40 protein-coding genes (1 of these 40 running past the window's edge) are annotated in these 57,671 nt (G+C 70.8%); 16 read left to right on the top strand and 24 right to left on the bottom strand.

The features are described 5' to 3' along the window. Positions 1-375, bottom strand: partial view of a recombinase RecA gene (gene recA / locus ACIBH4_RS26565; protein ID WP_362501240.1) — the 5' portion only. Its footprint begins 762 nt before the window's first position; the window shows 375 of its 1,137 coding nt (coding positions 1-375); the start codon lies at positions 373-375; the stop codon falls past the left edge of the window. Positions 376-902: 527 nt separating this feature from the next. Here recA and ACIBH4_RS26560 point away from each other — a divergent pair. Further along, positions 903-1,178, top strand: a complete 276-nt coding sequence (locus ACIBH4_RS26560; RefSeq protein ID WP_362501238.1) for a hypothetical protein — start codon at positions 903-905, stop codon at positions 1,176-1,178. 7 nt (positions 1,179-1,185) lie between these two features. On the opposite strand, the gene ACIBH4_RS26555 is transcribed toward ACIBH4_RS26560, so the two are convergent. Both ACIBH4_RS26555 and ACIBH4_RS26550 read right to left on the bottom strand, forming a co-directional pair. Continuing rightward, positions 1,186-1,380 (bottom strand): DUF3046 domain-containing protein, encoded by a 195-nt coding sequence (locus ACIBH4_RS26555; RefSeq protein ID WP_362501236.1) that lies wholly within the window; start codon positions 1,378-1,380, stop codon positions 1,186-1,188. A gap of 184 nt (positions 1,381-1,564) precedes the next feature. Continuing rightward, on the bottom strand, positions 1,565-2,053 hold the full coding sequence (locus tag ACIBH4_RS26550) for a VOC family protein (protein WP_350944643.1): 489 nt from the start codon (positions 2,051-2,053) through the stop codon (positions 1,565-1,567). 284 nt (positions 2,054-2,337) lie between these two features. Here ACIBH4_RS26550 and ACIBH4_RS26545 point away from each other — a divergent pair, with 284 nt between their 5' ends. Together ACIBH4_RS26545 and ACIBH4_RS26540 are read left to right on the top strand one after the other, a co-directional pair. After that, on the top strand, positions 2,338-7,275 hold the full coding sequence (locus ACIBH4_RS26545; RefSeq protein WP_362763965.1) for an ATP-dependent helicase: 4,938 nt from the start codon (positions 2,338-2,340) through the stop codon (positions 7,273-7,275). A 179-nt stretch (positions 7,276-7,454) separates the two neighbouring features. Next, on the top strand, positions 7,455-7,607 hold the full coding sequence (locus ACIBH4_RS26540; protein ID WP_362501231.1) for a hypothetical protein: 153 nt from the start codon (positions 7,455-7,457) through the stop codon (positions 7,605-7,607). 315 nt (positions 7,608-7,922) lie between these two features. On the opposite strand, the gene ACIBH4_RS26535 is transcribed toward ACIBH4_RS26540, so the two are convergent. Genes ACIBH4_RS26535 through ACIBH4_RS26510 form a run of 6 tightly spaced genes read right to left on the bottom strand, consistent with a single transcriptional unit; the run spans position 7,923 to position 19,732 of the window. After that, positions 7,923-13,559, bottom strand: a complete 5,637-nt coding sequence (locus ACIBH4_RS26535; protein WP_362763963.1) for an amino acid adenylation domain-containing protein — start codon at positions 13,557-13,559, stop codon at positions 7,923-7,925. Continuing rightward, positions 13,556-14,740, bottom strand: a complete 1,185-nt coding sequence (locus tag ACIBH4_RS26530; protein ID WP_362763960.1) for a 2-oxo acid dehydrogenase subunit E2 — start codon at positions 14,738-14,740, stop codon at positions 13,556-13,558. The genes ACIBH4_RS26535 and ACIBH4_RS26530 overlap by 4 nt, the downstream gene beginning before the upstream one ends. Beyond that, on the bottom strand, positions 14,733-15,716 hold the full coding sequence (locus ACIBH4_RS26525; protein WP_362501225.1) for a transketolase C-terminal domain-containing protein: 984 nt from the start codon (positions 15,714-15,716) through the stop codon (positions 14,733-14,735). The genes ACIBH4_RS26530 and ACIBH4_RS26525 overlap by 8 nt, the downstream gene beginning before the upstream one ends. Further along, positions 15,707-16,630 carry a thiamine pyrophosphate-dependent dehydrogenase E1 component subunit alpha gene (locus tag ACIBH4_RS26520; RefSeq protein WP_362501223.1) on the bottom strand — a complete coding sequence of 308 codons (924 nt, stop codon included), beginning with the start codon at positions 16,628-16,630 and terminating at the stop codon, positions 15,707-15,709. The genes ACIBH4_RS26525 and ACIBH4_RS26520 overlap by 10 nt, the downstream gene beginning before the upstream one ends. Further along, a complete protein-coding gene (locus ACIBH4_RS26515) occupies positions 16,623-18,278 on the bottom strand; it encodes a condensation domain-containing protein (protein ID WP_362501221.1) in 1,656 nt (551 codons plus the stop codon). Before ACIBH4_RS26515 ends, ACIBH4_RS26520 begins: the two co-directional genes overlap by 8 nt. Beyond that, positions 18,278-19,732 carry a class I adenylate-forming enzyme family protein gene (locus tag ACIBH4_RS26510; RefSeq protein ID WP_362501219.1) on the bottom strand — a complete coding sequence of 485 codons (1,455 nt, stop codon included), beginning with the start codon at positions 19,730-19,732 and terminating at the stop codon, positions 18,278-18,280. The genes ACIBH4_RS26515 and ACIBH4_RS26510 overlap by 1 nt, the downstream gene beginning before the upstream one ends. Before the next feature lie 406 nt (positions 19,733-20,138). Between ACIBH4_RS26510 and ACIBH4_RS26505 the strand changes: the two genes are divergently transcribed. From ACIBH4_RS26505 to ACIBH4_RS26485, 5 genes are all read left to right on the top strand, one after another. After that, on the top strand, positions 20,139-26,567 hold the full coding sequence (locus tag ACIBH4_RS26505) for an amino acid adenylation domain-containing protein (RefSeq protein ID WP_362763958.1): 6,429 nt from the start codon (positions 20,139-20,141) through the stop codon (positions 26,565-26,567). A 1-nt stretch (position 26,568) separates the two neighbouring features. After that, a complete protein-coding gene (locus ACIBH4_RS26500; protein ID WP_362501215.1) occupies positions 26,569-26,742 on the top strand; it encodes an MbtH family protein in 174 nt (57 codons plus the stop codon). Positions 26,743-26,817: 75 nt separating this feature from the next. After that, positions 26,818-27,069, top strand: coding sequence for an acyl carrier protein (locus ACIBH4_RS26495; RefSeq protein ID WP_362501213.1), 252 nt, complete (start codon positions 26,818-26,820; stop codon positions 27,067-27,069). A gap of 25 nt (positions 27,070-27,094) precedes the next feature. Next, entirely contained in the window at positions 27,095-28,516 is a 1,422-nt protein-coding gene (locus ACIBH4_RS26490) for a hypothetical protein (RefSeq protein ID WP_362501211.1), read from the top strand. After that, positions 28,513-30,345, top strand: coding sequence for a N,N-dimethylformamidase beta subunit family domain-containing protein (locus ACIBH4_RS26485; RefSeq protein ID WP_362501209.1), 1,833 nt, complete (start codon positions 28,513-28,515; stop codon positions 30,343-30,345). The genes ACIBH4_RS26490 and ACIBH4_RS26485 overlap by 4 nt, the downstream gene beginning before the upstream one ends. 37 nt (positions 30,346-30,382) lie before the next feature. On the opposite strand, the gene ACIBH4_RS26480 is transcribed toward ACIBH4_RS26485, so the two are convergent. Next, positions 30,383-31,027 carry a M15 family metallopeptidase gene (locus ACIBH4_RS26480; protein WP_362501207.1) on the bottom strand — a complete coding sequence of 215 codons (645 nt, stop codon included), beginning with the start codon at positions 31,025-31,027 and terminating at the stop codon, positions 30,383-30,385. Between the two features lie 121 nt (positions 31,028-31,148). Beyond that, positions 31,149-32,333, bottom strand: coding sequence for an ROK family transcriptional regulator (locus ACIBH4_RS26475; protein WP_362501205.1), 1,185 nt, complete (start codon positions 32,331-32,333; stop codon positions 31,149-31,151). Positions 32,334-32,540: 207 nt separating this feature from the next. Here ACIBH4_RS26475 and ACIBH4_RS26470 point away from each other — a divergent pair, with 207 nt between their 5' ends. The 4 genes from ACIBH4_RS26470 to ACIBH4_RS26455 all read left to right on the top strand — a co-directional run bounded on the left by ACIBH4_RS26470 (position 32,541) and on the right by ACIBH4_RS26455 (position 37,377). Further along, positions 32,541-33,878, top strand: a complete 1,338-nt coding sequence (locus ACIBH4_RS26470) for an extracellular solute-binding protein (RefSeq protein ID WP_362501203.1) — start codon at positions 32,541-32,543, stop codon at positions 33,876-33,878. A 2-nt stretch (positions 33,879-33,880) separates the two neighbouring features. Then, positions 33,881-34,894: a sugar ABC transporter permease gene (locus tag ACIBH4_RS26465; protein WP_362501201.1), complete on the top strand. Its 1,014-nt coding sequence runs from the start codon at positions 33,881-33,883 to the stop codon at positions 34,892-34,894. Then, positions 34,891-35,799, top strand: coding sequence for a carbohydrate ABC transporter permease (locus ACIBH4_RS26460; protein WP_362501199.1), 909 nt, complete (start codon positions 34,891-34,893; stop codon positions 35,797-35,799). The genes ACIBH4_RS26465 and ACIBH4_RS26460 overlap by 4 nt, the downstream gene beginning before the upstream one ends. 123 nt (positions 35,800-35,922) lie before the next feature. Then, positions 35,923-37,377, top strand: a complete 1,455-nt coding sequence (locus ACIBH4_RS26455; RefSeq protein WP_362501197.1) for a glycoside hydrolase family 3 protein — start codon at positions 35,923-35,925, stop codon at positions 37,375-37,377. 51 nt (positions 37,378-37,428) lie between these two features. On the opposite strand, the gene ACIBH4_RS26450 is transcribed toward ACIBH4_RS26455, so the two are convergent. Continuing rightward, complete coding sequence (locus ACIBH4_RS26450) at positions 37,429-38,703, bottom strand: condensation domain-containing protein (RefSeq protein WP_362763955.1); 1,275 nt, start codon at positions 38,701-38,703, stop codon at positions 37,429-37,431. Between the two features lie 431 nt (positions 38,704-39,134). Beyond that, positions 39,135-40,313 (bottom strand): ROK family transcriptional regulator, encoded by a 1,179-nt coding sequence (locus ACIBH4_RS26445; RefSeq protein WP_362501193.1) that lies wholly within the window; start codon positions 40,311-40,313, stop codon positions 39,135-39,137. Positions 40,314-41,087: 774 nt separating this feature from the next. Here ACIBH4_RS26445 and ACIBH4_RS26440 point away from each other — a divergent pair. Together ACIBH4_RS26440 and ACIBH4_RS26435 are read left to right on the top strand one after the other, a co-directional pair. Beyond that, a complete protein-coding gene (locus ACIBH4_RS26440; RefSeq protein ID WP_326637143.1) occupies positions 41,088-41,537 on the top strand; it encodes an Rrf2 family transcriptional regulator in 450 nt (149 codons plus the stop codon). A gap of 201 nt (positions 41,538-41,738) precedes the next feature. Beyond that, positions 41,739-42,530, top strand: coding sequence for a DNA-formamidopyrimidine glycosylase family protein (locus tag ACIBH4_RS26435; protein ID WP_362501190.1), 792 nt, complete (start codon positions 41,739-41,741; stop codon positions 42,528-42,530). On the opposite strand, the gene ACIBH4_RS26430 is transcribed toward ACIBH4_RS26435, so the two are convergent. From ACIBH4_RS26430 to dapA, 8 genes are all read right to left on the bottom strand, one after another. Then, on the bottom strand, positions 42,527-42,874 hold the full coding sequence (locus ACIBH4_RS26430) for a helix-turn-helix transcriptional regulator (protein WP_350944677.1): 348 nt from the start codon (positions 42,872-42,874) through the stop codon (positions 42,527-42,529). The two genes, ACIBH4_RS26435 and ACIBH4_RS26430, sit on opposite strands and share 4 nt — an antisense overlap. A 207-nt stretch (positions 42,875-43,081) precedes the next feature. After that, complete coding sequence (locus tag ACIBH4_RS26425) at positions 43,082-43,585, bottom strand: nicotinamide-nucleotide amidohydrolase family protein (protein ID WP_362501188.1); 504 nt, start codon at positions 43,583-43,585, stop codon at positions 43,082-43,084. Positions 43,586-43,616: 31 nt separating this feature from the next. After that, positions 43,617-44,222, bottom strand: a complete 606-nt coding sequence (pgsA, locus tag ACIBH4_RS26420; protein ID WP_362501186.1) for a CDP-diacylglycerol--glycerol-3-phosphate 3-phosphatidyltransferase — start codon at positions 44,220-44,222, stop codon at positions 43,617-43,619. A gap of 25 nt (positions 44,223-44,247) precedes the next feature. Beyond that, positions 44,248-45,657: a 30S ribosomal protein S12 methylthiotransferase RimO gene (gene rimO, locus ACIBH4_RS26415; RefSeq protein WP_350944682.1), complete on the bottom strand. Its 1,410-nt coding sequence runs from the start codon at positions 45,655-45,657 to the stop codon at positions 44,248-44,250. A 192-nt stretch (positions 45,658-45,849) separates the two neighbouring features. Then, positions 45,850-46,605 carry a RodZ domain-containing protein gene (locus tag ACIBH4_RS26410; RefSeq protein WP_362501183.1) on the bottom strand — a complete coding sequence of 252 codons (756 nt, stop codon included), beginning with the start codon at positions 46,603-46,605 and terminating at the stop codon, positions 45,850-45,852. Between the two features lie 284 nt (positions 46,606-46,889). After that, positions 46,890-49,409, bottom strand: coding sequence for a DNA translocase FtsK (locus tag ACIBH4_RS26405; RefSeq protein WP_362501181.1), 2,520 nt, complete (start codon positions 49,407-49,409; stop codon positions 46,890-46,892). A gap of 190 nt (positions 49,410-49,599) precedes the next feature. Then, positions 49,600-51,285: a ribonuclease J gene (locus ACIBH4_RS26400; protein WP_362501179.1), complete on the bottom strand. Its 1,686-nt coding sequence runs from the start codon at positions 51,283-51,285 to the stop codon at positions 49,600-49,602. Between the two features lie 164 nt (positions 51,286-51,449). Continuing rightward, positions 51,450-52,376 (bottom strand): 4-hydroxy-tetrahydrodipicolinate synthase, encoded by a 927-nt coding sequence (gene dapA, locus ACIBH4_RS26395; protein WP_362501177.1) that lies wholly within the window; start codon positions 52,374-52,376, stop codon positions 51,450-51,452. Between the two features lie 444 nt (positions 52,377-52,820). Between dapA and ACIBH4_RS26390 the strand changes: the two genes are divergently transcribed. Continuing rightward, positions 52,821-53,543: a GntR family transcriptional regulator gene (locus ACIBH4_RS26390; protein ID WP_362501175.1), complete on the top strand. Its 723-nt coding sequence runs from the start codon at positions 52,821-52,823 to the stop codon at positions 53,541-53,543. A 43-nt stretch (positions 53,544-53,586) separates the two neighbouring features. Here ACIBH4_RS26390 and ACIBH4_RS26385 read toward each other — a convergent pair whose 3' ends face one another. From ACIBH4_RS26385 to ACIBH4_RS26375, 3 genes are all read right to left on the bottom strand, one after another. Further along, positions 53,587-54,057: a peroxiredoxin gene (locus tag ACIBH4_RS26385; protein WP_362502210.1), complete on the bottom strand. Its 471-nt coding sequence runs from the start codon at positions 54,055-54,057 to the stop codon at positions 53,587-53,589. 187 nt (positions 54,058-54,244) lie between these two features. After that, positions 54,245-54,907, bottom strand: a complete 663-nt coding sequence (locus ACIBH4_RS26380; protein WP_362763952.1) for a YoaK family protein — start codon at positions 54,905-54,907, stop codon at positions 54,245-54,247. A gap of 97 nt (positions 54,908-55,004) precedes the next feature. Further along, the gene (locus ACIBH4_RS26375; protein ID WP_362501171.1) at positions 55,005-55,991 is read right to left on the bottom strand and encodes a DMT family transporter; all 987 of its coding nucleotides are present in this window, start codon (positions 55,989-55,991) and stop codon (positions 55,005-55,007) included. 22 nt (positions 55,992-56,013) lie between these two features. Between ACIBH4_RS26375 and ACIBH4_RS26370 the strand changes: the two genes are divergently transcribed. Next, the gene (locus tag ACIBH4_RS26370; RefSeq protein ID WP_362763949.1) at positions 56,014-57,411 is read left to right on the top strand and encodes a PLP-dependent aminotransferase family protein; all 1,398 of its coding nucleotides are present in this window, start codon (positions 56,014-56,016) and stop codon (positions 57,409-57,411) included. Positions 57,412-57,671 lie beyond the last annotated feature (260 nt).

Below are 57,671 nucleotides of genomic sequence, written 5' to 3'. Positions count from 1 at the left end.
CGCCTGCTCACCGGTGTCGGGCTGGGAGACGAGCAGCGCGTCGGTGTCGACGCCCAGCTTCTGGGCGTACTCCGGGTCGAGCGCGTGCTCGGCGTCGATGAACGCGGCGATGCCGCCGCCGCGCTGGGCGTTGGCCACCGCGTGCAGGGCGACCGTGGTCTTGCCCGAGGATTCGGGACCGTAGACCTCGACGATGCGGCCGCGCGGGAAACCGCCGATGCCGAGGGCCACGTCGAGTGCGATGGAGCCGGTGGGAATCACCTCGATGGGAGCCCGGGTCTCGTCGCCCAGGCGCATGATCGAGCCCTTGCCGAACTGACGCTCGATCTGAGCGAGTGCGGTCTCAAGCGCCTTCTCGCGGTCGTTAGCTGCCATGGGAGCCCCCTGAAGGGTCGCGGGTTGGATCGGTTGCCAGAAAGCTACGGGGTGCCGCCGACAATTTCGGGAGGGCACGCCAGGAGTGGTGGCCTGTTCAATATAGCCGAACGACTGTTCGATCGCCGCCCGTTGGCACCATGGGTTGCGGGAGTCGCGAACCACCGCGGAGGTCACCCGCGCATGACCGGGCACGAACGGACACGAGCGGGCGCGGACGGCGGAGCCGCCTGTGAGGTGTGCGCGACGCCAGGCGCGACAGGCACCATCGGGCACGAATGGATGCGAAAATACATGAACAGCCGGTAACTGACGCAGAACGCCACAAGTTGGCGCAACCAGGCACGGGCGGCGGGGCCGCCGACGAGGCGTGTGGTGCCAGGTGTCGTGGGCACCGGCAGCGGGAGAACCGCCCCGCAGGGCACGGCACCCATCCGAAAGGCGACATTTCCAAGAATTACCTTGAGCCTGTTGTAACCGGGCTGACCTGGGGTGATCCTGAGGGGAAACGACCCGAGGTGCCCAACGTGCCCAACGCGTTCACACAGCAACGCCTAGCCCATCTCGACTCCCTCGCCGCCGAACTGCGACAACGAGGGATGGTGAGCCGCACCCTCGGCGGCGCCGCCCCCGTGCTGTGGGTGTGGCATCCCGACAGTCACCGGCAGACGATCGTCTTCGCCACACCGGTCAAGGACGGCTGGCTGTTTCTGTGGGCACCGGACGGTGAGGAGAGCGCCGACGATCCCGCGCACGCGGCCGAGGTGGTGGAGAGGCTCCTCGTCCCGCTTCCCGAATCCTGACCGGCTCTCAGCGGAGCCTGGGCGAGACGTCGGTCACCCCGCACACGGCGTGCCAGACCTCCTTCGCCCCCACGCCGTCGGCCAGTGCCTGGATCACGGTCCGGCCGCCGAGATCGGCGATGACGTAGTCGTTGGCCCATGAATCGGCGTACTGGTCACCGAAGTGTGACTTCATCCGCTTCCAGAATTCCGACAGGCGCATACCCCAAGTATGGGTCCACTCCGGGGTACGGGAGCCCGTTCCGAGACGCCGCCGAACCGCGAACCACCCGGTCTCCCGGTTTCCCGTCCAGGTCCGACGGGACCGGGACAGGAGACGTACGGGGGAAGGGCCGTCACCGGTGAGAGCGCGGGCGGCCAAGGTCGGGGGTGAGGAGGCGGAGTCGTCAGAGCACGCGGGAGCCGTACATCTCTCCGAGGGGGTCCGCGAGCAGCTCCAGGCGGGCGCCATCGGGGTCGGCGAAGTAGATGGACGCGCCACTCTCGACCTGGTGCGGAACTCCCGCCGCCTCCAGCTTGCCCCGCAAACGCTCCCACGTGGAGGGATCGACGGAGATGGCGATGTGGTGGAGCCCGCCGAGAACCTCTTTGTAGGGGCCGAGGTCCAGGCCGGGGAAGTCGAAGAAGGCGAGGAGGTTGCCGTTGCCGATGTCGAAGAAGAAGTGGTTCGACCCTCGGTAGTCACGGTTCTCGAAGATCTCCGTGAGCGGGAACTCCAGGAGGTCCTGGTAGAACGCGATCGTCGTCTCGACGTCGGAGGAGATCAGCGCGAAGTGGTGCAGCCCCCTCGCGCTGCTCGGCGGACGGTGCTCCCTGAGGTGCTCCGCCTTGATCCGCTCGCGCGTCGCCTCGATGGCCTGATGGTCGATGCTCACCGTTAGCTCACCACTCAATGCGTCGTGTGTTCGTCAAAGTCGTGTCCGTGACGGCAGGGAGCCAACCTATCCCGGACGGCATGTCATGGCCGCAGGGCGTCGGGAACACCCCCGGGGGCGTGATCTCCCTCGCTCCGGCCGCGAGGCCGGTTCGTGTGTCCGCAGGTGACGCGCGGTCTGTCCACTCCCGCCCGCCGGTCGGCGGTGGCGGGTTCTGTCGGTGGGGCCGTGCAGTATGGGCGGTGACCCGGTTGGCCGGCCGGACCGGGAGCTAGGGGGCGGCGATGAGCGAGACAACGGGCGCGGGCGGAGCGCTCGATCACTTCACCCGGATGACCCGAGACTGGTTCACCGGGGCGTTCTCCGCGCCGACCGCCGCGCAGGAGGGGGCATGGGCGGCGATCGCCCGGGGTGACAACACCCTGGTGGTCGCGCCCACCGGCTCCGGCAAGACGCTCGCCGCCTTCCTGTGGTCACTCGACCGGCTCGCCTCCGACCCTCCCCCCGACGCCGAGATCTCCGGTGCGGGTCGGGCGGGCGGTGCGGGCGTGCGGAGCGGGCGGGGGCGTTCTCGCGGGGACGGCGAGCCGGCGAGGCGGTGCCGGGTCCTGTACGTGTCGCCGCTCAAGGCTCTCGCCGTCGACGTCGAGCGCAACCTCCGGGCCCCGCTCGCCGGCCTGAGGCAGACCGCGCGGCGGCTCGGTCTGCCGGTGCCGGAGATCTCGGTGGCGATCCGGTCGGGCGACACCTCCCCGGAGGAGCGGCGCCGGTTCGCGACCAGGCCGTCCGACATCCTGATCACCACCCCCGAGTCGCTGTTCCTGCTGCTCACCAGCCAGGCCCGCGAGGCGTTACGCGACGTGGAGACGGTCGTCGTCGACGAGGTGCACGCGGTGGCGGCCACCAAGCGCGGCGCGCACCTCGCCCTCAGCCTGGAGCGGCTCGACACCCTCCTGCCCAGGCCCGCCCAGCGGATCGGCCTGTCCGCGACCGTGCGCCCGGTGAGCGAGGTCGCCGCCTTCCTGGGTGGGTCGCGCCCGGCGACAGTGGTCCAGCCGCCCTCCGACAAGGAGATCGCGGTCGAGGTGGTCGTTCCGATCGAGGACATGACAGAGCTCGACACGCCTCCCCCCTCCCCCGCCCCCGACGACGACCGCTGGCTGACGGAGACCCCGGCCAGGCGGTCGATCTGGCCGCATGTGGAGGAGCGGCTGTTCGAGCTGATCGGCGACCACGCTTCCACGATCGTGTTCGCCAACTCCCGGCGGCTCGCGGAGAGACTGTGCACCCGCCTCAACGAGCTGGCGTGGGAGCGACGGGACGACGGCGGGGAGCGGGCGGCGGTGGAGGGCGCGGGAGCGGAGCCGGTGCACTGGGCCGAGGGGTTCCCCGCGCCACCGGCCTCCATCTCCACCCCCGCGGCGATGATGGCGCAGGCAGGTGCGGCCAAGGGGGTCGTCCCGGAGATCGTGAGAGCCCACCACGGTTCGGTGTCGAAGGAGGAGCGCTCCCAGATCGAGGAGGCGCTCAAGTCCGGGCGGCTGCCCGCCGTGGTCGCGACCTCCAGCCTGGAGCTCGGCATCGACATGGGCGCGGTCGACCTGGTGGCGTGTGTCGGGGCACCGCCGAGCGTGGCGAGCGGCCTGCAGCGGATCGGCCGGGCCGGGCACCAGGTGGGAGCCGTCTCGCGCGGCGTGATCTTCCCCAAATACCGGGGGGACCTGGTCCAGACGGCGGTGGTGGCCGAGCGGATGAGGAGCGGGGAGATCGAGGATCTGCGCTACCCGCGCAACCCCCTCGACGTGCTCGCCCAGCAGATCGTCGCGATGACCGCGCTGGACGAGTGGACGGTCGACGAGCTGGAGGAGGTCGTGCGGCGGGCCGCCCCCTACCGGACGCTGCCCAGGAGCGCGCTGGAGGCGACGCTCGACATGCTCGCCGGGCGATACCCGAGCGAGGAGTTCGCCGAGCTGCGGCCGCGCATCGTCTGGGACCGGGTGACCGGCACCCTGCGGGGCCGTCCCGGAGCCCAGCGGCTCGCGGTCACCAACGGCGGCACGATCCCCGACCGGGGGTTGTTCGGCGTGTTCCTGGTCGGTGAGAAGTCCTCCCGGGTGGGCGAGCTGGACGAGGAGATGGTCTACGAGTCGCGGGCCGGGGACGTGTTCGTGCTGGGCGCGACCTCCTGGCGGATCGAGGAGATCACGGCCGATCGGGTGCTGGTCACGCCCGCCCCCGGCCAGCCGGGAAAGCTCCCGTTCTGGCACGGCGACACCGCGGGGCGGCCCGCGGAGCTGGGGAGGGCCATCGGCGCGTTCCTCCGCGAGATGTCGGCGGCGGGTGCGGACACCGAGGTGGGAGGCGGGGGCACCCGGAGCACGGGGGCGGGAGAGGCGAAGGCGGAAGACGGAGCGGCGGAGACGAGAAGCGCCGGAGCGGGAGACACGGGAGGGACGGGGAAGGCCGGAGCGGTAGGCACGGGGGCGGGAGAGAAGAAAGCGAAAGCGGGGGGCGGAAAGACGGGTAAGGCTGAAGCGGGCGACACGGCGCGGGAGGCCGCCCTGGAGAGGATCAGGGCGGCGGGACTGGACGAGTTCGCCGCGGCCAACCTGCTCTCCTACCTGGCCGAGCAGCGGCAGGCGACCGGCTACGTGCCGGACGACAGGACGTTGCTTGTCGAGCGCTTCCACGACGAGCTGGGCGACTGGCGGGTGGTGGTGCACTCCCCGTACGGTGCCCGGGTGCACGCACCGTGGGCGCTGGCGATCGGGCGGCGGCTGCGGGAGCGCTACGGCGTCGACGTGCAGGCCGTGCACTCCGACGACGGGATCGTGCTGCGCGTTCCCGACACGCTCTCCGACCCTCCCTCCGATGTCGCGATCTTCGACGCGGACGAGATCGAGCGGATCGTCACCGAGGAGCTGGGCGGCTCGGCGCTGTTCGCGGCGCGGTTCCGCGAGTGCGCGGGAAGATCCCTGCTGCTGCCGCGCCGCGTGCCGGGCAGGCGGTCACCGCTCTGGCAGCAGCGGCAGCGCGCCTCGCACCTGCTGAGCGTGGCGGGCCGCTACGGGTCGTTCCCGGTGGTGCTGGAGACGATGCGCGAGTGCCTCCAGGATGTGTTCGACGTGCCGGGGCTGGTCCGGCTGATGCGTGACATCGAGGCGCGGCGGGTCCGGCTGGTGGAGGTCGAGACCGGCCAGGCGTCGCCGTTCGCGGCGTCGCTGCTGTTCAACTACATCGGCGCGTTCATGTACGAGGGCGACGCCCCGCTGGCCGAGCGACGCGCCCAGGCGCTCGCGCTCGACACGAGCCTGCTGGCCGAGTTGCTCGGCCAGGCGGACCTGCGCGAGTTGCTCGACCTCGATGTGATCACCGACACCGAGCGGGAGCTGGCCCGGCTGGACAGGCCGCTGCGCGACGCCGAGGACCTGGCCGACCTGCTTCGCTCCCACGGCCCCCTCGTGGCCGAGGACGTCAGCGTGCGCGAGGGCGACCCCGCGTGGCTGACCGCGCTGGAGGGCTCCCGGCGGGCCATCAGGGTGCGGGTGGCGGGGCAGGAGCGGTGGGCGGCGATCGAGGACGCCGCCCGGCTGCGCGACGCGCTCGGCGTGCCGCTGCCCGTGGGGGTGCCGCACGCGTTCCTGGAGCCGGTCGACGACCCGCTGGGCGACCTGCTCGCCCGGCACGCCCGTACGCGCGCCCCCTTCCTCGCGAGCACCGCCGCGGCCAGGTTCGGCCTCGGTGTCGCGGTCGTCACCGACGCGCTGCGCCGCCTGGCCGCCTCGGGGCGGGTGGTGAGCGGGGAGTTCAGGCCGGGTGGCCGCGGTGAGGAGTGGTGTGACGCGGGGGTGCTGCGGATGCTGCGCCGCCGGTCCCTCGCCAGGCTCCGCAAGGAGGTGGAGCCGGTCTCCCCGGAGACCTTGGCCGCCTTCGCGCCCGCCTGGCACGGCATCAGCGGCTCTCCCCCACGGGGCAGGCCGCCGATCGACGCGCTGGTGGGCGCGATCGAGCAGTTACAGGGTGCGGCGGTGCCCGCGTCGGCGGTGGAGACGCTCATCCTGCCCTCGCGGGTGCCCGGATACGACCCGTCGCTCCTGGACGAGCTGACCGCCTCGGGCGAGGTGGTCTGGGTGGGGCAGGGGTCCCTGCCCGGCGGTGACGGCTGGGTGTCGCTCTACTTCGCCGACACCGCGCCGCTGCTGATGCCCGGTCCCGCCGACATCACCCTGACGCCGGTGCACGAGGCGGTGCTGGAGGTTCTGGGCGGCGGGGGCGCGCTGTTCTTCCGCGAGCTGGGCAGCCGGGTCGGCGCGCTCCTGACCGGTTCCGTCCCGGATGACCGTGCCCTGTCCGCCGCCGTGTGGGATCTGGTGTGGTCGGGCCGGATCACCGGCGACACGCTCGCGCCGCTGCGGGCCGTCCTCGGAACGGGACGTCCCGCGCACCGCCCGGCCCCGACCAGGCGCCGTCGGGCGGTGCTGCCGACGAGGAGCGGCCCGCCCACCGTGAGCGGGCGCTGGTGGGCACTGCCCGCCCTCGCGGAGGACGCCACCCAGCGCGCCCACGCCCAGGCCGAGGTGCTGCTGGAGCGGCACGGCGTGGTGACCAGGGGGGCAGTGACCGCCGAGCGGCTGCCGGGTGGGTTCGCCGCCGTCTACCAGGTGCTTCGCGCCTTCGAGGAGAGCGGCCGATGCCGCAGGGGTTACTTCGTGGAAGGGCTGGGCGGCGCCCAGTTCGCCCTTCCCGGCGCCGTCGACCGGATGCGCTCCACATCCCTCTCCCCCACCCGGCCGGACACGGCGCCGGCGCCCGATCCGTGGAGCACACGGAAGCCGGAGAGGGCGGAGGGAGGCACCCGGCGGGCGGTGGTGCTGGCGGCCGCCGACCCGGCCAATCCGTACGGCGCGGCCCTGCCGTGGCCCGCCCGTCCCGGGGAGGTGTCCCACAAGCCGGGCAGGAAGGCCGGGTCCCTGGTGGTGCTCGTCGACGGGCACCTCGTCCTCTACGTCGAGCGCGGCGGCAAGAGCCTGCTCTCCTTCTCGGGTGACGATCGTCTCCAGCCCGCCGTCGACGCCCTCGCGCTCGCGGTGCGCGACGGCGCCCTGGGCAAGCTCACCGTCGAGCGGGCGGACGGCACCGCCGTCAACGACTCCCCCCTGGGCGCGGCCCTGGAGTCCGCCGGGTTCCACCCGACCCCGAGAGGGCTGCGCCTGCGGGCGTAGTCCGCCGTGACCTGTCGTCCGGTCCCACCCCACGTCGACGCGCGTGTCCCACGACCTGTCATCCGGTCCCGCCCGTGTCGGCGTGTGTGCTCGGCGAGGTGATTGCAGTCGCCCACCACTGGTTCGCAACCGGAGGTTGGGACATTGGCCACGTTGTCAGATCGAAAGGGGAAACAACGATGGCCAAGGCCAAGCCTGAGCTGTCCGCGCTGTCTGAGCTGTCCGGGATCGGCACCGAGCTGGAGGAGAGCCAGCTCGCGCAGGTCAACGGTGGTTACTACTGGGATTTCTACCACTGGGAGGACTTCGCCCCCGGTGGCTGGGCGTACTGACGCCGCGCGTGTAGCCGGACAGACATGAGAGACGGGGCGTGGTCGTCGACCGCGCCCCGTCCGTGTTCTTTTCACCCGTTCCTTCCGGCCCCTCCGAAAGAGGGCCGGGGTTCCGCCGCTCAGGACGGGGTCATCGTCTTCCTGATCAGTTTTGGGAGTAAGCCATCCGGTGGACTCCCGGTGGTAGCCGCCGACAGGTGAGCACTCTGTGTTCCCGGACCTTGAGTCCTGATGAAAGGCCGCGCCTCTGCCGGCCGGCCGGGAGAAGTGATCGCTTTCAGCGTGGAGACCCCGCCTTCGGGCGTGGGGAGGACGTCATCTCCGAATCGAGATCACCTCGGCGGTCGGCTCGTCGCGCTCGCGTTCCTGACGCTCGCGCTCCTGGCGCCTCTGGATGGCCTGGAAGCCGACCAGATCGTCCGGGAGCGCGTCGGGGACGTCGGTGTCGAACCTGGACAGCGTGCGGGTCCGCATCGCGACCAGCGCCGTGACCACGATGGCGACGGCGAACAGCACGTACATCAGGCCGACGCCCCGGCCCTCGCCGGTGCCGAGCACGAGACCGACCGTGTCGGCCAGCGGCCCTCCGGGGAGCATCAGTGGTTCGAACAGCTCGCTGCCGTACGGGGCGACCAGGCCGAAGCCGACCGGCAGGGTGGACCAGGCGACGAGCGTGTTGAGCGCGATGACACGACCGTGGAAGCGTTGCGGCACCTTGACCTGGATGATCGTCGCGTAGACGCCGTTGAGCATGGTCAGCCAGAACGACATGCCGAAGGCGCCGATCCCGATCAGGATCAGGTTCTGCTGCAGACCGGTGACCAGGCAGAAGACGCCCAGTACGAGGGTGGAGAGCATGACGCCGCGCAGCCGCTGCCGTCGCGGGCCTCCCCAGACGGTCATGGTCAGGCCGCCGAGGAAGACGCCGAGACCACCGAAGAAGGAGATCCGGCCGACGTCGTCCAGGGTGGCGAAGCCCAGGACGAGCGGTGAGATGAGCAGGAACAGCGGGGAGAGGAAGATGTTCAGCACCGCGAAGAAGAACAGCATGCCGCGGAAGCCCCGGTTGCCCCAGGAGAACTTCCAGCCCTCGACCATCTCGGCGACCAGCGACTCCCTGCGCTTCCACGCCATCGTCTTCGGGAAGCGGACGAAGAGCAGCACCCCGATCGCGAAGATGTACGCGGCGACGTCCAGGACGAGGATGCCCTCCAGCCCGATCGCGGCCATCAGGCCGACCGCGGCCAGCGGGACGACCAGCTGGGCGGTACCGGTGACCATCTGGACCACGCCGTTGGCGTGGCCGAGGAAGCGTTTGGGGACCAGTTGCGGGATGGCGGAGTTGTAGGCGAGACGCTGGAAGGTCAGCGCGATCGACAGCAGCACCAGGAGCGGGTAGATGTGCCAGATCTGCAGGTTGCCGGTCCACAGCAGGATGCCCAGTGTCAGCTGGGTGCCGAACGCGCCGATGTCTCCGGCGATCATGATCTTGCGCCGGTCGTGGCGGTCGACGAGGGCTCCGGCCAGGGGGGAGACCAGCATGCCGGGAACCAGCGCGAGGACGGAGAAGAGGGCGAACCTGGCGAGCGAGTCGGTGCTGATGTAGATCCACAGCGGGATGGCGAACTCGGTGAGCGACGATCCGACGATCGAGACGAGCTGCCCGGCCGCCACGACGGCGAACCGCTTCATACTGGGCGGAGGTCCCGAGCGCGCCGGGGTGCCCGTCGCGAGCGGGTCTGTCGTTCCCGGTGGCGCGCCGCCCGTGCCGGAGCCGGGAAGAACGGACGTGGCGGAGTCAGGACCGGCTGGAGCGGACGCGGCCGGTCCGGCACCGGTGATCGCGGGTGCCATCGTCGCAGGAGCCACTTCGGCGAGGTCGTCCTGGGTGGAGACGCCGCCGAGCCACCAGGTGGACCGGTCGGTGCGGGCCAGCTTGGCCGTGTCACCCGAGGCGATGGCCCGGTGGGTGCCGGTGACGATGGTGGCGAGCTCTTCCGCCCGATATTTCAGGAAAAAGTGTCCGGCCTCATCGAGGACGACCACGGCCGTCGAGCCCGTCAGGAGGTGCCACTCGCGGTAGCGCTCCTGATAGAACTCGGTGGCCGGGTCGCGGTCGCCCGCCACGGAGATGATCGGCGCCTTGAGCGGCTCGACACCCTCCTCGAAGAGGCGGGTGAAGTAGCGCTCCGCCTCCTTGGTGCCCTTGCGACGGTTGTCGATCATCAGCTTGAGCTGGTCGCGTTCCAGGTCCTCCACGTCGAGACCCGCGGCCTGCAGGGCGTTGGCCCAGACCTGGTCGCTGCGGAGGCGGTCGGTCAGGTTCGACAGCTTGGCCAGCATCGAGGTGGGGCGGGCGAAGGGGAAGATGCCACCGAGGTAGATCGCCTCGACCTGGCGGCCCGCGGCCTCCAGGCGGCGGGCGATCTCCACGGTCAGCATGACGCCGAGCCCGCAGTGCCCGTACAGCGCGAGAGGCCCGCGCACGTCCTTGAGGATCTCCTCCACGCAGCCCTGCGCGACCTCCGCCACCGGCCGGGTCTCCTCGATCAGCCCCATCTCCTGGCCGGGGACGGCGACCGCGTGCAGCGCCCAGTTCTGGGGCAACCTGTCGGCCAGCGGCTGGTAGATGGCGGCGCTGCCACCGCCGTACGGCACGCAGACCAGGGTCGAGGTGGCCGCGCGGGCCGGGGTGAGCCGGTGCAGGAGCATGCGCGGGCCGTCGTCGGCCGTCTCGACGAGCCGCGCCAGCTCGCGGACGGTCCGGTGCTTGAACAGGTCCAGGATCGTGACCTGGCGCCCGCCTTCGGGAATGGCTTTCCGAAGGCGGGCGACCACCTGTGCGGCGAGCAGCGAATGACCGCCCAGGTCGAAGAAGTCGTCCAGCACACCGACCTGTACCAGTCCGAGAACCTTTGCCCACACTTCGGCGATCGCCTCTTCGAGAGGCGTCTGTGGCGGGACGAATCCGGCTTCCTGGTCGGGCCGCGCCTCGTCGGGTTCGGGCAGCCTGGCCCGGTCGACCTTGCCGTGCGACTTCAGGGGCAGCTCGTCCAGCCAGACGAACCGCCCGGGGATCATGTACTCGGGGAGCCGCTCACCGAGCCGCGCCCGCAGCTCGCTGACGCTGATCTGGTCTCCGGCGACCTCGCCGACCACGTACGCGACCAGCCGGTCCCCGCGCAGGTCGACGACGGCGTGGGCGACCCCCGGCTGGTCGGCGAGCACAGACTCGATCTCCGGCAGTTCCACCCGGTAACCCCTGACCTTGACCTGCAGGTCGCGGCGGCCGAGGAAGCACAGGTCGCCCGAGGGCAGCCACCGGCCGAGGTCGCCGGTCCTGTACATGCGGGCGCCGGGCCCGCCGTACGGGTCGGGCAGGAATCTCTCGGCCGTCAGGCCGGGCCGCCCGAGGTATCCGCGGGCGAGCCGGTCGCCGCCGAGGTAGATCTCGCCGGTCATACCGGGCGGGACCAGTCGCAGGTGCTCGTCGAGCACGTAGACCGCGGCCCCGGGCAGCGGCCTGCCGATCGGCAGGTTCAGTGCCCGCTCGTGCTCGTCGGTGACGGCGTGGGTGGAGATGCCGACCGTCGCCTCGGTAGGGCCGTAGTGGTTGACCACCGTGGTGTGCGCGGTCAGCTCGCGGGCCCAGCTCCACCGGGAGGCCTCGCCGCCGAGGACGAGGAGCTTGCGCGGGAGCAGCTGGGCGGGGTCGTCCACCGCGGCGAGCAGCGAGGCGAGGTGGGAGGGGGTCATCTTCAGGTAGTCGGTGCCGCTCAACAGCCCGGCGAGCTCCTCGGCGGGAGCCTGCGGGTCGGCCAGGTGCAGCTCTCCGCCGGTCATGAGCGACAGGTAGAAGATCGTCACCCCGAAGTCGAACGAGAGCGACTGCAGCAGGGTGTAGACCCCGCCGGGTTCGACCTCGAAGCGCTCCTCGACCCCGGCGAGATAGTTGAGCACCTGCCGGTGCTGCACCCCGACGCCCTTCGGCCGCCCGGTGGTCCCCGACGTGTAGATCACGTACGCGAGGTGGTCGGGCGACACCTCCGGTGGTTCGAACCCGGTCTCCTCAAGCGCCTCGGAGTCCAGGCGGATCGTCGGCGCGCCGGCGATGCCGGGAAGCAGGTCGCTCAGGGCGGAGGTGGTCAGGACGGCGACGGCTCCGGCGTCGGCGAGCATGTACGCCAGCCGGTCGCGGGGCTGCTTGGGGTCGAGGGGCACGTAGGCGCCACCGGCCTTCAGCACGCCGATGACGGCCGCCGCCAGGTCGGTGGACTGTTCGAGGAAGACGCCCACCCTGGTGTCGGGGCCCACGCCGTGGTGGTTCCTCAGCAGGGCGGCGATCCTGGTGGAACGCTCGTCGAGCTCGGCGTACGTCAGCGAGCCGCCCGCCGTCGACGCCGTACCCGGACCGGAGCCGCCGCGCGTCGCGGGCACCGTGGTCGAGACGGGTGAGCCCTCGTGGACCACGGCCGTCGCGCCGGGCGTGAGCGCGGCCCGCGCGGTGACGAGGTCGTGCAGCAGGTCGTGACCGGACGACCGGAGAGCGGGACCCGAGCCGAAGCCCAGGATCCTCTCCCGCTCCTCGTCGGAGAGCAGCGACAGCTCCCCCACCCGCGTGTCCGGGTCCGCCACGATCGAGCGCAGCAGCGTCTCGAAGCGCGCCGCCAGCAGCTCCACGGTCTCCGGGTCGAAGAGGGCGGTGCTGTAGGCGAGGTGGCCGACCAGCCCGTCCGGGCTCTCGAACAGGTAGAGGCCGAGGTCGAAGCGGGTCGTCCTCGCCGGGAGCGTGAGGTAGGAGACGCGCCCGTCCTCCTCGCCCGCCTTGAAGTTCTGCAGCGCGAACGTGACCTGCGCGAGCGGCGATCGGCTCACGTCACGGACCACGTTCAGTTCGTTGACCAGCTGGTCGAACGGGAGCTCCTGGTGCGCGTAGGCGTCCAGGGCGGTCTCACGCGTCCGGGCGAGGAAGGTGGTGAACGACGGGTCGTCGGCCAGGTCCGCGCGCAGGACCAGGGTGTTGACGAACATGCCGACGACCCCGTCCAGCTCGGGCAGCCCGCGCCCGGCGACCGGGGAGCCGACCGCGAAGTCCGTCTGCCCCGAGTAGCGGGCCAGCAGGACCTGGAAGGCGGCGAGCAGCGTCATGTACGGCGTGGCGCCGGCCTCGGCGCCCAGCTCGGCGAGCCGCCTGGTGAGGTCGGCGTCCACCCGGACGTCGAGGGCGGCTCCCTCGTGGCGCTGCTCGGCGGGGCGGGGCCTGTCGGTGGGCAGCTCGATCGCGGGCAGCCCGGCGAGCCGGTCGCGCCAGTGGTCGATCTCGCGGCGGTGGTCACGGCCTCGCTGCCAGAGGGCGTAGTCGCCGTAGCCGACCGGCGCGGGCGGCGGGGTACCGCCGTCGTGCAGGACGAGCAGCTCGCGGATGAGCAGGTCGCTGGACCAGCCGTCGATGACGGTGTGGTGGGCGGCGATGAGAAGGACGTGGTCGTCGGGCGCGATCCTCACCAGCACGGTGCGGAAGAGCGGGCCGTGTTCCAGGTCGAACGGGACGGCGAGGTCGGCGTCGAGCAGCTCGATCGCGGCCTCCACGCCGTCCGCCTCGACGACGCGCAGCGCGGCCGGACCCGGCTCGTCGATGACGAGTTCCGGGGTGCCGTCGTCGGTGGTGAGAAACCGCGTCCGCAGGGCCTCGTGGCGCGCGACGAGCTCGTCCAGCGCCCGGCGCAGCGCGTCTTCGTCCAGCTCACCGCGCAGACGCACCGCGACGGGGACGGTGTAGGTGGTGGTGCCCGGCCGGTACTGCTCGAGGAACCACAGGCGTTCCTGGGCGTGGGACAGGGGCGGGACGGTTCCGGAGGCGCGGCGGGCGATGGTGGCCCGTGACTCCCCGCGGCTCTTGAGCCGCCTGGCGAGCAGCGCCTTCTTGGCGTCCGACAGTGTTGTCTCGGTCACGCTTGTAACTCCATCCGGAGGGCCGCGAGGAAGAGCGCGGCGTCCCGTCCGTTGATCAGTCGATGGTCGTAGGCGAGGCCGATGTTGGCGACGGTTCTCATGGTCACCGTGCCGTCCTCGGCGAGTCGCGGTTCGGGCTGCGGCGAGGTGATCGCGAGAGCGCAGACCGTACCGGGGAAGATGAAGGGGATCGCGAGGATGACGTCGGCGTCGGTGTGCAGGGTGACGGCGATGTTGGCACCGGTGAGGTCCTTCTCGCGGAAGTCCCCCTCGGTGGCGGCGAGCCGGTAGCGCATGAGCGCGTCGGCGATGGCCTTGAGCGAGCCGGTGTCGTGGACGACCGGCACGTACAGGCCCTCTCCCATGTCGAAGGTGACGCCGACGCGCGGGGCGTCGGCCGGATGTACCCGGTCACCGTCGACCGAGGCGAAGAACAGCGGGAACGCCGGGTGCAGCGCGGCCACGGCCTGGACGAACAGCTCCGCCGGCCCGACCGGCCTGCGTACCTCCCTGCTCAGCCCTCTCGCCCGCTCCAGCAGCGGGCCCACCTCGAACTTCACGACGGTGTACGCGGCGGGGATGGTCGCGTGCGAGGTGGTGACGGCACGCGCGACGGCACGTTGCACCCGCGAGAGGCGGTGCGCGCCCGTGTCCGCGGCCGGTTCCCGCGCGTCCTTCCGCTCCTTCCGCGCGTCTTCGTGCACGCCTTCGTGCACGTCGGAGGCCGTCTGCCCGGTACGGCGGTGGACCAGGGCCTCCACGTCGGTCCTGCGGATGACGGCGAGGCCCAGGGACGCGACCTCGGCGTGGGAGACGCCGAGTTCCTCCATCGCCACACGTGCGGGAGCGGTGACGACCGGCTCGGCCACCAGCGCGTCCCGCTGCCGCGCCGCGTCCTCGGAGACCACCGGGCCGGGCACGTCGGTGACCGGGGCAGGCTGCGGGACCGCCTCGGCGGTGATGCGGGCGAGGAGCGCGCCCGGAGCGATCCAGCTGTCAAGGGCGGCGACGTGGTGCAGGTAGCCGCTCTCCCCCGCCTCCAGTTCGTCGGCCGCCTTGGAGGTCTCCAGTACGGCGATCGGCTCTCCCGCGACGACGGGCTTTCCGTTCCCGACGAGCCACTCGACGACCAGGTATTCGGTGTCGTTGTTGTTGAGTTTGGGAACGTGGATGTCAGCCACGCAGAGCCTCCCGTACGGCGTTGTGGATCGTGGACTCCCCGGCCAGGACCTCGTTCTCCAGGTGCGCGGCGGTGGGGATCACGGAGTCCCGCGAGTGGACGAGGCGGACGGGTCCTCGCAGGCGGTCCCAGAGACGGGCGTGCAGGAGGTGGGCGACCTCGCTGCCCCAGGTGCCCCCGGCGGTGCTCTCCTCCGCGACCAGGACGACGTCCCCGAGGTGGGGCAGCAGCGTGTCGACGTCCAGCGGGTAGAGCCGGGAGGGGACGAGCAGCCGGGTGGAGATCTCCTCCTCCACCATCAGGGAGCGCATCGCGCCCAGCACCCGGTGGACCATTCCACCGGGAGCGATGACCACGCAGTCGGGACGGTCACCCGCGTCGCGGATGTCCACCACGGCCAGGTCTCCGTCGCGGCGCATCAGGAACAGCGGGTCCACCCGTTCCATCTGCCGGGTGTAGAGGACCTTGTCCTCGAAGAACACGCACGGTTCGCCCCGTTCCAGCATCGCCGCGAACACCGCGCGGTTGTCATGGAAAGGGGACATCTCGTACAGCGACAGTCCCGGCATGCCGACGAAGTGCTTCTGCAGGCTCTGGCTGTGCGTGGGACCGTAGCCCCGGCCACCACCGGTGGGGCAGCGCACCACCATTCGCAGCGGCAGCCGCCTGCCGTACATCGACACCGACTTGCCGGCGAAGTTGCACAGCTGGTCGAAGGCGAGCGCCACGAAGTCGCCGAACATGATCTCGGCCACGGCCGTGTTACCGGCGAGCGCCAGTCCCGCCGCGACGCCGGTGAGCGCGCCCTCGCTGATCGGGGTGCCGATCACCCGCTCGGGAAAGCGGGTGGAGAGCCCCTTGGTGATTTTGAAGGCGCCGCCGTACGGGTCGAGGATGTCCTCGCCGAGCACGTAGGCGGTGTGGTCGTCGTCCAGCAACCCGTGCAGGGCCGCGTTGAGGTTCTCCGCTACGCGCACGATCCCTCCCAGCGGGAGAGGGGGCGCGCGGCCACCTCGTCGGCGACGGCCTCGACCTCGGCCTTGACGACGCCGTCGAGCCGGTGGAAGTGCTCGGGGTGGTCGTGGGCGTAGCGGGCGTACCAGTCGTTCTCCCTGGCGGCCCGTACGACGTCGGCCGGGCGGATGTCGTCGCCCTTGCTGTGCGGCCCGAGGCGGTGGGTGACGAACTCGACCACCAGAGGCTGTCCCTCGCGCACCCGCGCGATCTCGCGTTCCAGCGAGAGGCGGATCTCGTTGACGTCGGTGGAGACGACCAGCCGGTGCGCGATGCCGAAGGCCGCCGCCCGGCCGGCCACCGTACCGGCCATCTGCGAGGCGGTCGGAGTGGACTGGGCGATGCCGTTGTTCTCCACCACGACGAGCAGCGGGAGCCGCCAGAGCGCGGCGAGGTTCAGCGCCTCGTAGACCGCACCCTCGCCCCAGGTGCCGTCGCCGATGTGGACGCAGGCGAGGGTGCCGGGCTCGGAGCGCTTGAGGTGCAGCGCGACACCGGCGGCGACCGGCATGCTCTCACCCTGCACGCCGGTGGACATGTAGCGGTCGCGGTGGATGTGCTGGCTGCCGCCGACACCCTCGCAGACCGCGCCCTCCCTGCCCATGATCTCGGCGAGCAGGCCGTGCGGGTCGCGGAATCTGGACAGGTAGTGGCCGTGTCCCCGGTGGTTGCTGAAGACGTGGTCGGCCGGGCCGAGCAGGGATCGCAGCGCGACCGGGACGTACTCCTGGCCGAGGCAGGTGTGCGTGGTGCCGTTGAGGTCGCCCCTGTCGTACAGCTCCAGGAGCTTGAGCTCGAAGTGCCTCACCAACAGCAGAAGCTCCAGGTCGTCGTCGGCGAGGCGGGAGAGACGGAGGCCGTCGAGGATCTCAGTCATCGCCGAGGGAGTCCACGATGCCGGCGATTGTCGGGTTGTCGAAGAAGTCGTCGAGGGAGACCTCGATGTCCAGGCGCTTGCGCATGCGGGCGATGATCTGCGTGATGGTGAGGGAGTGGCCCCCCAGATCGAAGATGTCGTCGTCATCGGCGATCGGCGATATGCCGAGCACCTCTTCCCAGATCTCGCGTACCTGGTCGTTCAGCGTGGTGACGGAACCCATCTCGTCCTCCAGAATTTCGTGCAGTGTCAGGTTGGGGTTGTGCGTGGCGCGTTCCAGAAGGAGACGCAGGTCGTCGGCGACCCTGGCGGCGTCGGGCACCGTCTCGGGGTCGTGGCGCAGGCTGATCTCCAGCCCGCCGGGGCCGTCCACGCACTGCAGGTGCAGCGCGCCGCGTACCGCGTGGTTGAAGACGGTCCACTCCACCGACGCGTCGAGCCCGGTGAACACCGGGTCCGCGTCGCGGCGGGTGCGGTAGCTGACGGAGACGGGGACGAGCGCGGCGTGCGGTCTGAGGCGGGGCATCGCCCGGGAGAGCGGCACCTGGCGGAAGCGGTAGATCTCCCTCAGTTCGGTGCGCAGCGCGGTGGCGAACTCGCGGAAGGTCGCCTCGGGCGACGGACTGGAGGCGACCGGGAGTTCGTTGACGAACAGGCCGATGTGTCCCGCGGCCTCGGGGGGCCTGGTCGACAGGTCGACGGCGGTGGTGACCGCGGTGTTGCCGTAGCCGAGAAGCAGGGTGTGCAGCCCGGCGAGCAGCACCTCGAACCGGGTCAGGACGGGGGCGGCGGAGAGGTCCCGCGACGGGTCCGACTCGATCGACGGGTTCACTGTGAACCGCAGCACCCGGCCCTGGGCCGCTCGCCGGGATCTCAGCGCGCGGCCGAGAACGACGGTCTCACCGGGATCGCGCCAGCGGGGCTTCCAGAACTCGCGCGCGGCGGGAAGCAGGGCGGCCACCCGGTCGCGCTCGGCCCGGCCGTGGTCGATTTCCGGCAGCGGGGGCGGCGGCTCGCCGTTGTAGAAGGCGGCCAGATCGCGCACCAGGACGTCCTTCGACTGCCCGTCGAAGATCAGGTGGTGGGCGACGAAAAGAAGGAGGTTTCGTCCGGGGCCGATCTCGAACAGGGTGAACCTGGCCAGCGGCCCCCTCTCCAGGTCGAACGCGCGCAGGATCTCCTCCCCCACCGCCTCCCGCACGGCCCGTCCGTACCGCTCGCCGTCCTCACCGCTCTCACCGTCGTGGGAAGGCGAATGCGGCGAGGTCGAAAGGTCGCGCGTGTCCCGCGCCGCCCCTGTGGCGACGTCGGCGGAAGAGGAGATCGTCACCCGGCGTACGGGAACCTCGGCTCCCGGCACCAGCCGCAGCTCGTTGTCCACCTCCGTCACCACATCGCCCAGCATCGGATGCCGGGCGACCACCGCCGCGCAGGCCGCCAGGAGCGCGCCGGTGTCCAGATCGCCGCATAGGTGGACGAGTATCGGCATGTGATAGGCGGCGCCCCCGCCCACGGCCTGCTCGGTCACCCACATCCCCTGCTGGGTGAACGTGACCTCCGGCATACCCGCGGACGCGTTCCCCCGCGATGTCTCCGAGGTGTCCTCCACCTCGTTCCGCGAGGCGCTCTCGGATGGAAGAACGGCCATCACTCGCTCCCCATCGTCCGGCGCAGGGCCTTCTTGTCGACCTTGCCGCCGGCGTTGCGCGGCAGGGCGTCGACCGTGATGACGTGCGCGGGCAACTCGTGCGGGGCGAGGCGGTCCTTGAGAAAGATCCGCAGATCCTCGGGCGCGAGGGCCTCTTCGGTGACGAGGGCCACCGCGACGACGGTTCCGAGCACGGGGTGGGGAACCCCGAACGCGGCGGCCTCGATCACGGCGGGGTGCCGGTAGACGACCTCCTCGATATGGATCGTGGAGACCTTGAAGGCCCCGGACTTCACCACGTCGCTCTCGCGGTCGACGAGGTAGAGGTAGCCTTCGGCGTCGATGTAGCCGAGGTCGCCCATCCGCACCCAGCCGTCGCGGAAGGTCCCGCTCTCGGGGTCGCCGTAGTAGGCGCGCGGCGCCGCGGGGGATCGCATCCAGACCTCCCCGGTCTCTCCCGCCTCCAGTGGCTCCCCCTCCACGGTGGCGATCCTGACCCGTCCCCCGGCGATGGCGCGGCCGACGCTTCCCGGCCGGTCCGGGTCGAACATCATCACCGTCTGAGCCGGGGCCGCCTCGGTCGAGGTGTAGTAGTTGGTGATCGTCGCTCTGGGGAAGGCCGTGGTCAGCGCCTGGGCGACGGCCGAGGGCAGCGGCGCGGCGGCCGAGCCGAGCAGCAGCACGCTGGACAGGTCGTGCCGTTCGGCCACCTTCGCGTTGATCAGCTCGATGGCCATCGCGGGGACGAGGAAGACCGTTCCCGCGCGGTAGGACTCGATCAGCGAGGCGAAACGGGCCGGGGTGAAGCGCGGCAGCGTCACGACGGCCGGATGGGCGTCGAGCGCGTTGATCAGCATCGCCTGTCCGGCGTTGGTCCCGATCGGGAAGGCGTGGACCAGATGCCGGGAGTGCGCGAACGGGCGGCGTTTGGCACCGCAGCCGTAGGCCAGATTGGCATGGGTCGCCGAGACCCCCTTGGGACGGCCGGTCGTACCGGAGGTGTAGAGGATCTGGGCGAGATCTCCGGGCTCCGGAGGCGCGATATCGGCCTTCTCATAGGAGGTTTCGACGTTCAGACCGTCGACCGTGGCGCTCCAGCCGACCTCGGGCACCGCGAGACCCGAGGCGTGGACGACGCCGGTCGCGCGGCAGTTCTCCAGCATGAGACGCAGGTCATCGAGGGCGAGGCGGTCGGAGAGCGGTACGCCCACCGCCCCTGCCGCCAGAACCCCGCAGAACGCCACGGCGTAGTCCGCCCAGTCCGCGGCCCCGAACACCAGACCCACCCGGTCGCCTCGGGTGACGCCCCGTGCGACCAGGCTGTTCGCGAGCGCGGTGGACCGCTCGTGCCACTCGCGATAGGTGAGCTGAGCCGAGCCGTGCACGATCAGCGCGACCCCCTCGGGGTCAGCGAGGGCTCGGTCCATGAGCAACCGGGGGACGGTCAGGTTCACCAAGTGAACCTCCCATTAAAGATCGGATGTATGCGCGTTCGATGTGTGCGAGCACCGAAGGCACAACAGGAAAGAATCTTTACTATTTAAAATCGAGCGCTAGTCTTACATGATCGTAAGGCTCAAACAAGACTTTGGGGAGGGGGTTCACAAAGGAACTGAACACACGCGAAAGTGACCCTTGCGCCCTTAGGGCGAAGGTGTAACACTGACGACCGCGGAGCTAACTGAAAGGTTTCTTTCCAGAAAGAGACCTTTCCCGATGCCCACTTAACTGGTCAAATAGGCACAGAGTGGGTCTTTTGCGTACCAACCTCCAACGCGATTGCGTGAACTAACGGGCCCGTGGCCGACAAAGGAGCCCTTTGTGTTCCCACCGAAGACCGTTCCAACCGGTCAAACAGGGATGGAATACCCCCTGTCGTACGGTCAGCAGCGGCTTTGGTTTCTCCACCAACTCGATCCCAGCGACTCGGCCTACAACACATCCTATGTTTACAGGTTGAAAGGTCACCTTGACAAGATCGCTTTGGCGGCCGCCTTCACTGCCGTGGCGGCACGGCACGAGAGCCTGAGGACCCGGTTCCGTGAAGTGGCCGGGGAGGCCGTCGCGATCGTCGAGCCGCCGTCGCCGGTGACGGTCGAGCGGCTCACCGTCACCGGCGAGCAGGAAGCCGCGGCCCTGGTCTCGACGCTCACCAACACGGCCTTCGACCTGGCCGCCGCGCCGCCGTTCCGCGTCTCGCTGATCGAACTCGGACCCGCCGACCACGTGCTCTGTGTCGTCCTGCACCACATCAACGGCGACGGCTGGTCGCTGAGCGTGCTCCGCTCCGAGGTCGCCACCCACTACGGGAGCCGGGGCAGCGCCCCGCTGCCCGAGCTGCCCCTGCAGTACGGCGAGTACGCGCGCGCCCAACGTCCCGAGGACTCCGAACTGCGCTGGTGGACCGAGCGGCTGGCCGGGGTGCCTCCCCTGGAGCTCCCCGCGGATCGCCCGCGTCCGGCCCGGCGGACCGGCGCGGGCGCCCAGGTCGACTTCCGGATCGCCCCCGACGTGGCCGCCTCGATCGGCGGCCTCGCCCGCCGCGCCCGGTGCACACCGTTCATGGTGCTGCTCTCCGCCTACCAGGTCCTGATGCACCGGCACACCGGCCAGAGCGACTTCTGCGTGGGCACCCCCTCGGCCGGTCGCGGCAGCACCGAACTGGAGACCATGATCGGTTTCCTCTCCACCACCCTCGCCCTGCGCTGCGACGTCTCCGGCGACCCCACCTTCGAAGAGCTGCTCAGGCGCACTCGCAGGGTCGTGCTGGACGGGCTCTCGCGGCAGGACGTCCCCTTCGAGCGCCTCGTGGCCGATCTCGACGTGGAACGGGACCTGAGCCGCACTCCCCTGTTCCAGACCCTGTTCGCCTTCCACACCCACGGCGAGCCGGACGAGCCGCTGCCCGGCCTCGACGCCACGTACTTCCCCAACGGCTGGGCCCGCGCCCGGCTCGACCTCTCGGTGGACCTCTACCGCGGCGAGGACGGCGCCCTGAACGGCACCGCCATCTACAGCACCGACCTGTTCGACCGCGAGACCGTGGAACGGACCATCGCCCGCTTCCAGGAGCTGCTCACGGCCGTCGTGGCGGATCCCGGAGCTCCGGTGAGCTCGCTGCGGATGCTGCCGGACGCCGAGCTCGACCTGCTGGAGGAGTGGAACGACACCGCGGCCGAACTGCCGGAGGTCACACTCGTCGACCTGCTGCTCGAACAGGTCGCGGCGACCCCCGACGCGGTCGCGGTACGCGCCACGCCCGCCCCCACCGCGACGCCGGCCGGGACCACCCCGGTCACCGCGGACGAACCGGTGAGCGAGGGCGCGCCGGTGGACGGAACCGGCGCGCGGGAACTGACGTACGCGGAGCTGGCCGGGCGGGCGGCCGAGCTGGCCGGGCGGCTGAGCGCGGCCGGGATCGGCCGCGGCTCGCTCGTCGCGGTCCGGATGGAGCGCGGCGCCGACATGCTCGTCGCCCTGCTGGGCGTGGCGATGAGCGGCGCGGCCTACCTTCCCGTCGACCCCGACTACCCCGAGGCCCGCGTCTCCTACGTGATCGAGGACTCCGCGGCGGCGCTCGTCCTGACCGGCCTCGACGACCTCCCCCCGGTGACAGGCGAGGCGACCGGCACGGTGGTTCCCGCGGCACCCGCCCGGCCGCTTCCCGACGACACCGCGTACGTGCTCTACACCTCGGGATCCACCGGCCGGCCGAAAGGCGTCGTGGTACCCCACCGCGCACTGACCAACTTCCTGCTGGCCATGCGTGACCTGGTACGGTCCTCGCCGCAGGACGTGTGGCTCGCACTGACCTCGCTGTCGTTCGACATCTCCGCCCTGGAGCTCTACCTGCCGCTGGTGACGGGAGGACGGGTGGTCGTCGCCGACGCGGAGACGGCCCGCGACGGGGTGCGGCTCGCCCGGCTCGTGAGGGACGAGGGCGTGACCCACGTCCAGGCGACGCCCTCGGGATGGCGCGTCCTGCTCACCGGGGACCTGCCGCGCGTGGTGGGCCTGACCGGCGGCGAGCCGCTCGCCCCCCGGCTCGCCCGCGAGCTGCGTCCCCGGGTCGACCGGCTCGTCAACGTCTACGGGCCGACCGAGACCACCATCTGGTCCACGGCCTGGGACATCCCCGAGGACCCCGGCGAGATCGTCATCGGCCGCCCGATCGCCAACACCGTCGTCCACGTCGTCGACCCCGGCGGCGGGCCGTGCCCGATCGGAGTGGCCGGAGAGCTGCTCATCGGCGGCGAGGGGGTCGCGACCGGTTACCTCGGCCGTCCCGCCCTGACCGCGGAGCGCTTCGTTCCCGGCCCCGGCGGTTCGCGGCACTATCGAACGGGAGACCGCGTCCGCCTGCGTAACGACGGCACCCTGGAGTTTCTCGGCCGGACCGACAACCAGGTCAAGCTGCGGGGTCACCGTATCGAGCTGGGCGAGATCGAGGCCGTGCTCGACGCCTGCCCCGGCGTGCGGCAGGCGGTCGTCGTGGTGCGCGGAGACCGCCTGGTCGCCTTCGCCGTACCCGCCGCCCTCTCCGAGTCGGAAACGGGCGGCGCGGAAACGGGTCGTGCACGAACGGGCGGGTCCGGAGCAGGTCACGTGGGAACGGACGGCACGGACGGCACGGACGGCACGGACGGCACGGAAACGGGCCGCGCGCAGAGCGTGGGAGCGCTCGACGGGCTTCGGGAGCACGCCGCGCGCGAGCTGCCCGGCTACATGGTGCCCAGCGTGTTCGTCGAGGTGGAGACGCTGCCGCTCACCCCCAACGGGAAGGTCGACCGCAACGCGCTCCCCGACGTGGACGCCGCGCCCTCGCCGGACGCCATCGCCCCCCGCACCCCGGGCGAACGGATGGTCGCGCAGGTCTTCGCCGAGGTGCTCGGGACCGCGGAGGTCGGGGCGTACGACGACTTCTTCACCCTCGGCGGCCACTCGCTGCTGGCCACCATGGTCACCGCGCGGCTGACAGCGCTGTCAGGGATGGAAGTGCCCGTCCGGGAGGTGTTCCTGCGGCCGACGGTCGCCGCGCTGGCGGACCTGATCGCCACCGCGTCCGTGGCAGAACTGATCGCCACCGCGTCCGTGGCAGAACTGATCGCCACCGCGTCCGTGGCAGAACTGATCGCCACCGCGTCCGGTGACAAGAGCGACGGGCCGCGACCTCGGCCGGAGGGAACCGTCCCGCCGCTCTCCTTCGGCCAGGAGCGGCTCTGGTTCCTCAACCGGCTCGACCCCGATGACGCGTCGTACAACATGTGCCTGGTCAGGCGGCTGCGCGGGCCGCTGGACCGGAACGCGCTCGCCGACGCCCTCACCGGGACGGTCGCGAGGCACGAGAGCCTGCGCACCCGCTTTCCCGAGGTGGACGGGGTGCCGGTCGTGGTCGTCGACCCGCCGAGGCCGGTGGCTGTCGAGGAGACGGACGCGGTGGGCGAGGCCGGGGCGTTGGAGCTGGTCGCGACCCTGACCAACGCGCCCTTCGAGCTGGGCGCCAGGCCGCCGCTGCGGGTCACCCTGATCAGGATCGCCGAGGACGACCACGTCCTGTGCGTCGTGCTGCACCACATCCTCGGCGACGGCTGGTCGCTCAACCTCATCTTCGACGAGGTGTCGCGCCTGTACTCCGGCGCCACCGCCCTGCCGCCGGTCCCGCTCCAGTTCGGCGACGTCGCCCTCTGGCAGCGCGGACGCGACCTCGGCGACCTGCTCGGCTACTGGCGGGACAGGCTCGCCGACCCCACCCCGCTGGACCTGCCGGTCGACCGGCCGCGTACCGCGGGTGCCGCCAGGCGCGGCGACGTGGCGCACGTCCGGCTGGACGCGGCGGAGGCCGCCGCCCTCGCCCGGCTGGGCAGGGAGCACGGCGCGACCATGTTCATGGTCCTGCTCGCCGCCTACCAGGTCCTGCTGTCGCGGCACACCGGGCACAGTGACATCCTGGTCGGTACGGCCACCGCGGGCCGGGACCGGGTCCAGCTCGAACCGGTCGTCGGCTACCTCAGCGACACCCTGGTCATGCGCGGCGACCTGTCGGGCGACCCCACCTTCGCCCAGCTGCTCCGCGAGACCCAGATCGGCGTCCTGGACGCCTTCTCCCACCAGGGCGTGCCGTTCGAGGAGCTGGTGGCGGCCCTGAGGGTCGAGCGCGACCTCACCCGAACGCCGCTGTTCCAGACCATGCTCATCCTGCACACGCAGGACGTCGGCCGGCCCCGCGACGCCTTCGCGGGGCTGACCACGACGGGGTTCGAGCACGGCATGCGGCAGGCCAAGCTCGAACTGATGCTGGAGGCCTGGCAGGACGAGCACGAGCTCACGCTCAACTTCGTCTACGACGCCGAACTGTTCGACCGGTCCACGATCGAGGCGATGGCCGCGCGGTTCCGCCTGCTGCTCACCGCGCTGCCGGAGGCGTCCGGCGACCGGGTCTCCGAGCTGCCGCTGCGCACCGGGGACGACGACGCCCTGCTGCGGCGCCTCTCGCGGGGACCCGCGCGATCACCCGCGCTCCCGGTGCCCGACCTGTTCGCGGCGACCGTACGGGACACGCCGGGCGCGACGGCGATCGGATGCAGGGGCACCACGCTCGGCTACGCCGACCTGGACGCCCGCGCGGACGAGCTCGCGGCGCTGCTGCGGGGGCGGGGGGTCGTGCCCGGCGACGTGGTCGGCGTCTGCCTGGACAGGTCGTCCGATGCCGTCGCGGCCCTGCTCGCCGTCTGGCGGGCGGGGGCGGCCTACCTGCCGCTCGATCCGGACCATCCCGCCGAGCGGCTCGCCTTCATGTTGGACGACAGCGCCGCCTCCCTCGTCCTCACCTCGGCGGATCTGGGCGATCGCCTGCCTCAGGGAACGCCACGCGCGCACACGAACGAGCGCCCTCCTGCCCTGGGCAACGTCCCGACGAGCGTCCCCGCGCCCGGCTCGGCCGCTTACGTGATCTACACCTCCGGGTCCACGGGAACGCCCAAGGGGGTCGTGGTCTCGCACCACAACCTGGCCACCCGCGTCGCGTGGATGCGCGAGGCGTACGAGCTGGGCCCCGAAGACCGGGTCGTCCAGTTCGCCTCGCTGAGCTTCGACACCCACGCCGAGGAGATCTACCCGGCGCTGGCCGCCGGGGCCCGGCTGGAGTTGCTGCCCGAGGGCGGCGTCACCCTGCCCGACCACCTCGACCAGGTCACCGTGCTCGACCTGCCCACGGCGTACTGGCACGCGCTGGTCGACGACATCGGTGAGATCTCCTGGCCGCCGACCCTGCGTCTGGTGATCCTCGGCGGCGAGCAGGTGCACGAGGCGGCCGTGACCCGCTGGCGGGAACGCTTCGGCGACAGGGTGCGGCTGGTCAACACCTACGGCCCGACCGAGGCGACGATCATCGCCACCGCCGCCGAACTGGACGGCTCCCCCGGACGCCCGCCCATCGGCGTCCCGATCGCCGACACCTCGGTCCTGCTTCTGGACGGCTCCGGCGAGGCCGTGCCGCCGGGAGCGCCGGGTGAGCTGTGCGTCGGCGGGGCCGGGGTGGCCGTCGGCTACCTGGGCAGGCCGGACCTCACGGCCGAGCGCTTCCCCACCCTCGGCGCCCCCGGTGATCCCGGCGTTCCCGGCGCCCTCGGCGGAGAGCGGATCTACCGGACCGGCGACCTGGCGCGTTGGCGGTCCGACGGGCGGCTGGAGTTCCTGGGTCGCCTCGACGACCAGGTCAAGGTACGCGGCTTCCGGATCGAACTCGGCGAGGTCGAGGCGCGGCTGCTCGCCCACCCGGGCGTCGGCCAGGCCGCGGTGGCGGTCCGCGGGGAGACGCTGGTCGGCTACGTCGTCGGCACGGCCACGGGAGACGAGCTGGCCGGATACCTGGCGGCGACGTTGCCCGCCTACATGGTCCCGGCCGCCTGGGTGAGTCTCGCCGTTCTGCCGCTGACCGCGAACGGCAAGCTCGACCGGGCCGCACTGCCCGCGCCCGAGGCCGGCTCCCGGACGAGGACCGCCCCGCGCGGTGACGCCGAGGAACTGGTGGCCGAGATCTTCGGCGAGGTGCTGGGCGTCGAGGAGGTCGGCGCCTTCGACGACTTCTTCGCGCTGGGCGGACACTCGCTGCTCGCCACCCGCGCCGTCGCCAGACTCCGCGCCGCCGTCGAGGTGGAGGTGCCGATCCGCACCCTGTTCGCCAGAAGCACCGTGGCCGACCTCGCGGCGGCGGTGGAGGAGCTGCTCGTCGCCGAGCTGGCTGAAATGTCCGACGAGGAGGCCGAGCGCCTCATGGAAAACGGGAGCTGAGATGGGTCACCGCGTCGTGGTCAACCACGAGGAGCAGTACTCGATCTGGCCGGACGGCCGGGACCTTCCCGACGGCTGGCGAGAGGAGGGCGTCTCCGGTACCAAGGAGGAGTGCCTCGCCCACATCGACCGCGTCTGGACCGACCTGCGCCCGCTCAGCGCGAGAAGTTCATGAAAAGTCCAGAAATATTCGACGGCTGGATCCGGATCCCGGCGAGCGGCGCCGGAGACCGCAGGAGAGGGGCTCGCAATGGTTAGGGAACGGCTGGCGGCGATGGTCGCCTCGGCGTCCGACGGAGCGGTCACGGCCGGGGAGGCACTCGCCGCCACGGTCCCGCTGTCCGCGCTGGGGGTCACCTCCCTGGCGCAGATGCGGCTGATCGACGCGGTGGAAACCGAGTTCGGGGTCGAGATCGACCTGTCCGGCGACGGGTTCGACCTGCTCGACGACCTCGACGCGCTGGAACGCCACATCAACGAGGCGCGACGCGCGCGTTCCTGAACCCATCTCCGAACGGGGGAGACACATGGACATCCGGTTCTCGGGGAGCCGCTCGGGGATGGCACCGCTGACCTGGGGGCAGCGGGCCATCTGGGACACGATCCGAAAGACGGCACCGGACGACCACTACTTCAACTTCGGCCGCGTACTCGCCGTCCCCAGGAGAGCCAGGCCGCTCACCGTGGCGGGAGCGGCCGAGGTGCTGCGCACCCTGGTGGAACGACACGAGTCCCTGCGCACCAGGCTCGGCGAGGCGCCGCACGGGAACGCGACGCACGCGAGCGGCACGACACCGTACGGAAAGGCGGCCCACGCGAGCGACACGACGCCCTACGAAGACGGCTCCCGCGGAAACGACGGCGCGGAGCCGTGGCAGGTGCTCATCGCCGGCGGTTCCATCCCGGTCACCGTGTCGGAGGGCGACCCCGAGCGGCTGCGGGACGCGCTGGCGAAGACCGCGTTCGACTACGGCGGCGAGTGGCCGCTCAGGATCGGGCTCGTCGTCGACCGCGACGAGGTCACCCACATCGTGCTCGTCTTCTGTCACCTGGCGGCCGACGGCCTCGGTGCCGAGGTGGCGATCACGGACCTGCGGCTGCTCATGCTGCGCGGCTCCGTACCAGGCCCGACCCCGCCCTCACCGCTGGAGCTGGCCCGCTGGCAGAGCTCGCAGCACGGTCTGAAGGTCGCGGCGGTGGCCGCGGAACACTGGGAGAGCGAGTACCGGCGCATCCCCCCGACCATGTTCGAGCGGCGGACGGACGGCGCCCCCGAGGATCCCCCGATCTGGCGGGCACAGCTGGTCTCACGGGCGATGGACCTGGCCGTACAGCGGATCGCCGCCGTGCGCGGCGCGGCCACCTCGACCGTCCTGCTCGCCGCCGCGTCCGCGCTGGCCGGAAGGGTGACCGGCCACGACCTGGGCGTGATGCTGCCGATCGTGAGCAACCGCTTCCGCGGCGACACCGTCAACGCGGTCACCACGCTCTCCCAGGAGGGCCTGTTCGTGCTGGACCTGCGCGAGGGCGGCTTCACCGAGCTGCTGCGCGCGGCCAAGCCCGCCGCGCTGCGCGCCTACCGGTCCGCCTACCACGACCCGGACGACCGGGACCGGCTCACCGAGCGGGCCGGCCGGGAGCGGGGGGTGCGGATCCACCCGTACTGCTGCTTCAACGACATGCGCTTCACCGACCGGGTGGACGCCTCCCCCGACGAGCGAAGCGTGCGGCGGGCGCTGGACGAGACGACCCTCACCTGGCCGCTCAGCCAGGAACGGCTCAACTGCCGCTTCTGCCTGCACGTGACCGACGAGCCCGGCGGGTTGGGCGTCTCGCTCACCGCCGACACCGGCTGTCTCCCCCGCCCCGCCATGGAACGCTACCTGCTCGACCTGGAGTCCTTGCTGGTCGAGGCCGCGTTCCGCGAGGTGCTGGAGCCGGTCGGTTGACGATCCACGCCTACGCCGAGTCGACGTCCTGCCTCCAGGGCGGCGCGCTCCGCTTCCACCTCGCCCGCGCCTCCCGCGCCCCGCTGCGCGGCTCGGTGCTGGTCGAGGACGTGGCCACCGACCTGGCCGTACTCGACGGGGAGTTCACCGGGCCGCTGTGGACGCTGGAGGTCTCCCCCGGCTGGCGCAGCTCGCTCTACCGGGCGATCTTCAGCGCCGACGAGGAGCGCAGCGAGGTCTACTTCGTCGTACGGGCCGCCCGTCCCCGCTCACCGATCCTGCTGTCGATCCCGTTCCCGACCTGGCAGGCCTACAACCGGGCGGGCATCCCCGGCGAGTCCGTCTACTGGACCGAGCAGCCGACCCGCGCCGCCCGTGTCTCCTTCGACCGGCCGGGCGGCGGGCCGCCGCCCGAGCGCTGGGAGGAGGGCATGATCCGCTGGCTGGGCCCCGCCGGGTACGACGCCGACTACTGCTCGGCCCTGGACCTGCACTCCGGGCGCGAGCTGCTCTCCGGCTACCGGCTGCTGATGATCAACGGGCACGACGAGTACTGGTCGGCGGGGATGCGCGACAGCGTCGAGGAGTTCGTCCGCCGGGGCGGCAACATGGCCGTCTTCTCCGGCAACACCTGCTGGTGGCAGTTCCGGCTGGAGGACGAGGGACGCACCATGGTCTGCTACCGCGACGCGGTCGCCGACCCGATGGCCGCGATGGATCCCGCCCTCACCACGGTCGAGTGGTCGAGCGCGCCGGTGAACCGCCCCGAGAACGGCCTGACCGGGGTGAGCTTCCGGCGCGGCGCCGGGACGTGGGGCCCGTACATGCGACTCATGCACGAGGAGTCCTACACCGTCCGCTTCCCCGGACACTGGGTGTTCGAGGGCACCAAGCTGGGTGAGGGCGACACGTTCGGCAAGGGCGCCATCGGCTACGAGACGGACGCCTGCGACTTCGTCGAGGAGGACGGCGTGCCGGTGGCCACCGGACGCGACGGCACCCCGCCGTCCTTCGTCATCCTCGCCACCGCCGACCTGCGCCACTGGCACCGGTACGGCCAGGGCGGCATGGCGACGATGGGCGTCTTCGGCCTCGGCGCCGGGACGGTCTTCACCGCCTCCACCGTGAACTGGGGCAACACCCTGCACGACCCGGTCGTGGACCGGATCACCCGCAACGTGCTGGACCGGCTCTCGGTGCGCGCGGACGGCTGGGAGACCATCGGCGCCGCGGACGAGATCCGGGCGCTGACCGTGTTCGACTCCCTGCTGTACGGTGCCACCCCGGACGGCTCGCTGCTCACCCGCGAGGTCTCGGGCCAGAACCTGCGCTGGCGTCCCGCGGGCACCGCCCCCGCCCTCGTCGCCCTCGCCACCCCCAGAGAGGCCACCGCCGTCCACCCGATCGGCCTGTACGGTCTCACCGCCGACGACCGGCTCGTCTACCGCGACCCCGAGCACGGCTGGATCACTCTCGCCGACGGGCCCGGTGGCGGGGTCGGCCTGGGCATGGTGAACGGCGAACTGTTCGCCGCCGCCGCGGAGGGCCTGTGGCTGCTCGACCCGGAGACCTCCGCCTGGAGCCTGGTCGAGGCCGGTTCAGGCGCCGTGGCCCTGACCGCGATGAACGGCCGGCTGTACGTGGCGGACGCGGATGACAGGATCCGCACGCGGCTGCCGGTGGCGACCCCGGCCGGCTGGACCGACCTGTGCGACGCGGGCGGCTGCACCGTGCTGACCGGGCACGCGGGCACCCTGATCGGCACCGCCCGCGACCGTCCCCTGCTCCGGCGCGCGAACCTCCTGAAGAAGGCGGCGCCCACCCCGTGACCGCGAGGCACCGCTGCCCGGCGGTTGTCGTACGAGGTCAGATGGAGACCGGGCCGTAGAGGGCGGCCGGGGAGCCGGTGGTGAGGGCCCAGTAGCGGTCGCCGTAGGACCAGTGCCACCACTCGGTGGGGTAGTTGACCAGTCCTGCCGCCTCCAGGGCGGTGCCGAGGAGCTTGCGGTGGTGGCGGGCCTCGGGGGACAGCCCGGGGGCGTCGGTGTAGCAGGCGCCGTCGCTCTGCTCGGGGGTGGCGTTGAGCGGGGTGCCCATGTCGAGCTCGGTTCCGTCCTCGGTGGACAGGGTGAGGTCGACCGCCGCTCCCGCGGTGTGCGGGGCGATCTCGACGGGCGAGACGTAGCGGCTCGCCGCGGCTCGCAGCTCTGCGGGCGACATTTCCGGATACAGCGTCCTGAGCTCCGCCGAGTAGCCGTCGAAGATCTCCTTCTGCGTCGCCGGTGGCCGGTACCCCTCCACCACCAGCAGCCGGTATCCCTCCGGCAGCTGCGCCTGGGCCTCCTCCAGCCGGGTGAGCAGCCCGAGCCTGAGGTGGGCGAAGGCTCCCGCGGGGTCGGCGAGCCGCCCGTCCGTCCGCAGCCGCCCCCGGACGTCTACCAACCGCTCTCCTGACTCCTCGACGGGGATCGAGACGACTCGGGCATCGGAGATCAGAACGATGTCGCGCATGGCCGTAATTCTTCCCCAAGCACCACCGTGCGCGGACCCGCCCACGAGGGGGCGGACCGGGGAGCGGGCCGGACAGCGGATCACACGGCGGAGCGGAGAGTGGACGAGGTCGCGCGAGACGTCAGACCGTGTCCGAGAACACCTGCTCACGGGCCTGGTGCAGCGCCGACACCAGGGCGCCGCGCAGCACGGGGTTCCCCCTGACCCGGGAGACCATGACCCTGGGCCGGCTCGGGCAGAACCGGGCCACCGCGTCCTGCACCCTGTCGGCGAGCGCGTCTCCCCCGGCCCTGCCGACGTCGCCGCTGAGCACGATGAGCCCGGGGTCCAGGACCACCGCGACGGCGGCGACGCCGACGGCGAGCCGCCCGGCCAGCTCGTCCAGGAACGCCTCGGCACCCTGGGCGACGGCCGTACGGACGTGCTCTCCGACGGAATCGGCGTCGGGGTCGGCCCCGGAGGTGAAGCCGATGCCGTGGGCGCTCGCGAGCCCGGCCACGGCGTCACCGCCGACCAGACGCTGGAACGAGCCCGACTGGGGCTCGCTCACGTCGGTGGGGAGCGGTTCGCCGGGAACGGGGAGCCAGCCGATCTCGCCCGCGCCGCCGGTGAAGCCACGGTGCAGCCGTCCGCCCAGCATGACGCCGAGTCCCTGTCCGACCCCCGCCCAGACGAGCACGAAGTCGTCGACGCCCAGCGCCGCCCCGTACGCGCGTTCGGCCAGCGCGGCCAGGTTCACGTCGTTCTCTATCGTCACCGGGACGCCGAGGTCGCGGCGGAGTTCGGCGAGCACGCCGTTGTGCCAGGAGGGCAGGTCGAAGGAGAAGCGCACGTCACCGGTGCCGGGGTCGACGACGCCCCGGGTGCCGATCACGAAGGCGCGCAACCGGTCGACGCCGATGCCCGCCGCCTCGCACGCCTGGCCGAGCGCGCTCCGCACGAGCCGTACCGGGTCGTCGTGCCCGCTGGGATCCGCGGCGACCTCGGCGACGAGGGTGCCGGTGATGTCGGCGACCCCGGCGCTGATCCTGCCGGGCAGCACGTCAAGCCCGGCCACGTACGCGCAGGAGGGCACCACCCCGTAGAGGGCGGCGTTGGGTCCGCGTCCGCCCGCCTGCTCGCCGACCACCGCGACGAGGCCGCGATCTTGGAGTCTGGAAAGCAGCTGACCGGCGGTCACCTTGGAGAGCCCGGTATATTCTCCCAGCTCGGCCCGGGTGAGAGGGCCGCTGGACAGTAGGAGTTCCAGCGCTGCGCGGTCGTTGAGCTGGCGCAGCAGCCGGGGGGTCCCCGGGCGTGTGGGCAAGGTCGTCCTCCCCGTCACGATCCGCTAACGATCGTTTCTTTTAAGAAAGTTTCTTGTTAGTTTAACCCTAGTCAGCCCGCAGGCAAGCGATCGGAGCCGCGGGTTGCGGCAGTCCCGACAGCTCCCAGTGAGTGCAGAGGGTCACGGGGACCCCGGCTATAACAGATGAGCGCAAACCCCGGCGAAAGCCTGAAAGGGAGAACTCCAGTGAAGTTCGCGAGAATCGCCACCACGACGGCCACCACGGCCGCCCTCGCCCTGGGTCTCGCCGCGTGTGGCAGCAGCGAGCCTGCCGCTCCGGCCGCCGGCTCCGACGCGACGGCCCCCGCCGCGTCCGGCCCCAAGTTCGCAGGTCAGACGCTGACCGTCTGGCGCCTCGGCGCTCCGGACGAGAAGCAGGACAAGCTGATGGCCGACCTGAACGCCAAGTTCAAGGAGACCACCGGCGCAGACGTCAAGGTCCAGTGGGTTCCCTGGCCCGACGCGCAGGCCAAGTGGACCGCCGCCCTCGCCGGCGGCGAGGGTCCCGACGTCACCGAGTTCGGCAACGACCAGGTCGCCGCCTGGGTCGCGCAGGACGCGCTGACCGACATCACCGACGTCGTCAAGAGCGCGCCCGACTTCCAGCAGATCCCGCAGAACCTGTGGGGCTACGAGACGGTGGACGGCAAGATCTACGCCGCCCCGTGGGGTGGTGGCACCCGCGCCGTCCTCTACCGCAAGGACTGGTTCGAGGACCTGAAGATCGAGGTCCCCAAGACCTGGGAGGACCTCGTCGCGGCGGGCAAGAAGATCGTCGCCGAGAAGGGCAAGGACGTCGACGGCTTCGCCTTCAACGGCGGTTCCGACGCCAACATGTCGCTCTCGCCGTTCGTCTGGTCTGCCGGTGGCGACTTCGCCGCCTTCGAGGGCGGCAAGTGGGTCGGCAAGCTGACCGAGCCCGGCTTCAAGGAGGGCTTCCAGTACTACACCGACCTGGTGACCAAGCACGGCGTCTCGCGCAAGTCCGCCCTCACCCAGAACTCGGTGGACATCGCGACCCGCTTCGCCAACAGCAAGGTCGGCATGTACGTGACCGGCGGCTGGGACATCACCACCATCAAGGAGCAGAGCGGCGGCAAGGTCGACGACTCGAAGATGGCCTTCTTCTCGCTCCCGGCCAAGGACGGCAGCGGCCCGGCCCCGGCCTTCCAGGGCGGCAACGACATCGCCATCTGGAAGGACACCAAGAACGCCGAGCTGTCCGCCGAGTACGTCAAGCTCGCCGCCGGCAAGGAGTTCGGCACCCGCTACGCCAAGGAGGGCGGCCTGCTGCCGCTCTACCCCGAGGCTCTGGCCGAGTACGCGGCCGACCCGGTGCAGGCGCCGTTCGCCGAGACCTTCAAGGTCGCCAAGGGCTTCCCGAACGACACCAACTGGGCCGAGGCGAACGACACCAAGGCGGTCCTGCAGAGCGCGGCCCGCTCGGTCATCGAGGGTAAGAAGGACGTCGACACCGCGCTGACCGACGCCAACAAGGAACTCGAAGAGATCCTGAACCAGTAACCATGGCGAACACCTCAACCATCGCCCGGGACGGGGGCTCCCCCTCCGTCCCGGCGCGGGGGCACCGAGGCACCACGCCCCCGCGCGGGTCCAGAGGTCTGCCCGCCTGGGCCGTCCCCTACACGCTGCTCGTCCCCGGCCTGATCGTCATCGCCGGCCTGCTGCTCTACCCGCTGTACCAGATGGTCGTCATGTCCTTCCAGAACGTGGGACTGCGGCAGATCCGGGGGGTACCGGCCGAGTTCGTCGGCGTCGAGAACTACCAGAAGCTGGTCGAGTCCGAGCTGTTCTGGACATCGCTCCGCAACACCGTCGTCTTCGCCGTCGTCACGGTGGCGTGCACCCTGATCCTCGGCACGCTGGTCGGCCTGCTCCTGCACAAGCTGGGCAAGAAGATGTCGACCTTCCTGATCGTCGGCATCATGGCCGCCTGGGCCACCCCGCAGATCGCCACCGCGATCATCTGGCGCTGGCTGTTCGACGCCGAATCCGGCGTGATCAACTGGGTGCTCAACGCGCTGCCCGACTGGTTCTCCTCCCTGCTGTTCGGTCGCTCCGACTGGACCGGCGAGCCGTGGCTCAACGACGCGTTCACCATCTACGTCGTGCTGATCATCGCGGTGGTCTGGGCGTCGTTCCCGTTCATCGCGGTCTCGGTGCTGGCCGGGCTGAAGAGCATCTCCCAGGAGCTGTACGAGGCCGCCAGGGTGGACGGCGCCTCCGCCTGGCGGATCTTCTGGAGGATCACCTTCCCGCTGTTGAAGCCGGTCTTCGCGGTGCTGACGGTGCTCTCGGTGATCTGGGACTTCAAGGTCTTCACCCAGCTGTTCGTGCTGGCGGGCGGCACGTCCAACCGGGAGGCGTTCAACCTGTCGCTGTTCGCCTTCACCCAGGCATTCAGCGCGCCGCCCAAGATGGGCATGGGCGCGGCGATCGCCGTGGTGCTGACGCTGATCCTGCTCGTCATCACCTTCTTCTACGTCCGCCAGATCGTGAAGACGGAGGACGTACGATGACCACCTACGACACACGGGCACCCCGGCGCCGGCGGCCCGCGTCCGGGACGCAGAGCGGTCTCAAGCGGCGCAGGACGCTCGGCAAGGTCGGCCTGAACACCATGGCCGTCCTGGTGTTCCTGTTCGCGGTGTTCCCCGTCTACTGGATGGTGAGCACGGCCTTCAAGAGCAGCGAGCAGATCTTCACGACGGACTTCATCCCGTTCCCCACCGATCCCACGCTCGAACACGTGAAGCGGGTCTTCACCGAGGGCGTCGCGGGCCACTCCATCTGGCGCTACCTGCTCAACAGCTCCATCGTCGCCATCGGCACCGTGCTCGTCGGCGCGGTGTTCGCCCTGCTGGCGGCGACCGCGGTGGCCCGCTTCCGCTTCCGCGGACGCACCTCGTTCCTCATCCTGCTGCTCATCGTGCAGATGGTCCCCGGCGAGGCGCTGCTCATCCCGCTGTTCCTGATGGTCAGGCGGGCCGGGCTGTACGACCAGCTCCTCGGCCTCGTCGTGGTGAACGTCGCCATGACGCTGCCGTTCGCCATCTGGATGCTGCGGACCTTCGTCGCGGCAGTGCCCAAGGAGCTGGAGGAGGCCGCCTGGATCGACGGCGCGAGCCGGTTCGCCACCTTCTGGAGGGTGTTGTTCCCGCTGGTGGCCCCCGGGCTGGTGGCGACCAGCATCTTCTCGTTCATCACCGCGTGGAACGAGTTCGTCTTCGCGCTGACGCTCATCGGCGACCAGAGCAGCTTCACCATGCCCGTGGCGCTGCGCTACTTCGTCAGCCAGCGGTCGGTGGACTGGGGCGGCATCATGGCCGCCTCCACGCTGATGACCATCCCGGTCATCGTCTTCTTCCTCCTGGTGCAGCGGCGGATGGTCTCCGGGCTCGTCGCGGGCGCCGTCAAGGGCTGACCCCATCGGTGCTGGTACGGCCCGCACCCACAAGGCGCGGGCCGTACCAGCCCTGCCCGTTTTCTTGTTGTTCACTTCCATGTCCGACACCCCCCACATCTCAGGTAAGGAACACCTACCGCCATGTCTGAGTTCATCGCGGATCGCGGCGACCAGGGGCTGCGTCGTCTCGCCGCCGGCACGCTGCTCGCCGCGTTCCAGGGCACCGAGGCACCCGAGTGGGTCCTGCGGGAGCTGGAGAACGGTCTTGGCGGCGTCACGCTCTTCGGCTTCAACGTCGCCGACGCCGCCCAGCTGTCCGCTCTCACCTCCCGTCTGCGCGTGTCCGCCGATCCGGTCATATCGCTGGACGAGGAGGGGGGTGACGTCACCCGGCTCGCCTACCACGTCGGCAGCCCGTACCCCGGCAACGCCGCCCTCGGCGCCGTGGACGACGTCGAGCTCACCCGGCGGGTCTACCGGTCCATCGGCGACGAACTGGCCCGCTGCGGCATCAACCTGGACATGGCGCCGTCCGCGGACGTCAACACCGCCGCCGACAATCCGGTGATCGGTACCCGCTCGTTCGGGTCACAGACCGCGCTCGTCGCCCGGCACACCGTCGCCGCGGTCCACGGCCTGCAGGCGGCCGGAGTGGCCGCCTGTGTGAAGCACTTTCCCGGCCACGGTGCGACCCGGCAGGACTCCCACCTGGAGGTCCCGCTCGTCGACGCCTCCGTGGAGTTGCTGCGCGAGCGCGAGCTCGCCCCCTTCCGCGCCGCGATCGAGGCCGGGACCAGATCCATCATGACCGCGCACGTACGCGTCCCCGCCGTCACCGGCGCGCTTCCCGCGACGCTCTCCCCCGCCGCCCTCACCGGCCTGCTCCGCGGCGAGATGGGCTACGAAGGCGTGATCATCACCGACGCCCTCGACATGAGGGCCGTCACCGCCGCCTACGGTCTCGCCGGGGGCTCGGTGCTCTCCCTCGCCGCCGGAGCCGACCTGCTCTGCCTCGGCCCGATTCCCACGGAGAGCGACGTCCGCCTCATCGTGGACGAGATCGTCGCGGCCGTCCGCGACGGGCGGCTTCCCGTGGCCCGCCTGGAGGCGGCGGCCGAGCGGGTCGCCGCCCTGCGCGCCTGGTTCGGCACGCCACGCACCGGCGAGGCCGAGCTGGACGTGATCGGCCTCACCGCCGCCCGTCGCGCGGTCAGCCTCACCGGCTCCGCCCCGCCCCCGGTCGACCCGCTGGTGGTCGAGGTGGACACCCCGCCGACCATCGCGGTCGGCGACGTACCGTGGGGCTTCACACCACTGCTGCCGCAGGCGGAGGTGCTGCGGGTCAAGCCGGAGATGGCCGACGTGGCGGACATCCTGGAGCGCGCCTCGGGCCGCTCCCTGATCGTCGTCGTCAAGGACGCCCATCGCTACGAGGTCAGCCAGTCGGTGGTCTCCGCGCTGCTGGCCGCCCGCCCCGACGCCACGGTGGTCGAGATGGGCCTGCCGATCTGGCGACCCGAAGGTGTCACCTACCTGGCCACCTACGGCGCCGCCCGCGCCAACGCCCAGGCCGCCGCCGAGCTCCTCGGCGTCTGACGGCACCGGCCCCCTCGCCTAGGGGGTGATCGCCCCTTCCCCCACGGAGGGTTACCTCACCTTCCCGAGGTCCGGGACGAGCGGGTCGGACGCGGGAGGCTTCTCTTCAAGCGTGGCGTCGGCTGACTCCCCGGGCATGGAATCGGCTGATGCCACCAGATCCGCGACCTTCGCACGGGGGTGCCCGGAGACGGCGCGCAGCAGCGCGCGCAGGTGCCCCGCGATCACGGACACATCGTCGTGGCCGATCGCGGTGGGGTTGAAGCGCAGACCGAGGGTGAGGCTCGACCCGGCGTCCACGGCCTGGACGTGCAGCGCGCCATGGGCGGCCCCGTTGAAGACGGTCCACTCCACGCCCGCCCCGACACCGGGAAACTCGGGAACGGCCGTCCTTCTGCGGTAGCTGAGCAGCACCGGTGAGGAGGGCGGCTCGGGAGGCGCGTGCCGAAACCGGTACATGGCGCGGAGCTCGGCCCGGACCGTGCGCAGATAGTCCGGAAGACCCTCTTCGAGGCCGGGGTGCGGAACGAACGGCACCCTCGCCACGAACGGCCCGACGCGGTCGCGCGTCTCGCGCGTGCGGGTGCCGAGGTCGAGGGCGAGCGGTGACGCGGAGGTACCGTAGCGGCGCAGCAGCACGCCCACGGCCGCGAGCAGCAGCTCGAACCTGGTCGCGCCGAGCTCTGTGGCGGCCTCGGTGAGGGCCCCGGACTCCGCGCCGCCGAGGACCATCTCGACGATCTCTCCGGGACCGGTGCCGCGTGGGACGGCGCGCAGCCCGGGCAGGGTCGGTTCCGCGGGCTCGCGGTCGCGCTCCCTCCAGAACTCCTCGGCGCCGTCGGGCGTCGCCGGAGAGGCCTCGCGGTCCACCTCCGAGCCGCCGCGCCGTCCCGTCCGCGCGGACGGAACGGCCTGCGCCGAGCCGTACGACGGCGAGACCGGCGAGGAATGCGGCGTCGGCCCCGGCAGGGTCGCTCGTGAGAAGTAGGCGTCGGCGAGGTCGCGGACCAGGACGTCCTTGGAGGCCGCGTCGAACACTCGCCCGTGCGCGGCGAAGAGCAGCCTGACGCGCTCGGGACCCACCGTGACCAGCGTGAACCTGGCGAGCGGGCCGCGTTCCAGGTCGAACGGGCGTGTGGCCTCCGCCGCGGCGAGCTCGGGGTAGCGCTCCGGGGTCGACTCCGCGCGGGTGACCCTGACGTGTCCGAGCACCGGGTGCCTGCCGGCCACGTCGGCGCACGCCTCCATCAGCGCGAGGACGTCGACGGGACCGTTCAGGTGGAGCGCCAGCGGAACTCCCCGCAGGTCGAAAGGACTGTGCGACATCCTGTCCGTCTCCCTCGGGGGTGGCTCACCTCGGGCAGGCGCCGGGGCCTCCTCGCCCCTGGCATGCGATCTCGATGCTGAATTATTAGGAAAGTTTCTTGTTTATTTAACCAACCAGAATGGTACACACGTGACACGCCTGAGACAAGCGACCTGCCACGAAGCGGTCGGGGACGTCGGGGACGACCGTTCGCGATGCCGAAAGAGCGGACCGGACGGCTCGAGCCCCGAACGGCCGGACTCGCCGGCACGGGGCTCGGGGATCTCGGGCAAGGGAATCCAGCTCCAGGAACCGGGACCTCAGGAACTCCCGGCCAAGGACTCCCGCTCCAGGAACCGGACCTCAGGAACTCCCGGCCGATGACTCGCCGAGGACTCCATGCCCGGCGACAGGACCTCGGAGCCCCGAGGAATCAGGAGGATCAGGAGGATCAGGAGGTGAAGATCTCTTCCCTCGCCTGTTCCAGTGCGGCGATGACGGCCCCGCGCAACACCGGGTTGCCCTCCACCTCGCTCGCCACCACCTGCGGCCTGACCGGACAGCTCCTCGCCACCGCCTCCTCGATCCTGGAGGTGAGCTCGTCGCCTCCGGCCCTGCTCACCTCCCCCGCGAGCACCACGAGCCCGGGGTCGAGCACGACGCACACCGAGGCCACCCCCAGCGCCAGCCGCCCGGCGATGTCGTTGATCAGGAGCTCCCCCCGCTCCCCCGCCGCGACCGCCGCCGCGACGCACTCGGCGGCGCTCTCCCCCTCGAAGCCGTACGTCGCGGCGAGCTCGGCGACCGCCTCGGCGCTGACCAGGGACTGCAGGCCTCCGGCGAGCGACGGCAACCTGCCCGGCACGGCCCGCACGTCCTCGGCCAGCGGCACCCCGGGCACCGGCAGGTAGCCGATCTCGCCCGCGCTGCCGGAACGACCCCGGTGCAGCCGGCCGCCGAGTACGACACCGAGACCGATGCCGCGTCCCACCCACAGGAGCACGAAGTCGTCGACCTCGCGGGCGGCACCGAGGGTGCGTTCGGCGATGGCGACGAGGTTCACGTCGTTCTCTATCCTGACGTCGCGGCGCAGGTCACGGGCGAGCGCCTCGTGGATGCCCTCGTGCCAGCCCGGCAGGTCGAAGGAGAACCGCACGTCGCCGGTGCGGGGGTCGACCACGCCGGGGGTGCCGATGACGACCGAGCGCAGTTTGGAGAGCGCGACCTTGGCCGACCGACACGCCTTGACCACCGCGCTGTGCACGAGGGCCACCGGATCGTCGTGTCCTTTCGGTGCCACCTGCACCTCGGCGATGATCTCCCCGTGAATATCGGCGATGGCGGTCGTGACGAATTCCGGGCCGACGTCCAGACCTGCCACATAGGCCGAGGAGGAAATAATCCCATAAAGGGCGGCATTGGGCCCCCGGCCTCCCGCCTGCTCCCCCGCCACCTCCACCAGCCCGCGCCCTTCCAGGCGGGCGAGTGTCTGCGACGCCGTCACCTTGGAAAGGCCCGTGAGCTCGCCGATCTGCCCCCGCGTCAGCGGTCCGGAAGCGAGCAGCAACTCCAGGGCGGCCCTGTCGTTGATCTCCCTCAGTAGCCTGGGCACGCCAGGACGTCGCTCCATACGCATGCTCTCTTGCTCGCCGCTTCCTCTTTTGCTCGTCGCTTCCCCGTCGCGATTACTTTCAATCAGGAATAAGAACTCTATTCTTAATAAGGCTTCCTGACAGTTTAGCCCTGCCCTCGCCCCGCGAGGGCTGCTGAGGACACCCCGGCACCGCCCCCCTCCCGCCCATCGCCGTTTCGCCACACCTCTCCCACACCCGCCGCCGCGATGCCCGCAGGACGAGGGCCCGCGACGCCTGCCCGCTGCGTGGAACGCTCCCAAAAAGCGGCAAAGATTCTTTCCGGCAAGCCCTCGCGGCCGGGGGCGAGGCAGGCTTCGACATGGACGTCATCGCCACGGTCCGGTCCGGTCCGGTCCGGAGCCGGGGCGGAGGCGTCCAAGCTTCCGACATTACGAATATATCGGGAATTTCGCCTATCGGGCGCGATCTGGAACGGAGCACACCGCCCCCTACCGAGTGAGCCGCGGTGCGGTGGTACGACTGGGCCCACAAGAGCCCCCAAAGACGCCTCATCCTCATGGCACACACCCCGGACACACCTCTGACCTGCAACATCACTTCCGGAACCCCGAGGAGATCCCCACCGCCCGCCTCGCTCCGCCGCCGGGCCGTACCCCCGCGACGGCACCTCACCACCGTGTCGCGCACCCGCCGGGACACACCGGCGCGGCGCCCTACGTGCCCGTCGTCACCGAGAGCGACGGGGGTGATTTCACCTCCTTCGGCCCCTCGCGCGTAAGGAACCAATAGCAGGCGGGATAATCGGCTACATGCGCCTATCCGCTCGTGTCGACTATGCCCTCCGTGCCGCCGCCGAACTCGCCGCCGCGGGTGACGGCCCTACCACGGTGGGTGAGCTGGCCAAAGAGCAGGACATGCCTCCTAAGTATCTTGAGAACATCCTGCTTCAGATGCGCCGCGCCGGACTGGTTCGCGGCCAGCGCGGCCCCGAGGGGGGCTACGTACTGGCTCGCCCGCCCGCCGAGATCAGCCTCGCCGATGTGATCCGCGCCGTTGACGGCCCGCTCGCCAATGTCAGAGGGGAGCGGCCCGAGCACGTCGGATACCGGGGTCCCGCCGAATCGCTGCAGCAGGTCTGGATCGCGCTGCGCGCCAGCGAACGGGCGATCCTGGAGGAGGTCACGCTGGAGAACGTGGCCACCGGCGCCCTCCCCGAGCGGGTCCGCAGCCTGTCCGCGGACCCCGCGGCCTGGGACTGATCGTGCCGGGGTGGCCGCCCACAGGGTTCCGGCCGGCCGTGTCCTTCCGGAACCGGCCTCCCGTCCGAGACCGGCCCGTCTCACGAAACCTCGTCCCACGCGGCCGGCCCACCACCCGAGACGGGTCCGGTTCGCGGGTTCCGTCCGTCCCACTCGACCGGCTCGCCCCACGGGAGCGGCCCACGTCTCGGGGTGGGCGCCGTGCCCGAGGGTGACGTCGTCCGCCGCTCCGCAGTGCGGCTCGGCCGGGCGCTCGACGGACGGCTGCTCACCCGCTCGGACTTCCGCGTGCCCCGCCACTCCACCGCCGACCTGACCGGACGCGCGGTGCTGGAGACCGTCTCGCGCGGCAAGCATCTGCTCACCAGGGTCGAGGGCGGGCTCACCGTCCACACCCACCTGCGGATGGAGGGCTACTGGCAGATCTCACCCGCGGGACGTGGGCTGCCCGGTGGCGATGTCGTCCGCCTGGTGCTCGCCAACGCGAAATGGCAGGCGGCGGGGATACGACTGGGCATGGTCGATCTGGTGGCGACCGAGCGGGAAGGGCTGCTCGTCGGGCACCTCGGACCCGATCTGCTCGGGGAGGACTGGGACGAGGCCGAAGCCGTACGGCGGCTGGCACGGCGGCCTGAAACGAGCATCGGGGTCGCGCTGCTCGATCAACGCAACCTGGCGGGAATCGGCACCATCTATCGCGCCGAGACGCTTTTTCTCGCCGGAGTGTCGCCGTGGCGACCCGTAGGGGCCATTGAGGATCTGGGGGCGATCGTGTCGATCGCACGGCGATTGCTGAACGCCAACAGGGAACGCCCGAGCAGGACAACGACGGGCGACCTCCGTCCGGGACGGAGCACCTGGGTCTACGGCAGGGCCGGGCGGCCTTGCCTGCGCTGCGGACGCCGGATCAGTCGTGGGGAGATGGGCGAACAGCCGCAGGAACGGCTGATCGTCTGGTGCCGTCACTGCCAGCCGGAAGAACCGACCAGCTAGGCGGCGACCATGTCGTTGACCTCGGGGAACACGGAATCAGGCACGGTTTCGGGAATCGGCAGACGCTCCCGCTCGGGAACATCGTTCGCCAGGACCGGAGCATGCTGCAGCTCGGCCAGGGCAAATTGATCGGAAACCTCACGGAGAACCTGTGAAAGCGGCACGCCCAAGGCACCGCAGATCGACGCGAGCAGCTCCGAAGAGGCCTCCTTTTGACCGCGCTCCACCTCGGACAGATATCCGAGAGAAACCCGAGCCAATGTGGACACCTCACGAAGGGTGCGACTCTGGCGCACCCTAAGCCGCCGCAGCACGTCACCGAGCAGCTGACGCAGCAGGACCATCTGTCGCTCCCTCCCCGGCGCGGGCGTCTTCACGACACTCCGCGCTATCGGTTCGTGCCGCCCGTTCTTCGAACGCGACCCTTGGTACATACTCCTCGCCGTCATCATCGCTTGACCTTTACCTCACTCACAGTTCCACCGTACCTGTATCCACCGACAACGCGGCAGACCATGTGGAGCATGTTCGCTGGGGACGTAACGCGGTAATCATCCTGAATGTTCCCTCACGTTCGCCTCCAGCACACCTCGGAGGAGGTCTACGGCCTCATTCACGGTCGCCTCCCGGATCTGATCGCGCGTCCCGGAGAGCCGCGGATCTCGGTGCCATACCCGCCCTTCCGGACCGCTAACAGCGAGATGCACAGTGCCCACCGGTTTACCATCCTGCGGCTCCGGGCCGGCCACCCCGGTGACCGCCAGACCGTACGTGGAACCAACGAGAAGGCGTACCCCTTCGGCCATGGCGGCGGCGACCCCCGGGTGTACCGCCCCCTCGCGGGCGAGCAGATCCGCGGGAACGTTCAGCAGCCGGTGCTTGAGTTCGGTGGCGTAGGAGACGACCCCGCCCAGGAAGGCCGCCGAAGCCCCGGGAGGACCGGTGAGGGCCGCGCAGATCAGCCCGGCGGTCAGCGACTCGGCCACCGCCACCGTCTCGCCCCTGCGGACGAGAAGGGAGAGGATCTCGGTGGTCGCGAGCGGGCGTTGACTCATACGGCCCACCTCACAGACTCGGCGCCCGTCTTCATCTGGCTCGCGCCCGCTTCGCGACCTGCCGCAGCTTGATCGCCCGGATCACGTAGTCGAGGCCGGTGACGACGGTGACGAGAGCCGCCGCGCCCATCACGACCCAGCGGATCGGGTCGGGCACACCCGGCCAGATGTAGGAGACGATCGCGGCGATCTGCAGGACGGTCTTCACCTTCCCGCCGTAACTGGCCGGGATGACACCGTGCCGGATGACCGCGAACCTCAACGTGGTGACACCCAACTCCCTGCCCAGGATCACGGCGGTGACCCACCAGGGCAGCTCTCCCAGGATGGAGAGACTGATCAGGGCTGCGCCGATGAGGGCCTTGTCGGCGATCGGGTCGGCGATCTTCCCGAAGTCGGTGATCAGGCCGTAACGGCGGGCCAGTTCGCCGTCGAGCAGGTCGGTGAGCGAGGCCACCAGAAAGACCACCAGCGCCGCGGCCCGCCAGCCGGTTCCGGGGAAGAAGAGGCAGGCCGCGAAGAACGGAACCATCGCCAGTCGTATCACCGTCACGACGTTGGCGATGTTCCAGGCGCTCACCTTGGGGCGCGCGGATGCCGCTGTCGAGTCGGTGCCGGTCTCTGGCGTGTTGGTCATACGCTCTCCCGGCCCGGCGGCGCACTCATGGGGCCGCCTTGATGCGGGCGATCAGGTCGACCCCCTCCGAGTCGACCACGACGGCCCGGACGATCTGGCCCGGCACCAGCCCGATGCCCTGGACCGTTACGGACCCGTCCACCTCGGGCCCCTGGTGGGCGGCACGGCCCTCGTAACCGCCGTCGCCCAGGTCCTCTTCGATCAGGACGTCGACCTCGGTCCCGATCCGCTCCTCGGCCCGCTGAGCCATGAGCTCCTCGGCCAGCTCGGTGAGGGCGGACACCCGGGCGTCGACGATCTCCTGGTCGAGCTTGCCGGGGAGCGAGGCCGCCTCGGTGCCGTCCTCGTCGGAGTAGCCGAAGACGCCGATGACGTCGAGCCTGGCCTCCTCCAGGAAGCCCACCAGCTCCCCGAACTCCTCCTCGGTCTCGCCGGGGAAACCCACGATGAAGTTGGAGCGCACACCCGCCTCGGGCGCGTGGGCACGAATCGACTCCAGGAGGTCCAGGAAACGCCGGGGGTCACCGAAGCGGCGCATCCGGCGCAGCACCGGGCCACTCGCGTGCTGGAAGGACAGGTCGAAGTAGGGGGCCACGCCCTCGGTCGAGGCGATGATCTCCAGCAGTCCGGGGCGGAGCTCTGCGGGCTGCAGATAGCTGACGCGCACCCGCTCGACGCCCTCGGTCGCGGCGATGGAGGGCAGGAGCTTCTCCAGCGCCCTCAGGTCGCCCAGATCCTTGCCGTAGGAGGTGGAGTTCTCGCTGACCAGCACCAGCTCCTTCACGCCCTGCTCGGCCAGCCAGGCGGCCTCGCCGAGGAGCTCCTCGGCGCCGCGCGAGACGTAGGCTCCGCGGAAGGCGGGGATGGCGCAGAACGTACAGCGCCGGTCGCAGCCGGAGGCGAGTTTCAGTGAGGCCACCGGGCCGTCACCCAGGCGCTTGCGGAGCGGCCGGGGGCCGCTCGCGGGGGCCAGGCCCTCGGGCAGCTCGCCGTGGCCGGGAATACCGGTCCTGGGGGCCGCGGCGCGTTCCACCGGGGAGATGGGCAGCAGGGTCCTGCGGTCGCGGGGACTGTGCGGGACGAGCGGCCTGCCCTCCAGCACATCGTCGAGACGCGTGCCGATGTCGGTGTAGTCGTCGAAGGAGATGACGGCCGCGGCCTCGGGCAGCGCGTCGGCGAGCTGGTCGCCGTATCGCTCCGCCATGCAGCCCGCGGCGACCACCTTGGCCCCGGAGTCGGCCGCGGCGAGCAGCGTGTCGATGGAGTCCTTTTTCGCCGAGTCGATGAAGCCGCACGTGTTGACGACGACGACGTCGGGATCGTCGTCGCCCAGCTGCCAACCGGCAGCCTCAAGGCGAGCGGCGAGTTCCTCGGAGTCGACCTCGTTGCGTGCGCAACCAAGCGTGATCAGCGATGCGGTTCGGCGGGATGACATGGTGAACACTACGGTATCGGGAGTTGGCCACTACCCGATGCACCTCCCCCCATTGAGGCCCCCATTGAGGCCCCCATCCGGACCCCCGTTCAGGCAACGCCCCACCCCGGGCACGCCGCCGTCGCGGGCGGCCCCGGAGCCCTGCGACCTCCCCGGACGCGCGGTGCGTGAGGCGTTCCACATCGGCCTGACCTAGCGCTTCTTGGCTGCGGGGGCCTCGTAGGAGCGGTTGACGACCTGTCCTCGACGGCCGGGTGCGCCCACGTCCTTACCGTTCACCTTCAGTGAGACGGCTCCTCCGTCGCCGAAAGTGACCCTTATGCCGGCCTTCGCCTTCCAGGTCGAGGTCTTGCCCGCCGCGAGCGTCCCCGAGAAGATCCTCCGGCCGCCCGCGTCCTGCACGTCGAGCCAGGAGGTGCGCTTCGCCTTGACCTGGAGGACGACCATGTCGCGCCGCTTCTCCTCGGCCAGCGACGCCGCCCGGCGCGGTGAGTCGGGGCCCGAGCCCGCCGAGGGCGGCGGCACGGCGGGCACCGGCATGGGACGGAGATCCGCCACGGGAGTGTCTCCCCCGCCCATGGTCCGCACCACACCGAAGATGACCACGATGCCCAGCGCCACCGCCATCGCCGTCGTCCAGTTGGGCGAGCGGCGCTCGCGGATCTTCAGGGGCATGTCGGCCTGGAAGACGCTGGAGGCCCGCACCGGCAGCGGCACGCCCCCGTGCTGCTCGTCGTAGCGGTGCACCAGCGTCTCGGGATCGAGGTCGACGACCTTGGCGATGTTTCTTATATGGCCTCGCGCGTAGAAATCTCCCCCGCATTGGGAGAAGTCGTTCCTCTCGATTGCCTGGATGAGAACCTCGCGAATGCGTGTCCGCGCGCTCAACTGCCCGACGGTCATCCCCATCGACCGCCTGGCATCCGCCAGATCGCTTCCAATGCCCATGGCGCACGCCTCCCAGCCCCCGACGTTGCGTAGCGATACCTATTCAATCAGTAACCGGGCGGGAGGTGTGCGGCGGGGGTGCCCTTCCCGTACGGTGCCGTCATCCCCGCGCGGGCCAGCCATAAAAGGCGATATCCCCCCGATATGGGCTGACGCCTTCGATACAGGTCGTCCAGAGCACGCGACACCCCCGGCAGGAGCCCGGCCGGAGCACACGACGCCCCCGATACGGACACCCCCGACCGTGCTCCTCCGCGTTCCCTCCCCGTCCCTGTGCGGCGCCGTCAGCCCCCGCGCAGGTCGACCAGAAGGCCGGGGAGATCGTCGGGTTTGACCATGACCTCCCTCGCCTTCGACCCCTCGCTGGGCCCGACGACGTTCCTGCTCTCCAGCAGATCCATCAGGCGACCCGCCTTGGCGAAGCCGACCCTGAGCTTGCGCTGAAGCATCGAGGTCGAGCCGAACTGGGTGGTCACGATGAGCTCGGCCGCCTGGACCAGCAGGTCGAGGTCGTCGCCGATGTCCTCGTCGATCTCCTTCTTCGCGGTCGCCACGACGGACACGTCCTCGCGGTACTCGACCGTCATCTGGGCCTTGCAGTGCCCGACGATCTCGCCGATCTCCTTCTCGGAGACGAAGGCGTTCTGCAGCCGCATGGGCTTGCTCGCGCCCATCGGCAGGAAGAGCGAGTCGCCCTGCCCGACGAGCTTCTCGGCACCCGGCTGGTCCAGGATGACCCGGGAGTCGGCCAGCGAGGAGGTGGCGAAGGCGAGCCGGGAGGGCACGTTGGCCTTGATCAGGCCGGTGACCACGTCCACGCTGGGGCGCTGGGTGGCGATGACCAGGTGGATGCCCGCGGCGCGGGCCAGCTGGGTGATGCGGACGATGGAGTCCTCGACGTCGCGCGGGGCGACCATCATCAGGTCGGCGAGCTCGTCGACGATCACCAGTAGGTACGGGTAGGGCTGGTAGACGCGCTCGCTGCCCGGCGGCGCCACCAGCTTGCCGGTGCGGACCGCCTTGTTGAAGTCGTCGACGTGCCGGAAGCCGCTGGCGGCGAGGTCGTCGTAGCGGCGGTCCATCTCACCGACGACCCACTCCAGCGCCTCCGCGGCCTTCTTGGGGTTGGTGATGATCGGCGTGATGAGGTGCGGGATGCCCTCGTAGACGCTGAGCTCGACCCGCTTTGGGTCGACCAGGACCATGCGGACCTCGTCGGGGGTGGCGCGCATCAGGATCGAGGTGATCAGTCCGTTCACGCAGACCGACTTGCCCGCGCCGGTGGCGCCCGCGATGAGCAGGTGCGGCATCTTGGCCAGGTTGGCCACTATCGTGCGCCCCTCGACGTCCTTGCCGAGCCCGACGATCATCGGGTGGTGGTCGGCCTGGGCCACCGGGGAACGCAGGATGTCGCCCAGCGAGACGAGGTCCTTGTCGGTGTTGGGGATCTCGACCCCGATCGCCGACTTCCCGGGGATCGGAGAAAGGATCCGGACATCGGCCGACTTGACCGCGTACGCGATGTTCTTGGTGAGCGCGGTGACCTTCTCGACCTTGACCGCCGGGCCGAGCTCGATCTCGTAGCGCGTCACCGTCGGCCCCCGGGTGAAGCCGATCACCTGGGCGTCGATGGCGAACTGCTCCATCACGCTGGTCAGCGCGTTGACGACGACGGTGTTGGCCTTCGTCTGCGGCTTGGGCGCGGTGCCGGGGCGCAGGAGCTGCGGCTCGGGCAGGGTGTACGGGCCGGCCTGGGAGGACAGGACGAGCTGCTCGACCTTGCGCGGGGCCGGGGACGGCTCGGGGGGCGCGGCCCTGACCACCGCCTCCGCCGCATCGTCCTCCACCAGGCCGGGCACGATCTCCGGGGAGTGTTCCGGGGACCCGCCGGGCGTATCGGCGACCAGGGGCGTGTCGTAGGGCTTGACGTGGTCGCCGAGCTCGTCGCCCTCGGACTCCGGCTTCTTACGGGTGGAGGGCTTCTTCCTGGACACGCGCGGCGCGGGGGGCACATCCCGGTTGAAGAGCATGTGCCGGATCTCTGCCAGCCGCTCGGGGACCCGGTGCACCGGCGTCGCGGTGATCACCAGGATGCCGAAGCCCGACAGGATCAGCAGCAGCGGGATGGTGATGAAGGACGGCAGGATGCTCGCCGGGGGCGCGGAGACGATGAAGCCGACCATGCCTCCGGCGGCCGACACCTTGTCCATGCCGTCGGAGTCTCCCCCGGACGGGTACGGGGTGTTGTGGACCACGTGCACGACGCCTAGCACGCCGATGGTCAGGGCGGACCAGCCGATGATCATCCGGCCGGTGTCGGCGTTCTGGTCGGGGTGGCGTAGCAGCCGCCAGGCCAGCAGCACGAGCAGGATCGGGATCACCCAGGTCAGCGAGCCGAAGACGCCGCGCATGACGCCGTCGACCACGGTGGAGACCGTGCCGGTGTTCTTCCGCCAGGTCATGGCGGCGAGCACGACCGCCCCGGCGAACACCGCCAGGCCGAGCCCGTCGCGGCGGTGGACGGGGTCGAGCTCACGCGCGTTCTGCCCCAGGGCCCGCGCGGCGCTGCCGATGCCCCCCGCCAGGAGCATCCAGATGCCCATGAACAGCTTGCCGATCATGATGAGCACCCAGCTGATCGGGTCGTGCTGGGGCGAGGGCCTGCGGGCCTGAGTCGCGCTCCTCTTCCGGGCGGCGGGCGGCCGTCTGGCGGAGGCCGTACGGGCCTGGGAGGTGCCCGAACGACCGGAGGACCCCTTCCCGGGGGGCTTTCCTGAGGATCCTTTAGACGTACGGGTGGCCATGCTAGGGAGGTTAACGAGACGGGTGGTGGATTGCGCGCCGACTCGCCGGAGCGGCTGACCCTCGACCGCATTTCGCAAGATCGGTTGATACTTCACAAAAAGTGGTGAAGAGCAACGAATGTCCGAAAGCGTCTTCCATGCCCCGGCAGGGCCCGTACGGCGGCCGGTGAGGCCGCCGTACGGTGCGGAGTCAGACCTCGACCACCACGGGAATGATCATCGGGCGACGGCGGTAGGTGTCGCTCACCCAGCGCCCCACGGTCCTGCGGACCACGCGGCGGACCTGCTGGATGTCCACCACCCCGTCGGCCGCGTTCTCCTGCAGCGCCCTCTCGACCTGCGGCAGGATGTCGTCGAACATGGCCGGGTCGATGCCGGATCCCCTGGCGTGGATCTCCGGGCCCCCGGCGAGCTTGCCGGTGGCGGTGTCGACCACGATGACGATGGAGATGAAGCCCTCCTCGCCCAGGATGCGGCGATCCTTCAGCGCGAAGTCGGTGACGTCGCCCACCGAGGTGCCGTCCACGTAGACGTAACCGGCGGGAACCGCGCCCACGATCTTGGCCCGGCCGTCGATCAGGTCCACCACGACGCCGTCCTCGGCGATCACGATGTGGTCGTCGGGAACCCCGGTCAGCGCTGCGAGCTTGGCGTGTGCCCGCAGGTGACGCCATTCACCGTGCACCGGCATGAAGTTGGACGGCCGCGTCAGGTTGAGCACGTACAGCAGCTCGCCCGCGGCGGCGTGCCCGGAGACGTGCACCTTAGCGTTGCCCTTGTGCACCACGCGGGCGCCCCAACGGGACAGCCCGTTGATCACGTTGTTCACCGCGGTCTCGTTGCCCGGCACCAGCGAGGAGGCCAGGAGAACCGTGTCGCCTTCGGCGATCCGGATCGGGTGGTCGCGGTTGGCCATGCGTGACAGCGCCGCCATCGGCTCACCCTGGGACCCGGTGCAGATCAGCACCACGTCCTCCGGCGGACGGCCCTCGATCTCCTTGGCGTCGACGATCAGACCGGGCGAGACCCTCAGGTAGCCCAGGTCGCGGGCGACGCCCATGTTGCGCACCATCGAACGGCCGACCAGCGCGACCTTGCGGCCGTGCTTCTCCGCCGCGTCGATGACCTGCTGGACGCGGTGGATGTGGGAGGCGAAGCTCGCCACGATCACACGCTTGCTCGCGGTGCGGACAACCTCGTCGATGACCGGCGCGATCTCCCGCTCACTGGTGACGAAACCCGGCACCTCGGCGTTGGTCGAGTCGGACATCAGCAGGTCGACGCCCTCGGCGCCGAGCCTGGCGAACCCGCCCAGGTCGGTCAGCCGCCCGTCGCTGGGCAGCTGGTCCATCCGGAAGTCGCCGGTGTGCAGGACGATGCCCGCGGGCGTCCTGATCGCGACGGCGAGCGCGTCGGGAATGGAGTGGTTGACGGCGAGGAACTCGCACTCGAACGGCCCGAACCTGTGCCGCTCGCCTTCCACGACCTCACGTTTGGTCGGCTGGATGCGGTGCTCGGTGAGCTTGGCCTCGATCAGCGCCAGCGTCAGCTTCGATCCCACGATCGGGATGTCGCGGCGCTCGCGCAGCAGATAGGGCACGGCACCGATGTGGTCCTCGTGCGCGTGGGTCAGGACCACGGCCTCGACGTCGTCCAGGCGGTCCCGGATGTATTCGAAGTCGGGCAGGATCAGGTCGATGCCGGGCTGGTCGGGCTCGGGGAATAGCACCCCGCAGTCGACGATCAGCAACCGGCCTTCGTACTCGAACACGGCCATGTTGCGGCCGATCTCGCCGAGCCCGCCCAGCGCGACGATGCGCAGGGCACCGTCGACCAGCGCGGGCGGCAGCCCGAGTTCGGGATGGGGGTGACTCATCCGGCCACACCTCTCTCAGAGGTCTCACATGCGACGGAAGCCCTCGTGGGCAGCAGGACCACTCCCTCGCCGAGCACTCCGTCCCCCAGCGGACCCTTGTGTCTTCTCTCTCGCAAACTCTCGTTCCTCCCGAATGCGGCCGGTGAGGGCCGCAGTGTCTTATCTCATGTCACGACTTCGTCGGGCAGCTTCACACCGCCCGCGATCAAGTCTTCGCGCAACCTGGCGAGTTGCTCCCCTGTCGCCTCCACCAGGGGTGGCCGCATCGGCCCCGCGGGCCGTCCGACCAGAGAGAGCGCCGCCTTCGCCATGATCGCGCCACCGGCCTGCATCATGATCCCGGAGACCACGGGAAGCAGCCTGCGGTGGACGGCGAGCGCGCCCGCGACATCCCCCGAGCGGTACGCCTCGATCATCGCGGCGATCTCCGCGCCCGCGACGTGGCCGATCACGCTGACGCACCCCACGGCTCCCACCGACAGCCACGGCAGGTTGAGCGTGTCGTCACCCGAGTAGTAGGCGAGGCCGGTGGACGCGATGACCTGCGTCCCCTCGAACAGATCGGCCTTGGCGTCCTTCACCGCGACGATCCGCTCGTGCCGGGCGAGCCTGGCGAGTGTCTCGCTCAGGATCGGCACGCCGCTCCGGCCGGGAATGTCGTAGAGCATGGCCGGCAGGGCCGTCGCGTCGGCCACGGTGGCGAAGTGGCGGTAGATCCCCTCCTGGGGAGGCTTGCTGTAGTAGGGCGTCACCAGCAGGAGACCGTGGGCCCCGGCGCGCTCGGCGGACCTGGCAAGCTCCACGCTGTGGTGGGTGTCGTTGGTCCCGGCTCCGGCGACGACCATGGCGCGATCACCGACCGCCTCGACGACGGCGCGCAGGAGGCGCTCCTTCTCGTCGTCGGTGGTCGTCGGGGACTCCCCCGTCGTACCGCTCACGACGATGCCGTCGTTACGCTGCTCGTCCACCAGGTAGGTGGCGAGGCGACCCGCTGTCTCGTAGTCGACCGCTCCGTCACTTGTGAACGGCGTGACCATGGCGGTCAGCATGCGGCCGAAGGGGGCGTCGGAGGTTCCAGTTGGCGCTGCCATAGACCGAACGCTACCCGGATCCGTTGAAACGGTGGACCCCGCCACCCCGCCTAACCTCCGTCCACCGATGGGCCCAAGAGCGAACATCCCCCCGAGGTGCCCGCTGCACACCGTACACGTGGATATACGCCGTCGCGGCGACGGACCCCGTCAACCGCACCCCTCACCCATTTACAGACAAATAGGGCTTTTGTCCGCTTTGGTGGCGACACGGACTTCCCCGAACGAGAAAGAGGCCGCCGATATGTGCTCGGGGGTACACACATCGACGACCTCTACCGTTGAATCGGCGGTCCTTACGCGGGCGTTACAGGGTCTCTGAGATATTTTTGGATCCTTCTGGGGATAACGGTAAAGTTGGAGCTCCAAATCGGAGCCATTACCCTGCGTCGCGTATCGAATACGGCAGGATGGGGCAACGCCCCAGACCCCAGGGATGGACACGTGGCAAGCTCCGATCCTGTCTACCTGCGCGTCGTCGCCGACATCCGGCGCCAGATCGTCGACGGCTCCCTTCCCCCCGGCGCCTCGATCCCCTCGCGCGCCCAGCTGACCAGGAAATACGGCGTGGGCGAGACGGCCGCCCGGCACGCGCTGCGCGTGCTCGCCGCCGAGGGCCTCATCGTCGGCCGCGTCGGCTCGGGCCACTACGTACGGGAGCAGCCGGTGCTGCTCCCCCTGCACCGATGGCGTTTCCATGACCACCCCACCCCCTTCGGCGCCGACATCCAGTCGCAGGGCACCCGGGCCACCTGGGACTGGCGGGCCGAGCCCGCCGACGCCACCCCCGACATCGCCCACCGCCTGCGGCTGGACGAATCGGCCCCGGTCACTCGCACCCACTACGTCTTCCGCGGCGACGGCAAGCCGATCCAGCTCGCCACCTCCTACGAGCCCGCCGAGTTCGGTGAGATCACGGAGGAGAGCCCCCGAAGCCTGATCGCCCGCCTGTCGGCGATCGGCGTCAAGGTCACCGAGATCGTCGAGCAGGTCTACACCCGCGTCCCGCAACCGGCCGAGAGCGACGCCCTCGCCCTGCCCGCGGGCGTCCAGGTCCTGCACGTCGAACGCACCCACTGGGCGGGGGACCGACCGGTGGAGACGAGCGACATCGTCATCCCCGGCGACCGCTTCCGCCTCGTGTACACCCACCCCCTGCACCCCTGACCGCCGCGTCCGCCGCGACGGGAGGGCACCGGGCCCATGAAGGTCAGAGGCGTGGGCGGGAGCGGAGGACTTCGATCGCGCGGTCGGCGTGCGCCTCCATGGAGGTCTCGCTGTGGATCACTTCCAGGAGGCGGTGGTCCACGTCGATGACGAAGGTCATCCGACGGGTGAGAAACGGTCCCACCGCGACGGTACGGCGGGCGCCGAGGCGACGGGCGACGGCGCCTTCGGGGTCGGAGAGCAGGGGAAAGTCCAGCTGGTTGGCCTTGGCGAACCTCGCCTGCCGCTCGACCCGGTCGCGGCTGATCCCGATCCTGGTCGCTCCCTCGGCGGCGAACTCGGCGGCCATGTCGCGGAAGTGGCAGCTCTCGAGCGTGCACCCGGAGGTCATCGCCGCCGGATAGAAGAAGAGCACCACCGGCCCCTTGGCCAGAAACTCGCTGAGCCGCCTCGGCGTGCCCGTCTCGTCGAGGAGTTCGAAGTCCTCGACCACATCTCCTACCGCGAGGCCCATGCCCACGAGTCATCTCCTTAGGTTCACCGGAGGATCTCCGCTCACCTCGGCCGTCGTGATCGGCGAGACTGAGAGTCGGAGTCCCAACCTCATTTCTAAGCGATTCACCGTCCGAGCGACAGTCCCACAGCCGACCCACCGTGGAATATCCGTTCTTCCCGTCCGGAAACCGGAAAGCGGCGAATCATCACCGGCTCCCCCGGCCGTTCCCCCGGGCCGGCCGTCCCCGGAGCCCGTACGGGTGCGCGACGGCGAGTGCGAGGAGTGTGAAGGCCGGGGCGATCACGGCGGCCCAGGGGGGCGCGAAGCGCAGGAGCAGGGACGCGCAGAGGGCGCCGAGGACGAGGGCGACGATGACGGCGGCCCGGCGCCGGTTGTCGGTGGACCGGCCCGACACCGAGGTCTCGAACAGCGAGGTGAGGGTGCCCGTGACGAACGTGGTCGTGACGCCGGCCAGGCCGACCCGGCGGGCCGCCGCGGCCTGCATGCCCATGGCGCAGGATCCCGCCCCGATCAGCGCGAGGATCATGGCCGGGCCGGGCGCGCCCCCGCTGAGCGTCCAGCCGGCGAGAAGGGCGATCTGGAGGGCCAGGTCGGCCCACAGGAGCCTGATGACGGCCGACGGCCACAATGCGTTCCCCCCGTGACGTCCCGGCATCCTGAAGCCGATGAGAAGCCCCACGCTGAACCCCACGCAGGCGAGTCCGGAACGCAGCGCGTGAAGCACCCACTCCTCGCGGCCGGCGAGGGCGAAGAGGATGAGGTTGCCGGTCATGTTCGCGGTGAAGACGCCACCGAGCCCGAGGAAGGCGACCGCGTCCATCGCCCCCGCCGCCAGCGTCAGCAGCACGAGAGCGGCATGGCCGCGCCGCCGCCCGGATCTCGTCTCACTGTGACAGCCTAGTTTCACTTTTTTGCGGCTGTGCGTCACGTCCTTCGAGGACCTCTCAGGAGCGGGCCCGCTGCGTCAGGGCGACGCACGCGAGGACGGCCAGCGCCGCCGCGATGGTGACCGGGCCGAAGAGTTCGCCGAGCAGCAGCCAGGCCCACAGCAGCGTCAGCAGCGGCTGGGCGAGCTGGGTCTGCCCGGCGCGGGCGATGCCGCCCATGGCCAGGCCCGCGTACCAGGGGATGAAGCCGAGGAACATCGAGACCAGGCCGACGTACGCGAACCCGGCGAGTGAGGCGGTGGTGGGCCGCGAATCGGTGGCCAGCGCGAGCGCGACGGTGATCGGCACGGTCAGCGGTGCGGCGAGGACGAGGGTGTGGGAGATCACCCTCCAGCCGGGGGTGTCACGGGCCAGGCGCCCACCCTCGGTGTAGCCGACGGCGGCCGACAGCAGCGCGCCGACGAGCAGCAGGTCGGCTCCGGTGATGTGACCGCCGCCCATGCTGAGGGTGAAGACGGTGATCGACACGGCCCCGAGGCCGCAGGACACCCAGAACAGCGCCTTGGGCCGCTCCCCCGCCCGCAGCACCGCGCAGGCGGCGGTGGCGGCGGGCAGCAGCCCGATCACCACGGCGGCGTGCGAGGTGGAGGCCCCGGCGTGAAGCGCGAGACCGCTGAAAAGAGGGAAGCCGAACACCACGCCCGCCACGATGACGCCGTACGACCGGAGCTGGGACCTGGGCGGCAGCAACGGCACTCTCGCCGCGAGCAGGAACACGGCGGCCGCGACCGCGGCGACGACGGCCCGGCCGACGGCCACCAGGTAGGGGTCGAAACCCTCCATCGCGAAGACCGTCGCCGGGAACGAGCCCGAGAAGGCCAGCACCCCGAGCCCTGCCAGCAGGGTCCCCCGCCACGCTCCGCCCGGCGCCTCCGGCGACGTCGCGCCACCCGGTCGCCGGTCGTGACGCGCCTTTCCCGGGGAGGCGAGGCCGGGCAGCACCTCTGCGGGCGGGACCGTACCCGCCGCTATCCGATTTGGCACGATAGCGCTACTCTTTTCACTCATGAATGACGATAGCAGTATCGTCCGGCTCACCGCCACGCTCCGTGAGGAGGTGTCGCGGCTCCGCCCGGGTGACCGGCTGCCGTCGAGCCGGGAGCTGGTCCGGCTGCACAATGTGAGCCCGGTGACCGTGTCACGCGCGATCGGCAGACTCGCCGCCGAGGGACGGGTGATCACCAAACCCGGGAGCGGGGCCTACGTGGCTCCGGCGATCACACGGGGCGGCGACAACGCCGACATGTCATGGCAAACGGTGGCGCTGGGCGACAGGGTGGTGGACGACAGCGAGGTGAGCGGACTTCTCGCCTCGCCACCCGAGGGGGTCATCCCGCTCACCGGCGGCTACCTCAACCCGGCCCTGCGCCCCTCCAGGGCGCTGTCGGCCGCCGCCTCCCGCGCGCTGCGCCGTCCCGACGTCTGGGAGATGCCTCCGCTGAGCGGTCTGCCCGAGCTGCGCAGGTGGTTCGCCCAGGAACTGGGAGGTGACGTCACCCCGTCGGACGTCCTGATCGTCAGCGGCGGGCAGACGGCGCTCATTCACGCCTTCCGCGCCCTCACGGCCCCCGGCACCCCCGTACTCGTCGAGACCCCCACCTACCCGGGCGCGCTCGCGGCCGCGCGGGCCGCGGGACTTCGCGCGACGGCCGTGCCCATGGACCGCGAGGGGGTGCGGCCCGAACTCCTCGCGGAGGCGTTCGCCGTGACCGGCGCGCGGGTTTTCCTCTGCCAGCCGACCCTGCACAACCCCACGGGCGCGACCCTGCCCCTGGAGCGGCGCGAGCAGGTGCTGGCGATCGCCCGCGCCGCCGGGGCGTTCGTGATCGAGGACGACTACGCGCGCTACTTCACCACCGCCCCCGCACCTCCGCCGATGGTCGCGCTGGACGCCCACGGCACGGTCGTGCACATCAACTCCCTGACCAAGGTCCTGTCGCCGAACCTGCGGGTCGCCGGGGTCGTCGCCCGAGGCCCCGCCGCGCGACGGCTGAGGGCGAGCCAGCTCGTGGAGTCGTTCTTCGTCGCCAGGCCGCTCCAGGAGACGGCGCTGGAGTTCGTCGGCTCGCCCGCCTGGCGGCGCCACCTCGCCGCGCTCGGCACCGAGCTGGCGCTGCGCAGGGACACCCTCGCCGCGGCCCTCGCCGCCCGGATGCCCGGCGCCACGATCCACCTCGTTCCTCGCGGCGGCCTGCACCTGTGGGTACGGCTCCCCGAGGACCGGGACGAGGAGAGTGTGGTGGAGGCCGCCAGGAGGGCGGGAGCCCTGGTGAGTCCCGGGCGCATCTACTACCCGGCCGAGCCGCCGGGCCCGCGCATCAGGGTGACCCACTCGGCGGCCGTCCACACGGCCGAGCTGGTCGAGGGCGTACGCAGGCTGGCGACGGCCCTTGACGGCCCTTGACGGCCCTGACGGCCCTGACGGCCCCTGACCATCTGGTCGCCCTCGCGGGGGGGGGGGGGGGGGCCCCCCCCCCCCCCCCCCCCCCCCGCGGGGGGGGGGGGGGGGGGGGGGTTTGGGGGGGGGGGGGGGGGGGGGGGGGGGGGGGGGGGGGGGGGGGCCCCCCCCCGCGGCGGCACCTTGCCGAACTGGGTCCAGCCGTCGTTCCCGGGGGTCGCCTCGGCCGGTATGCCCTGCTGCTCATTCCTGTTCGGGTCCATGTC

This window comes from Streptosporangium sp. NPDC050284 (assembly GCF_044459525.1).
Taxonomy (GTDB): Bacteria; Actinomycetota; Actinomycetes; order Streptosporangiales; family Streptosporangiaceae; genus Streptosporangium.
Note: the sequence above shows the minus strand (reverse complement) of the source record. Positions and strands in the feature narration are given on the sequence as shown.

Excerpts from the sequence above, each read along its gene's own strand:
- ACIBH4_RS26370 (WP_362763949.1), top strand. The coding sequence starts at position 56,014 with ATGAATGACGATAGCAGTATCGTCCGGCTCACCGCCACGCTCCGTGAG.
- ACIBH4_RS26465 (WP_362501201.1), top strand. The coding sequence starts at position 33,881 with ATGGCGAACACCTCAACCATCGCCCGGGACGGGGGCTCCCCCTCCGTC.
- dapA (WP_362501177.1), bottom strand. The coding sequence starts at position 52,376 with ATGGCAGCGCCAACTGGAACCTCCGACGCCCCCTTCGGCCGCATGCTG.
- ACIBH4_RS26555 (WP_362501236.1), bottom strand. The coding sequence starts at position 1,380 with ATGCGCCTGTCGGAATTCTGGAAGCGGATGAAGTCACACTTCGGTGAC.
- ACIBH4_RS26540 (WP_362501231.1), top strand. The coding sequence starts at position 7,455 with ATGGCCAAGGCCAAGCCTGAGCTGTCCGCGCTGTCTGAGCTGTCCGGG.
- ACIBH4_RS26445 (WP_362501193.1), bottom strand. The coding sequence starts at position 40,313 with ATGGAGCGACGTCCTGGCGTGCCCAGGCTACTGAGGGAGATCAACGAC.
- ACIBH4_RS26410 (WP_362501183.1), bottom strand. The coding sequence starts at position 46,605 with ATGGGCATTGGAAGCGATCTGGCGGATGCCAGGCGGTCGATGGGGATG.
- ACIBH4_RS26515 (WP_362501221.1), bottom strand. The coding sequence starts at position 18,278 with ATGGCCGTTCTTCCATCCGAGAGCGCCTCGCGGAACGAGGTGGAGGAC.
- ACIBH4_RS26520 (WP_362501223.1), bottom strand. The coding sequence starts at position 16,630 with ATGACTGAGATCCTCGACGGCCTCCGTCTCTCCCGCCTCGCCGACGAC.
- ACIBH4_RS26500 (WP_362501215.1), top strand. The coding sequence starts at position 26,569 with ATGGGTCACCGCGTCGTGGTCAACCACGAGGAGCAGTACTCGATCTGG.
- ACIBH4_RS26425 (WP_362501188.1), bottom strand. The coding sequence starts at position 43,585 with ATGAGTCAACGCCCGCTCGCGACCACCGAGATCCTCTCCCTTCTCGTC.
- ACIBH4_RS26385 (WP_362502210.1), bottom strand. The coding sequence starts at position 54,057 with ATGGGCCTCGCGGTAGGAGATGTGGTCGAGGACTTCGAACTCCTCGAC.
- ACIBH4_RS26480 (WP_362501207.1), bottom strand. The coding sequence starts at position 31,027 with ATGCGCGACATCGTTCTGATCTCCGATGCCCGAGTCGTCTCGATCCCC.
- ACIBH4_RS26450 (WP_362763955.1), bottom strand. The coding sequence starts at position 38,703 with ATGTCGCACAGTCCTTTCGACCTGCGGGGAGTTCCGCTGGCGCTCCAC.
- ACIBH4_RS26455 (WP_362501197.1), top strand. The coding sequence starts at position 35,923 with ATGTCTGAGTTCATCGCGGATCGCGGCGACCAGGGGCTGCGTCGTCTC.
- ACIBH4_RS26440 (WP_326637143.1), top strand. The coding sequence starts at position 41,088 with ATGCGCCTATCCGCTCGTGTCGACTATGCCCTCCGTGCCGCCGCCGAA.
- ACIBH4_RS26505 (WP_362763958.1), top strand. The coding sequence starts at position 20,139 with ATGGAATACCCCCTGTCGTACGGTCAGCAGCGGCTTTGGTTTCTCCAC.
- ACIBH4_RS26400 (WP_362501179.1), bottom strand. The coding sequence starts at position 51,285 with ATGAGTCACCCCCATCCCGAACTCGGGCTGCCGCCCGCGCTGGTCGAC.
- rimO (WP_350944682.1), bottom strand. The coding sequence starts at position 45,657 with ATGTCATCCCGCCGAACCGCATCGCTGATCACGCTTGGTTGCGCACGC.
- ACIBH4_RS26460 (WP_362501199.1), top strand. The coding sequence starts at position 34,891 with ATGACCACCTACGACACACGGGCACCCCGGCGCCGGCGGCCCGCGTCC.
- ACIBH4_RS26495 (WP_362501213.1), top strand. The coding sequence starts at position 26,818 with ATGGTTAGGGAACGGCTGGCGGCGATGGTCGCCTCGGCGTCCGACGGA.
- ACIBH4_RS26430 (WP_350944677.1), bottom strand. The coding sequence starts at position 42,874 with ATGGTCCTGCTGCGTCAGCTGCTCGGTGACGTGCTGCGGCGGCTTAGG.
- ACIBH4_RS26490 (WP_362501211.1), top strand. The coding sequence starts at position 27,095 with ATGGACATCCGGTTCTCGGGGAGCCGCTCGGGGATGGCACCGCTGACC.
- ACIBH4_RS26405 (WP_362501181.1), bottom strand. The coding sequence starts at position 49,409 with ATGGCCACCCGTACGTCTAAAGGATCCTCAGGAAAGCCCCCCGGGAAG.
- pgsA (WP_362501186.1), bottom strand. The coding sequence starts at position 44,222 with ATGACCAACACGCCAGAGACCGGCACCGACTCGACAGCGGCATCCGCG.
- ACIBH4_RS26545 (WP_362763965.1), top strand. The coding sequence starts at position 2,338 with ATGAGCGAGACAACGGGCGCGGGCGGAGCGCTCGATCACTTCACCCGG.